Consider the following 55,103-nt stretch of genomic DNA (forward strand, 5'->3'; position numbering starts at 1 on the left):
AGCAGCGCCTCGCCGCCTTTCTGCTCGATCTGGCCGCCCGTTTCAAGGCGCGCGGCTACTCCGGCACGCAGTTCAACCTGAAGATGAGCCGCGAGGAGATTGGGTGCTTTCTCGGCATGAAGCTTGAGACGGTAAGCCGCATGTTCTCGCGCTTTCACCGCGAGGGCCTGGTGGAGCCGAGCGGCAAGCAGATCCGCATCGTCGATGCGGCGGGTCTCGAGTGCGTGTGAAGCGCAGGTGAACACTGCGGGCCCGCTTGTTCGGGGCACGTGTGCCCCCGATGCAATGATCGATGCCCCTGCCGGCGCCATGCCGTGTCTCTGGCCGGTCGATTCAGAATAAGGTTCGGCTGGGGCGACCCGCTGACGCATATCAACTCAATGCATGCCCTCAGCGCCGCGTGACCTGACCATGGCGAGGTCTGCGGCACGAACAGCAACGGCAAGGCCGTGCGTTGCGCCACGTCGGCGTCGATCGGAAACACGAGCACGGGACAATCCACGGCGCCGGCGAACGTCGCCGGGTCCGAAAGCGCACCGATCACCGGCTCGGCCAGCGAGGCGCACGCGGCTTGTGCGAGTGCCTCGGCCGGCCCTGTTGCCGCGGTTGAGAAACCGGCGGAAGCCCCTGCCAGCGTTTCCGCATGATGGCGGCGGCCAGTCCGATATCCGGCCGGCGCGCTGCATTTACATCGGCGTGAAGTACGTGGGATAACCGAGATGATCCTCGATCCCCTTCACGCCGGCTACGCGTTCGGCACACACCCGTATCGCCTTGCGCTCTTCCTCCGAATTCACCAGCCCCCACAGATGCACCACGCCGTCCTTCACGACGACGTTTTCCATCGACATCGCCCAGCGGTGGCCGTCGAGTTCGTGCAGCACGCTGTTGCGTATCGCTTCGTCGGCGGCGCTCACTTCCGGGGCGGTCTGAACCGCGCGCGCCAGAGCGCTCACCAGATTCGAGCGGCTCACGATACCGAGCAGCTTCCCGTCGATCGTCACCGGAACGCGCTTGATGTGATGGCGCTCCAGCACGTCCGCGGCTTCGGCAAGCGACGCAGTGGGCAGCACGCACACGACATTCTCCGTCATGATGTCGCCGACCTTCGACGCATGCTCCTTCAGGTATTGCGCCGCGAGCTTCCGGTTCGAATGCACGAATTCGCCGAACCACGAGCGTTGCGGCTTGCCGGTGCCCGTCTCCACGCGATGCAGCAGATCGCTTTCGCTCAGGAGTCCGATGATATTTCCGTCTTCGTCGAGAACCGGCAGTCCGCTGATGTGGTGCTTGACCATCAGGGCCGCGGCGTCGAAAACGGTTGTGGTGGGCAGTACGGTGACGACTTCGGTCGTCATGATGTCCGAGACTTGCATGAGTTTCCTCCGGATAGGGACCAACACCTGAACGTTCCTCAATGTAAGCTTCGCAGAGCGCCTGGCATTGATGCTGGTCAATCAAGAGGGGCGAAGCGAAAGGAGCAGGGAGGGCTGCCCCCATCCGTCCCTGCTTTCGCTGCGGAGTCGGCCCGCGGCAGGCTGAAAACCCGCGAACCGCAGGCGGGGCCGGGTCGCGCAGCGTGGTCGCAACGCCACGGTCACAACACGTTACACCTGTAAACGCCGGCGAAACCCAACGCCGGAATTCGTCCACTAAACTTCGATCATCTTGTTGGAAAACAGTACGGCGCCACCCGCGTTGCAGTGCGAGTGGCTTCTACATCACGCGCTGGCTGGACACAATTCGATGATCCGAACTCTTCTCGTCTTCTCCCTGATTAGCGGCCTGTGCGGTTGTGTCGTCGCACCGCCCTATGGGTATGCGCCCGCGCCGGGCTACTACTATGGCTATGCTCCGGGCTACTACGCGGCACCGCCGGTCAGCGTCGGTATCGGCGGCGTCATTCGCGTGCATTGATCGCGCTTGATTGCGCTTGATCGCACCTGGGGGCGGTTTTCAGTTTCGCCGACCGCCCGCCATGTAGACGCCGCGCATGCCGCAGAGAAGCGGGTCTACAGAACGCTGTCCAAAGCCTTGGAGAATCGGGCCACTGCGCCTTCGACGTCATGCAGCTTGTCGAGGCCGAACAGTCCGATGCGGAAGGTCTTGAAATCGTCAGGCTCGTCGCATTGCAGCGGCACGCCCGGCGCAATCTGCACGCCGGCATCGGCGAACTTCTTGCCGGAACGTATACCGTCGTCGTCCGAGTAGCTGACCACAACGCCCGGCGCCTGGAACCCTTCGGCTGCCACGCTCCTGAAACCCTTGCTGGCCAGCAGCGAGCGAATGCGTTTGCCGAGTTCGAGTTGCTCGTCCCGCACCTTCTCGAAGCCGTATGCCCCGGTTTCCTTGATCACGTCGCGCAGCGTCGCGAGAGCGTCCGTGGGCATCGTCGCGTGGTAGGCGAACCCGCCGCTCTCGTACGCCTCCATGATCTGCAGCCATTTGCGAAGATCGCACGCGAAGCTCGTGCTGGTGGGGGCGTCGATTCTTTCGCGGGCAAGCGGGCTGAGCATGACCAGCCCACAGCAAGGCGACGCGCTCCACCCCTTCTGCGGCGCGCTGATCAGGATATCGACGCCGGTCGCCTCCATGTCCACCCAGATCGTCCCGGAGGCGATGCAATCGAGCACGAACATGCCGCCAACGGCGTGTACGGCGTCGGCGACCGCGCGCAAATACGCATCGGGCAGCATCATGCCGGATGCCGTTTCGACATGCGGCGCGAAGACGAGATCCGGCTTGTTGTCCTTGATCGCGGCGACCACCTCGTCGACCGGAGCCGGGGCATAGGCAGCCTGCCTGCCCTGTTCGACCGGGCGCGCCTTCAGCACGATCGATTCGGACGGAATGCTGCCCATGTCGAAAATCTGCGACCAGCGGAAACTGAACCAGCCGTTGCGGATGACCAGACACTTCTTGTTAGTCGCGAACTGCCGGGCCACGGCTTCCATGCCGAACGTCCCGCTGCCCGGGACGATCGCAACCGACCTCGCGTTGTAGACTTTTTTCAGGGCGCTGGAAATGTCGCGCATGACGCCCTGAAAGCGTTGCGACATGTGATTGATCGAGCGGTCGGTGTAGACCACTGAATATTCGAGGAGTCCCTCGGGGTCGACATCGGGAAGTAGACCTGGCACGCTCGCCTCCAGTAAGAGATGAATAGTGTGAGCCGTATTGGCGATTTGATGCCGCAGCAACAAAGCAAACAGGCTTCTTTGTCTCGACGAAGACTGATTCTAACGAAAGCGGGCGCAAACCTGGTGCCCCGATGCGCTGTTTGAGCACGCTGCAGGCTCGCGACGATTGTGCGACGCAGCACAACGGGTGAAGCTTTCCCGATCGATCATTGCCGCGCGGGCGGCTGCGGATTGTTGGCGGGGTTCGTATCGAACCGGCTCACGCTTTCGATGCCCAGCTTGCCGGCGAGGGCCGAGAGCCGTGCATGGAGCCAGTCGGCGGCTTCCTGGTCGTAGACCTGTTCGCCACGCACGTACACCGTAAACGACTTCAGGTACTTCGCTTTTTTCTCGGGGTCGCCAATCGTGTCTTTCGTCCATTGATAGAGCGGATAGAGCGGATATGGGTCCTGCCCCACCCGCCCGGCCTCTTCGACATAGTCGGCGAACGCATCGAACTGACACTTCAACGCGGCGTTGCGCTCGCGCAGGACCGCCTCCAGCAAATCGCGCCCCTCATAGTCCCCACCCGAGCGCAACGCATCGGCCAGTTCGGGCGCGACGGCGATGCGAATCTGGAATTGCACTATTTCTGCCATCGATGCCTCGTTGCGGTAGCGGACAGCATAGCGTCCCGGGTGGGCATCGCGCCGCCGATGCGCAGCGTTCTGCCGCGCGGCGGTGCCTGGTGCTGCGCGAGCATCAGGTCCAGGTTTTGAACCGCGGCGCCGGATGCGCCCTTGCCCAGATTATCGAAAACCGCGGACAGCAGAACATGCCCGTGTTCCCGATTGGAAAATACGCCCAGGTGCATGTCGTTCGTACCGTTCAGCACTTGCGGATCCAGTTGCTTCAAGGCGCCCGATTCTTCCAGCGGCAAGACGCGGACGTGCGCGGCCCCGGCATAGTGGCGGGCGAGGCACGCGTGCAAGGTCGCACCGTCCACGCCGGCCGGCAGCAGCCGCAACGCCAGCGGAACGGTCAGCACGATACCCTGGCGGAACGCGCCGTATGCCGGGACAAAGATGGGACGCTGCGCGAGCCCCGCATGCTGCTGGATCTCCGGCGTGTGCTTGTGCGCGAGTTCCAGGCCATAGACCTGGTAGGCGGGCGCACTGGCGGCGCCCTGCCCCTCATGTTCCTCCACGCCGGCACGGCCGCGGCCCGAGTAGCCCGATACGGCGTGAACGCTCACCGGATAGCGCTCGGGGATGAGCCCGGCCTGCACGAGGGGGCGCAGCAGGCCAATCGCACCGGTCGGATAGCAGCCGGGATTGGTGACCCGGCGCGCGTTCGCAATGCGCTCGCTCTGGCCCGGCGTCATTTCCGGAAAGCCGTAGGTCCAGTCCGGTTGGGTGCGGTGGGCCGAACTGGCGTCGATCACGCGCACGGCAGGATTGACGATGGCGCTCACGGCCTCGCGCGCGGCGGCATCGGGCAAGCAGAGGATGGCGATGTCGCAGGCGTTGATCGCTTCGGCGCGACGCCGCGGGTCTTTGCGTTCCGCGGCGGCCAGCGTGAAGAGCCGGAGGTCGGTCCGGTCGCGCAGCCGTTCGTGGATTTGCAGTCCGGTGGTGCCCTGATCGCCGTCGATGAAGACAAGGGGGGAGTTCATAGGGGAATACTCCGCTGAATATGGGTGGGAACAGAGAGAGCGAGCCCCTATGTTCCATGGACAGCTAGAATAGGGAAAGTTGAATTTCATAACGTTAATATTCAGATTTTCTGAATCGGGAAGCCGACATGCGAGAGATCAGCCTGGACCGCCTGCGCACCCTGGTCGCCATTGCCGAGCGGGGCTCGTTTGCCGAGGCGGCGCGCGCGCTGCACCTGGCGCCGCCAACGGTCAGCCTCCATATTGCCGAACTCGAAGAGCGCATCGGGGCGCCGCTGCTGTCGCGCAAGCGTGGGCAGGTCAGGCCGTCGGCGATAGGCGAGGTGCTGGTGGAGCGCGCCCGCCGTTTGCTGGCCGACGCGCAGCGGGCGCTGGACGACATCGAGCGCCAGGTGCAGGGGCTCGAAGGGCGCGTGCGGATCGGCGCGTCGACGGGCGCGATCGCGCATCTGCTGCCGCAGGCGCTCGAGGTACTGCGCCGGGACCATGCCGCCATCGACATCCAGGTGGCCGTGCTCACCTCGCAGGAAACGCTCTCCCGCCTGGCGGACGGAACGCTGGATGTCGGGCTGGTCGCGCTGCCCCAGCCCCCGGTGGCGGGGCTCGTCATCAAGCCATGGCGGCGCGACCCGGTGATGGCTTTCGTGCCGGCGCATTGGCGGTGTCCGGCGCGCGTCACGCCCGAATGGCTGGCCGCCCGGCCGCTCATTCTCAATGATGCGAGCACACGTCTCTCTCGCCTGACTACGGAGTGGTTCGCGGCCGCGGGACACCATCCCGCGCCGCGCATCGAGCTCAATTACAACGACGCGATCAAGAGTCTGGTCGCGGCCGGTTACGGCGCGGCGCTGCTGCCCCACGAGGCCGCAACGCCCTCACCCGATACGCGCATCGTCATGCGTCCGCTGCGCCCGGCGTTGTGGCGCCGGCTCGGCATTGCCCATCGCGCGGGGTACGTCGAGCGCGCCACGCAACATGTGCTGGACGTGTTGTGGGGGTTGCGACTGGCATAGGCAATCTGCCTGCCCGGGCCGCGGCCGGAATCGCGCCAGGAAACCGGATCGGCGCTCCGGGTCAAAAAGCACTCGCGAAGCCAGAGGGAGCGGATCTCATGAGCCACACCTTGCCCGAAGATCTCGATACCTTCGCGCACGAAGTGATGTAGGAATGCCAGATTCCCGGCTTCGCGCGGGCGGTCGCGCGCGACGGCGGGACGATTGCGTCAAAGCCTATGGATTGGGATTGCGCGACGTGAGGGGGCTAAAGCGTTGCGTGCCCTGCCCGCAGAACGCGACGCGACTTACCGCGCCACGGGATCGTGGCAACACACGCAGATCTTGTTTCCTTCCGGATCGCGGAAGTAGGCCCCGTAATAGTCCGGGTGGTAGTGCGGCCGCAAGCCGGGCGGCCCTTCGCAGGTGCCTGCGTTCGCGAGCGCGCGAGCGTAGGCGTTGTCCACTGAACGGCGATCCGGCGCCAGCAACGCCACCATGTGCCCGTTTCCGCGTTCAGCCAGATTGCCGTCATAGGGTTTTCCGACAAGAAACAAAGGGCGCGGCACGCCCTCGGCCATCCAGCCTGCCCAGGACGTATCCGGCTCATGAAACTTGAGCGTGTGCCCCAACTCGCTCATGACGGCCGAATAGAAGTTGAAGGCACGGTCAAAGTCATTAACCCCCACGAAAACGTGCGAAATCATTTCGATCGGTTCCGGTTCGAGCCGCGATGTCTTCGCACGTTACCACGAGAGATTCCGCCCGCGCGGACGCAACGGCACGCATCAGGGCTTCACGAACCTGAGCGTCATGCGATCCGATTCGCCGATCGCCGCATAGCGTGCACGGTCGGCGTCGCCGTCCGCGTAGGTGGGCGGCAGCGACCAGACGCCATGCGGATAGTTTTTCGTGTCGCGAGGATTCGCGTTGATTTCGCTGCGCCCCGCAAGGACGAAGCCCGCCGCCCGGGCATGCTCGATCACGAAGGCTTCGGTCACATAGCCCGTATCGATCATTTGCTGCAAGGACGTCCCCGGCGCGGCGCGATGTTCTTCCACGCCGAGTTCGCCGCCAGGCTTCAGCGCCCGATAGAACGCGCGGAAGTTCGCATCGAGCTGGCCGTCCTTGATCCAGTTGTGGATATTGCGGAACGTGAGCACGCGGTCGAAGCGCTCGTTGGCCTCGAAACCCGAGAACATGCCTGCCTGCAACGTGCCGACCACGACGTTGCCGTAAATGGCCGGTGTGGCGGCGAGCTTGCGGCGGTACGCCGCGTCGGTCGCGCGCTCTTCGGCATCGGGGGCACCCGTTGTGCCGGCTATAGGCCCGAGATACTGGGCTTCGTAGAGATGGCCGGCGTCGTGCAGCCAGGGCGCAAGAATGTCCGTGTACCAGCCGCCGCCGGGCGCGATCTCCAGGACGGTCTGCGTGGGCGTCAGACCGAAGAATTGCAAGGTTTGCTCCGGATGGCGATAGACGTCGCGCGCCCTCGCCTGCTCGCTGCGCTGCGGACCGCCGATCGCGGCATCGAACGAGGTTGCGTTCGAGGTTGCGTCCGCAAGCGACGCCGGCGGCACCTGTGAGGCCGGCTGCGTTGGCGCAGTGCAGCCGGCAATCCCGCCTGCAACCGTTAGTGCGATCAACGCCGCGGCAATAGAAAAGGCACCTTGCAGCGCGGGGTGGGCGCGCGAGCGGCGGCGGTTGATCGGGTTCATGGGCAGCGCTTCTCCGGTTCTTGTGTCATCGCGCACCGACTGATCGTACCGATCAAGCCGCCGTGGCTGCGGCCACGTCGTCGCGTGTGTCGGGCACAGTATGGCGCAATAGCGGAAAAGCGCATTCCGGAAACGATCCCGATGCGGCGGCTGGGCACGCCCACGGAAGCGGCGGCAGCCATCTGCTTCCTGCTATCCGCCGAAGCCGGCTTTATTACCGGACAGGTTCTGTCCGTCGATGGCGGCGGCAGCCTGGGCGGCCGCTAGCCTCGCTCGCCTGCTTGTGTCCGCTTGTGTCCGTTTCACCCGCCTGCCACGCTCAGCGACGCCGGCGCTCCCTCGCCGTTTCCGCGGCGGGAACGTCGTCGCCCTCGTCCAGCGGGGCACCGGCCGAGCGATGCTTGTCGGATTGCACGGCGGCCTGCTCCGGCTCGTCCGGCCCGCTCTCGGCGTCGATCTGCGCTTCGGCGCGCCCCCAGTATTCGTCCGCACGGCCCTCGGGCGAGCCGTCGTCTTGCCAGAGGCGGTACGCGCGCTCCCTGATCCGTTCTTCCCTGCTCTGATCCATGTCAATCTCCTTATGTGCCGGGCAAATGCCGATCCTCGCGGCGGAGTCGCACGGCGCGTACCCGGGCGAACGGTCCGGCGTCATTTCGCTTGATAAGAGAGCAACTGGTGTCTATTATTAGAGAGCAATTGATATCTATTATGACACCCTCACCGGAACGCCCCCGCCATGAGACGCAAACTCGCCCTGCTCGCCTTGAGCCTCGTATGCCTGCTGCCCCGCCTTGCCCTCGCGCAGATCATGCTGGTCGGCATCGACACCAAGCTGACATTCGACGACCGCGGCCAGCGCGTCTATAACGCCCCCGGCGAGGATCTCGTCCAGTTCTACGATCTCGGGAATCCGGCGCATCCCGAACTGATCGGCGCGCTGCCGCTCACCAATTCGGTGGTGGGGCCGCCGAGCAATCTCGCCGTGACGCCCGATCAGCGGCTCGCGCTGATCGCCAATTCGCTCGACTGGCAGCAACAGGCAAACGGCACCTGGAAGCCCGTGCCCGACGATCGCCTGTTCGTGGTGGACGTGCGGGCGAGGCCGCCGCGCCTCGTCGCCACGGTCAAGGTCGGCAGCCAGCCGTCCGGCCTTGCCATCGATCGCACCGGCACGATGGCCATCGTCGCCAATCGCGACGGCAAGTCGCTCTCGGTGCTCTCGATTCACGGCGACGCGGTCGCGGTAACGGACACCGTGCCGATGGGCGACACCGTCACCTCGGTCGCCATCGCACCCGATGGAAAATCGGCGCTTGCCGTGAAGACGGCGAAGCACAGCGTAGCGTTGTTGTCGATCGACAATGGCCGCGTGACGCCGACGGGCTATGAAATGCCCGTGGGCCTGTGGCCCTGGCAGGTCACGATCACGCCCGATGGCCGCTTCGGGCTGGTTGGGGATACCGGCAATCAGGCGACGTCGAGCGGCAATGCCAGCCCCGTTGCCGTGATCGATCTGTCGTTGCAGCCGCCCCGCGTCGTGGATTTCGTCACCGCCGGCGATTCGATCGAGGGGCTGGTGGCCAGCCCGCGTGGAAACGCAGCGCTCGCCACGATCCTGAACGGCAGCTACGACGCGGCAACGGATGCCTGGTATCGCCACAAGACGGGACTGGCCGTGCTCATCGGCATCGAAGACGGCAAGGTGCGCCGGACCAGCACGGTGGACGTGGGCGCCTTCCCCGAGGGCGCGGCCTTCTCCCCGGACGGGCGCTATGCCTATACGGGCAACTACGCGAGCAACACGCTCTCGGTGCTGCGGGTCGAAGCGGATGGCAAGCTTGTGGACACGCATGCCGATATTGCGCTGCCGGGGCCGCCGGCGTCGATGCGAGTCGGTTCGCAATAGTCGGTTCGCAATAAGTAACGGGCAGGAAACAAGCGGGCAACGAACAATCTGCGGCGGACCAGACGCTTACCGCCCCGCGCCCACCCCGCTCTCGAACTCGTCGAGCGCCCCTTCGTGCGCATGCAGCACGCGCCGCACCTCGGGCAACGCACGGCGCACCAGCGTGCGCGCCGAAGCGGGCAAGTCGGCACAGGCCGCCTCGATATCGCCGCTGCGATGTTCGCCCAGCATCGCCAGCAGCACGCAGGCCTGCTGCACGTCCTTTTGCGACTTGAGCAGCATGTTCGTGCGCAGGCGCGAGACCAGGATCTTGTGAATCGCGAAGCGCGCAGGATCGGGCACGCGTACGGGTACGGCGCCGTGGCGCGAAAGCAGCGTGCCCATCTGCGACTGGCCGAGCAGATACGCGAGATAGGGGAGCCCCGTGGCGTGCGCGCCGAGTTCGGGCACGGCCACGGTGGGAAACGAGTTGTCGTCCGAAGGCACGAGCAGATCGACGTGAAAGCGCGTCTTGCCCGCCTGCTTGAACGAGGTCGATGGCTCGCGCTTGTTGAACGGCGGCACGGGCACGAAGTCGATTCCCGTCTCTTTCAGGATCTCGAGCAGGCCGCCCGAGGGCACGTTTTGCAGTGCTAACTGGCGCCCGCGCGCGATATCGACATCGTCGGTCTGGTAGGCGATTGCCTTGATGCCAAGGCTGTTGAGCAGCACGGCGTAAGCATGCGAGCCGACCAGCACGGCCCCGGCCTGGAAAAGGCCATGGTTGTAGAGAACGCCCATGGTGGCGTAGGTCTTGTTGTCGGCGACCTGGAAGCCCAGCTTCGCGAGCTCGCGAATGCGGCCGACCAGATCCTTGCTCTCGTCGATGCGCGCCTGCATGCTCTCCACGCGCGCGTCCACTTCGGGGTCGCCCTGGGGGCCGCCCAGGTTCTCCTGCTGCCGCTTGCCTTCCGCGTCCATGAACTGGCGCGCGTAGTAGATCGCATTGCCGCGCCTGTGCTCGATGATCGTGCCCGGCGCCCCCACCAGCACCCGATCCTGGGCGGCCGCGGCCTGCTCGATGTTCGAGAACTGGACGCAGTACGCCTGCTCGTGCTGCTGATAGAGAGGAAAACCTTCCATGATCCGGCCGCTTTCAGTAATTTTCTGAATTTTACTGAAAAACGGCCGCTTTGGGTTATGCCGGAGTTATAGCAGCGCCCCGCCTGCGGAAATTTCAGTAATTTATATAAAATTACTGAAATTCGCCGTGCGCAACGGCGCGCGCTCTAGTGGCCGCCCGCCTGCAGCGGCTCCGCTTCCCCCTGCATCGCGTGCACCCTCCCGCGATACCAGAAGAAGTAAGCGAGCGACAGCACGACGAGAAACGGCACACCGCACAGCAACGTCATGCGGAACTCGCGCGTGAAGTACGTAGTGACGAGCGTGGCGAGCATCAGCCCGGCGCCGAGCAGCGAGGTGACCGGATAGCCCCACATGCGGAACGCGAGCATCTGGCCGCGATGATGGCGGCGGAAGAACAGATGCGTCACGAAGATCATCAGCCACGTGAACATCGCGCCGAACATCGACACCGACATCATGAGCACGAACGAGGTATCCGGATACACGACATTGAGCGCCGTGGCGAGCGCGATGCCGATGGCCGAAAGCAGCAGCGCCGAAACCGGCACGCCATGTGCGCTGAGCTTGCCGAGGCGTTTGGGCGCATAGCCCGCGCGCGAAAGGCTGAACATCATGCGCGTGGTGATGTAGAGCTGGCTGTTCATGGCCGAAAGCGCCGCCACCAGAATCACGAAGTTGATCACACCCGCTGCGCCCGGAATGTGCGTGGCCGCCATCACCTTCACGAAGGGGCTTTCGTCGGTGCCGGCCGCGGTCCAGGGGACGATGGCGAGCATCAGCGCGAGCGTGAGCAGGTAGAAGAACACGAGCCGGATCATGGTCGCGCGGAAGGCACGCGTGATGGCCTTGTGCGGTTCGCGCGCCTCGCCGGCCGCCACGGCGATCATTTCGATGCTCAGATAGCTGAAGATCGAGACGATCACGGCCACCCACATGCCCCACACGCCTTTCGGAAAGAAGCCGCCGTGCGCGGTGTAGTTCGCGAAGCCGATGCCGGACTGCGCCGGCGCGCCGAACACCAGATAGGCGCCCAGCAGGATGAACGCCACGATGGCGACGATCTTCAGCATCGAGAACAGGTACTCCACCGCCCCGAACACTTTCACGCTCACCATGTTGATGCCGACGAGCGCCGCCGAAAAGCCCACGATCCAGTACCAGCCGGGCACCGCCGGGAACCAGTACTTCATGTAGACGGCGATGGCCGTGACCTCGGTGCCCACGGCGAACACGATCGAGGACCAGTAGGCGTAGCGCACCAGAAACCCGGCCCACGGGCTGATGTAGTGCTCCGCATAGGCGCCGAACGAACCCGACGTGGGGTGTGCCACCGTCATCTCGGCGAGGCACCCCATCAGCAGCAGCGCGATCAGCGCCCCGATGGCGTAGCTCACCAGCACGCTCGGGCCGGCAAAGCCGATCGCGAAACCGCTGCCCAGAAAGAGCCCGGTGCCGATCGCGCCGCCTATGGCGATCATCGAGAGCTGGCCCGTGGAAAGCCCGCGCTGCAAGCCCTTCTCGCGCTCGACGATGCTGTCGAAACCTGTTGGTTGTGTCATTGCGTGTCTCCTCTCTCCTCGATGGGGTCGGTGTCAGGTTACCGACTTGCGCGTGCGAAATGCTTCGGTATCCCAGGCGCCGGTCTGGATGATGTCCTTGAGCGCCGCGATCGTATCCCAGATATCGACGTAGCGCACGTAGAGCGGCGCGAAGCCGAAGCGCAGGATGTCCGGCGCGCGGAAGTCGCCGATCACGTTGCGTTCGATCAGCGCCTGCATGATCGCGTAGCCTTCCTTGTGCGCGAGCGAGACCTGGCTGCCGCGCGCCTCGGCATTGCGCGGCGAAGCGAGCGTGCACCCGAGCCCTTCCAGTTCCTGGTCGGCCAGTTCGATGAAGAGGTCGCCCAGCGCCATGCTCTTCGCGCGCAGCACATCCAGATCCACGCCTTCGAACGCTTCGAGCGCGCTTTCCAGCGCGATCACGCCCAGTTGCGGCGCCGTGCCGGTCAGCATGCGGTCGATGCCGGGATGCGGCGCGTAGTCGTGCGTGAAATCGAACGGCTTCGCGTGGCCATGCCAGCCGGTGAGCGGCTGACGCAAGCCGTCCAGGTGGCGCGACGCGACGAACACGTAGGCCGGCGCACCAGGGCCGCCATTGAGGTACTTGTAGCCGCAGCCCACCGCGAAGTCCGCTTCGCAGCCGTTCAGACGCACGGGCATCGCGCCGGCGCTATGGCACAGATCCCAGACGATCAGCGCGCCGGCTTCGTGCGCGCGGCGCGTCACGGCCTCCATGTCGTAGCGCTTGCCCGTCTTGTAGTTCACGTGCGTGAGCGAGACGATCGCCACCGTGTCGTCGATGGCGGCGAGCACCTCGTCCGGATCGACGCAGCGCAATTCGCAGTTCGTCATCTCCGCCACGCTCGACGCCACGTAGACATCGGTCGGGAAGTTGGTGCGCTCGGCCAGTATCGTGCTGCGGCCCGGACGCATGCGCGTAGCCGCCACGAGCACCTTGAACAGGTTCACGGAGGTCGAATCGGCCACGATCACTTCGCCCTGTCCCGCGCCGATCAGCTTCGCAATCTTGTCGCCGGTGCGCTGCGGTGCCGGATACCAGTCGGCGTCGTTCCAGGAGCGGATCAGGCCATGCGCCCATTCCTCTTCGAGCGCCCGCTTCATGCGGGCGGGCACGTTCGCCGGCATCGCGCCGAGCGAGTTGCCGTCGAGATAGAGCGTATCTGCGGGCAGATCGAAGCGTGCGCGGCAGTGGGCAAGCGGGTCGGCCGCGTCGAGCGCAGTGCAATGGTCCCGGGTTTTCATGGGGTCAGTCTTCCGTTGTGTAGTACGAATAAAATCGGCAACCAGAGGGTGCAACCAAAGTGCAACTACAGGCTGCAAATTCAGGCCGTGGATCAAGGCCGCGAATTCAGGCGGCGCGCGCGCTGGCGAGGTCCGGCAGATCGAAAAAGCGCTGGGCGTTGCCGCCGAGAATCTTCGCCTTCGCAGCGGCCGAAAGCTCCGCATGGTTCGCCACGAGGTCGCCGATCTTCTGCTCCCCCAGCGGGAACGGATAGTCGGAGCCCAGCATCACGCGGTCCTCGCCCATGGTGTCGACCAGCAGTTTCAATGCGCGCGGATCGAACACGGCGCTGTCCACGTAGAAGCGGTCGAGATACGAAACCGGCGGATTCGGGCAGTCCTCGCGCACGATGTCGCGCTGCTCCCACGCGTTCTGCACGCGCCCGAGCAGGAAGGCGAAGCTGCCGCCGCCGTGCGCGAAGCACAGCTTGAGCGACTTCGGAACGCGCTCGAACGCGCCCGAGAGGATCAGCGAAACCATGGAGAGCTGCGTTTCGGCCGGCATCGCCACGAGCCAGGGCAGCATCCACTTCTTCATGCGGCCGTCGGTCATCATGTCCCACGGATGCACGAGCACGGGAATGCCATCGTTCGCGCAGTGCGCGAGGAAGGTCACGAGGTGTTCGTCGTCGAGATCGCGCGGGCCGAGGTGGTTGCCGATCTGCACGCCGCGATGTCCCGCGCGGTGCGCGCGCGTCGCCTCGCGGCACGCGAGTTCCACGTCCTGCAAGGGCACCTGCGCAAGCGCCATGAGACGCCCGTGCGACGCGGCGCACAGTTCCAGCGCGCGGTCGTTCATGCGCATCGCCCATTCGTGCGCGCCCGCCGCATCGTAGCGATAGCCGAACATCACGGGGGTCGCGCACATGAGCTGCACGTCCACGCCCAGCGCGTCCAGTTCCTCCAGCCTTGCCACGGGGTCCCACAGCGCGCGGTACACTGGGCGGAAGGCCCGCTCGCCGGTCATGATCATGCCGCGCTGGCCGTCCGCGTCGATACGCAGCCACGGCGCGTGCTGCGCGTCGAGGGTTGCCGCCTCTTCCCGCCCGATGGGCGGAAAGAAGTGCGAGTGCATGTCGATTCGAAGTGTCATTGTCAGTTGGTCGGTGTGAAACGCCGGGCGCCGCTCAGGCGGCTTTGCCCGGATGAACGTGGCCGCACTGCGGGCAGCGGCGCTTCTCGCCGGAGGCGTAGAACGCGTCGAACAGCGGCGGCAGGTCCTTGACGATGCTCTTTAGCTGCACCTCCACGCGACGCACGAGGTGGCCGCAGGCATCGCAATACCATTCGAAGCCGTCCACCACGCCCTGCGGCCGCTGCCGTTCGATCACGAGGCAGGCGCTGTCCGCTTCGGGCCGCTGCGGCGAGTGGCGCACGTGCGGCGGCAGCAGGAATACGTCGCCCTCGCGCAGATCGAGGCGCTCCTTGCTGCCGTCGATCCACAGGTTCAGATACGCGTTGCCGCGCAGCTGGTAGAAGAATTCCTCGTAAGGATCGTCGTGGTAGTCGGTGCGATGATTCGGACCCCCAACTACCGTCACGATGATGTCGCTGTCCTGCCAGACCTGCTGGTTGCCCACAGGCGGCTTGAGCAGATGCGCATGCTCGTCGATCCAGCGCTGAAAGTTGAATGGCTTGCCGTAATGCAACATGTCTCTCGTCCCTCCCTGCACGGACTGGATTTTTGGGGTTATGGCTTCGGCGCGTAGGCCACGGCCTTCATTTCGATCAGCAGATGCGGATGCGGCAACTGATGCACGGCCACGGTCGTGCGCGACGGACCGGTTTCGTCGAAGTACTCGCCATAGACTTCGTTGTAGCCGCGAAAGTCGTTCATGTTCACGAGGAACGACGAGATTTCGACGAGATTCGACAGATCCGCGCCCACGCTGCGCAGAATGTCGCGGATGTTCTCGATCACGACGCGCGTCTGCTCGCGGATGTCGAGCGTCACGGCGCCCAGTTCGTCGGCCGAGGCGCCTGCGATGGTGTTGTCGGGGCGACGCGAGCTCGTGCCGGAGACGAACAGAAAGTCGCCGGCGCGCGTGACGTGCGGAAAGCGCCCGCGCGGCCTCGCCTTGCCGGCAACCACATGCGCTTCTTGAGTCGTTGAATGGTTCATGAGAGTCGGTAAGTAGTGAATTCGGTGCTGCCGATCCCGTTGACGGCACAGTGAACGTGCGCGTCGGGCGGCAGGGCAACGGCGGCCGTCGCGGCGCCGGCCATGATGAGCGAGCCCGCGGGCAGCACAAGACCGCTTTGCGAAACGAGCCGCGAGGCCTGTACGACGGAGCGCAGCGGATCGCCGAGAATGGCCGCGGTGGACCCTGTCTGCACGACGCGTCCGTTCAGTCGCATCACGACGCCCGCGTTGCCGAGGCCTTCGAAGCGCCGCGTCCACGAGCCGACCGTAAGGCCCGCCGACGAACAGTTGTCGGCCACCACGTCTTCCAGCGAGAAGCGGAAATTCTGGTAGCGCGAGTCGATGATCTCGAGCGCCGGTGCCGCGGCTTCGAGGTACTGCGAGGCTTCGAGCAGCGTGAGCGGCCGGTCGATGTCGCGGCGCGTGAGAAAGCACACCTCGGGTTCCACGCGCGGGTGAATGAAACGGTCGAGCGCCACGCGCGCGCCATCCTCTTCGAGCATGGTGTCCGTAAGCCAGCCCCAGATCAGGCTGTCCACGCCCATCTGGATCATCTTCGCGCGGCTCGTGAAGCCGAGCTTCACGCCCACCGTGCTTTCGCCGCGATGAATGCGCCGCTCGATCGAGGCGCGCTGCACCACGTAGGCTTCGTCGAGCGAAAAGGCCAGATCGGGCGCCAACTGCGGGATGGGCGCCGCGCGGCGCGCGGCGTCGTCGAGCTGCGCGGCAATGGCGTCGAGGTCGTTCATGCGGCCTCCTGAGCCGTGCCCGCGGCGCGGCGCGCATTGACGAGATCGAGCGCCACGTCGACGATCATGTCTTCCTGGCCGCCCACCATGCGGCGCCGCCCCAGTTCGACCATGATGTCGAAGGCCGACAGGCCATACTTCGCGGCAGCGGCTTCCGTATGGCGCAGGAAGCTCGAATACACGCCCGCATAGCCGAGCGCGAGCGTTTCGCGGTCCACGCGCACGGGCCGCTCCTGCAGCGGGCGCACGATGTCTTCGGCGGCATCGATCAGCTTTTTCACGTCGCAGCCGTGATCGAGCTTCATGCGGTCCACGGCGGCCACGAACACTTCGAGCGGCGCATTGCCGGCGCCCGCGCCCATGCCGGTCAGCGAAGCGTCGATGCGGTCGCACCCATGCTCCAGCGCGACGATCGAATTGGCCACGCCCAGCGAGAGATTGTGGTGCGCGTGCATGCCCGTTTCGGTGGCGGGGTCGAGCACGGCTTTCATCGCGTCGAAGCGTGCGGCCACGTCGCGCATGTTCAGTGCGCCGCCCGAATCCACCACGTACACGCACTGCGCGCCGTAGCCCTCCATCAGCTTCGCCTGTGCGGCCAGCGCCTCGGGCGAGGTCATGTGCGACATCATCAGGAATCCTACGGTATCCATGCCGAGATGGCGTGCATACTCGATGTGCTGCTTCGCGATATCGGCTTCGGTGCAGTGCGTGGCAATGCGCACGGTGCGCGCGCCGGCGTCGTAGGCCGCGCGCAGGTCGTGCACGGTGCCGATGCCGGGCAACAGCAGCGTGGCCACGCGTGCGCGCTTCACCACGCCCGCCACGGCTTCGATCCACTCCAGGTCCGTATGCGCGCCGAAGCCGTAATTGAAGCTCGAACCCGAAAGGCCGTCGCCGTGCGCCACTTCGATGCTGTCCACCCCCGCTTCGTCGAGCGCGCGGGCAATCGCCACGGCGTGATCGAGCGAATATTGATGGCGGATCGCGTGCATGCCGTCACGCAACGTCACGTCGGAGAGATAGATCTTCTTTGTCTTCTTTGTATTGGCGGTCATCGTCGTTCCCCTTCTCCGCTAGGCAGCCACGCGGCTCGCCGCGATCTGTTCCGCGGCGGCCAGCGCCGCCGAAGTCATGATGTCCAGATTCCCCGCATACGCCGGCAGGTAGTGCGCCGCGCCTTCCACTTCGAGGAACACGCTCACCTTCAGCCCCGCGCGGCGTTCGTTCGCGTGCAGCGCGAGCGGGTTCTCTGCCGTATAGCGGTCGAACTGCACGGCCTGCTTGAGGCGGTAGCCGGGCACATAGCTCGCCACGGCCGCGACCATGGCGCGCACCGAGCGCTCGATGGCTTCGGTGTCCGCGTTTTCGTCGGTGAGGCAATAGACGGTGTCGCGCATCATCAGCGGCGGCTCGGCCGGATTGAGCACGATGATCGCCTTGCCGCGCGCAGCACCGCCCACGGTTTCGATCGCGCGCGAGGTCGTTTCGGTGAACTCGTCGATATTGGCGCGCGTGCCGGGGCCGGCCGAGCGGCTCGAAATCGAAGCGACGATCTCCGCATAGCGCACCGGCGCGATGCGCGACACCGCATGCACGATGGGGATCGTGGCCTGGCCGCCGCAGGTCACCATGTTGATGTTCGGGGCGTCCAGGTGCTCGAACAGGTTCACCACGGGTACGACGAACGGTCCGATGGCCGCGGGCGTGAGGTCGATCACCTGCACGCCGTGGCGGCGCAGCACTTCGGCGTGGCGCGCGTGGGCACCGGCCGAAGTCGCGTCGAACGCAATGCCGATGTCGCCGAACTGCGGCATCGCCACAAGCCCCTCGATGCCGGCGGCCGTGGTCGGCACACCGAGGCGCGCGGCACGCGCGAGGCCGTCCGAGGCCGCATCGATGCCGACCATCGCGCCCATGCGCAGATGCCGCGCGTTGCGCATCACCTTGATCATCAGGTCGGTGCCGATGTTGCCGGAGCCGATGATGGCAACGGCCAGTTGCCCGCCTGGGTTCGTGTTGTCGTTCATGACGCGGATTCCGTTGAAGAGGAGGGAGCGGCCGAAAAGACAGCGCGCACGCTGCCGAGGCCTTCGATGCGCGCCGTGAACACGTCGCCGGCCGCCACGGCCACCATCGGGCCCAGCGCGCCGGTCAGCACGATGTCGCCGGCCGCGAGCGGCGCGCCCACGCGCACCATCGTGTCCGCAAGCCATAGCGCGGCATGAAGCGGATTGCCGAGGCAGGCAGCGCCCGCGCCCACGCTTACCGGGTCGCCGCCGCGCTCCATCACCATGCCGCACGCGACGACGTCGAACGCGTCGAGCTTCACGGGCCGGTTGCCGAGCACGAAGAGCCCGCTCGATGCGTTGTCGGCCACGGTGTCCGTCAAGCGGATGTCCCAGTTCGCAATGCGGCTGCCCACGATCTCGATGGCGGGCAGCGCATAGGCGGTGGCGCGCAGCAGATCGGCCAGCGTGTGCTTCTCGTGCGGAAGGTTGCGTTCCAGCACGAGCGCGATTTCCGCTTCGACCTTCGGCTGCTGGGTGCGCGCGAGTGCGATTTCTTCGCCGTCCGCGATCGCCATGTCGTCGAAGAGCATGCCGAAGTCGGGCTGGTCCACGCCTAGCTGGGTCTGCACTGCCTGCGAAGTGAGGCCGATCTTGCGGCCCACGAGCCGCCGCCCCGCCGCGAGACGGTGTTCGGTATTGATGCGCTGCACCGCGTAGGCGGCGTCGAGCGCGTCGCCGCCCAGTTCCGCGATGGCGCCGCGCACCGGCGCGCACGGCACGCCGCGCGCCTGCGCTTCGCGCAGCCGGCGTGCGATTTCAGCCGCCGCGTTCAGATCGATTACGCTCATGCCACCCTCACGCAGATGTTGGTGAGTTCGGAATAGAAGTCGAGCGAGTGGCGCCCGCCTTCGCGACCGATGCCCGAGAGCTTCGAGCCGCCGAACGGCGTGCGCAGATCGCGCACGAACCACGCGTTGAGCCACACGATGCCGGTTTCGATACGCTTCGCCACGCGATGACCGCGCGCGAGATGCGTCGTCCAGACGCTTGCCGCGAGGCCGTAGGCGCTGTCGTTCACGCGGCGGATTACTTCTTCCTCGCTGTCGAACGGGGCGATGTGGCAGACCGGCCCGAAGATTTCCTCCGTCACGCAGCGCGCGGTGTCGGGCAAGCCGGTCCAGATGGTGGGCTGCACGAAAGCGCCTTCGTCGCGCGCATCGCCAAAGGCCGGCACGCCGCCGCCCGTGACCACCGTCGCGCCCTCTTCGACCGCAAGCCGGAAATACGAGAGCACTTTCTCGCGATGGCCGCGCGAAATGAGCGGCCCCATCGTGGTGGCCGGATCGTCGGGGGCGCCCACGCAAATCGCCTCGGTACGCGTTTTCAGCGCGGCCACGAAGCGCTCGAAGATGGGCCGTTCCACATACACGCGCTCGCTGCACAGGCACACCTGGCCCGCGTTCGTGAAGCTCGACTTCAGCACGCCCTCCACGGCCGCGTCGAAGTCCGCATCGGCGAACACCACGGCCGCGTTCTTGCCGCCCAGTTCGAACGAGATGTCTTTCACGCCATCGGCCACGGTCTTCATGATCGTGCTGCCCGTGCGCGATTCGCCGGTGAAGGTGATGGCGGAAATCCCGGGATGGCGCGTGAGAAATTCACCCGCCGCGTTCGGCCCGTGGCCGTGGATCAGGTTGAACACGCCGCGCGGCAGCCCCGCTTCGTGCATGACTTCGGCGAGCAGCGTGGCGCTGCCCGGCGTCTCCTCCGAAGGCTTGGCGACGACGCAGTTGCCCATCGCCAGCGCAGGCGCCACTTTCCACGTGAACAGCAGCAGCGGCAGATTCCATGGCGAAATGATGCCCACGACGCCGAGCGGCTTGCGCGTCACGTAGTTCATGTACTCCGCGCCATCGGCCGCACAGGTTTCGAAGCACTCGCTGTGCGCGGTGCGGATCAGGTCGGCGAAGGTGCGGAAGTTCGCGATGCCGCGCGCCACGTCGAGCGTGCGGGCCTGGGCCAGCGGGCGGCCGGTGTCGGCCACTTCGGCGGCCACGAATTCATCGAAACGCGCCTCGATGCCGTCGGCAATGCGCGTGAGCCAGGCGGCGCGCCGGGCCGGCGTCGTCTCGCCCCAGCCGGCGCGCTGCGCGGCGGCGGCGGCCCGCACCGCGCGGTCGACGGCCTGCGCGTCGGCTTCGCAGACGCGGGCGACGAGCGTGCCGTCAACGGGGCTCAGGTCGTCGAAGGTCGTGGCGCTCGCCACGAATTCGCCGTCGATATAGTTCTGGAGTAGCCGCGGCGCACGCGCGGCGCCGGACGCTTCTTGAATCACAACGCCTCCTGCTCGATTGATGTGTGCACACGAGTCTAGGGAAGTCCCGCGCTTACCGACAATCAAACATTCGGCCGCCGCTATGCCAAACCGGAATACCGGCGCAAGCCTTGCCCAGCAACGGTTTCAGACCGTCTGGGCGAACCCCGCGGCCGGCTCCTGGCGCTCCGCCCCGGCCGCTTCGCGCAGGCATTCGACGAAGGCACGGCACGCCGCGCTCTGCTCCTTGTTCGAGCGCACCGAGTAGCCGATGGTGCCGAACGAGCCCGTTTCCGGCAGGTCGAGAATGCGCAGCAGGCCCGCGTCGGCGAACTGGCGCGCCGCCACGCGCGGCATCAGCGCCACGCGCGGGGTTTCCAGCAGCAGGCCGATATTGGTGAGAAGCGAGAGCGATTCGACGATATCGGTGGGCAGCGGCAGGTCTGCCGCGCGGAACAGATGCTCGGCGGCAAGCCGGGCCGGCGAATCGGGCGTGGGCAGGATCCACGGCGAATTCACGAGGTCGGCGAGATGCTGCACCTCACCGGGCACGCCCGCCTCGCTGCGCCCGCCCACCACCACGCAAAGCGATTCGTCGAAGAGCGGCTCGTGCGTGAGCGGAAACGCGCTCGCAATCGGCAGTTCGCGCTCGGGCAGGCGCCCCACCACGATATCCACGTCGCCCGTGGCGAGCGCCGGGAACAGGTGCGCGGGCGTGCCTTCGCGCACCGTCACGAGCACGTTGGGCGTGCGCGCCTTGAGCCTCGCGATGGCGAGCGGCAAAAGCCGCGCCGAAGCCGAAATCAGCGTGCCGACGATCACATGCCCGCTCGTGCCGAGGCGAAAATCGTTGAGCTCGTCGGTCATGTAGCGCAGTTCCGCCATCAGCGACTTCACGCGCTGGCCGAGCAGCAGCCCCAGTTCCGTGGGCACCACGCCGCGATTGGAGCGCTGGAAAAGCTCGCCGTCGAAGCACGATTCGAGTTCGTGGATCACCTTCGTCACGGCGGGCTGCGTGAGCCGCATTTCGTTGGCGGCGCGCACGACCGAGCGCGTTTCCAGCACGCGCTCGAAGATCATCAGTTGGCTGAGTTTCAGCCGGCGGATCAGGGAGATCTCGCTCAGGGGGTTCACTGGCATGGCTGGCTTTTTATCACGCGCGGGCACAGTGGATAACCGCGGCCCGCGTCAAAATACGCCCATCATTTTCGAGAGCTCCGTCACATAGTAACCGTAGCGCGGGTCGTTGCGGGTTTCGTCGGGGTCGCGCGGGCGCGGCAGATCGATCGGCACGTCGTGCAGCACGCGCCCGGGGCGCGGCGACATCACGATCACGCGGTCCGACAGGAACACGGCCTCGTGAATGCTGTGCGTGACGAGCAGCACCGTGAGCGTGCTCTGCTGCCAGATGCGCAGCAGTTCGACGTTCAGGCGGTCGCGCGTGAGCGCATCGAGCGCGCCGAACGGCTCGTCCATCAGCATCACGCGCGGTTCGAGCAGCAGTATCTGGCCGATCGACGCGCGCTGGCGCATGCCGCCCGAGAGTTCGTGCGGATAGCGGTCCACGAACTGCCCGAGGCCGAGCGTTTCGATGAGCGCGGGCAGGCGCGCTTCCACCTGTTCGCGCGGCAGGTTGCGCAGCTTCGCGCCGAGCCGGATGTTCGCGCCCACCGTGAGCCAGGGGAGCATGTTGCTCGTCTGGAACACCACGCCGATATCGTCCAGCGGCTGGTCCACGTTCGCGCCGCCCACGCGGATGCGCCCCGCGTCGCACGGCGCGAGGCCCGCGACCATGCGCAACAGCGTGCTCTTGCCGCAGCCGCTCGGCCCGAGGATCGAGACGAACTCGCGCTGGCCGACCTTGAGGGTGACGTCGTCGAGCGCGTCGAACGCACCCGCGCCGCCGCGCGCCGCGAAGCGCTTGCCGGCGCGCTCGATGTCGATCAACGCCGCCGCCTCGACCGAAGCGGGCGAGGCGAGCGGATGAACCGTGGCGCCCGCGGCGCGCACGCGCGCCTCCTGGCGCATAAGCTTGACGCGTGCCATCAGACCGTGACTCCTCTCCACCAGACCGCGCGCGACACCAGATCGACGGCGCCGTAGAACGCCATCGCCAGCACGGTCACCATCAGGATCGCCGCGAACGACAGCGGCGTTTCGGCATTCGACGTTGCGAACACGATCAGGTGCCCGAGCCCGTCCTCGGAGCCGATGAACTCGCCGACGATGGCGCCGATCACCGCGAGCGGCATGGCGATCTTCAAGCCGTCGATGAGCGCGGGCAGCGCGGCGGGCAGGCGCAGATACCAGAAGGTGCGCGCGGGCGAGGCGCGCAGCGCGCGAAAGTGCTCGTCGAGATTGCGCGGCACGCTGGCGAGTCCGCCCATCGTCGCGATCACGATGGGAAAGAACGCGAACAGCACGGCGGCCGCGAGCTTCGAGGCGAAGCCGTAGCCGAACCAGACGATCAGGAGCGGCGCAAGCGCGATCTTCGGCATGCTTTGCAGCGCCGTCACGAGGGGTAGCAGCGTGCGCCGCGCCACCGACGAAAAGCTCGCCGCAAGACCCGCGGCGAGGCCGCCCGCAAGCGCGAGCGCGAAACCGGCCAGCACTTCCCAGGCGGTGGTGAGCGTATCGGAGACGAGCTGCGCACGCATGGCCCAGCCGGCTTCGAGCACGGCGGAAAGCGGCGGCAGCACGTAGTCGCGCACGCCGAACACGCGCACGCCGAACTCCCATACGAGCCCGACCGCGACCCAGAACAGGACCGTTTCGATCAGTCGTTTCATCAGGACTCCGATTTTATTGATCACTCTCTTCGGGTTTTCCGTCGCCCGACTTCTGCGCGACAAGGTGCGGCGGAGGCGGCACCACGAAACGCGCGAAGCGGTACTGGTCGAACGATTCGATGGTGCGCTCCCAGACCTGCGGCTCGTACGGATCGTGTTCGCCGATCTGCGTCATTTCGCAGTAGATCTCGACGTTGTTGCCGTCCGGGTCCTTGAACACGAGGAACAGGTTGTTGCCCGGACCGTGGCGGCCAATCCCCCGCACGATCTCCACGCCATGCTCCTGCAGCACCTTCACGGAGCGCTCCATTTCCTCGTAGCTTTCCACGAGATACGAGAAATGTTCGAGGCCGGGGCGCGTGTAGCGCGGCAGGTCGTTGAAGTCGGCCGAGTCTTTCGGCAGTTGGGAAAGCGCGAGATCGTGGTGATCCGCGCCGGCGCGCAGGAACACCATCTGGTCGCCGATCCAGTCGGAAACCTTCAGGCCCAGCACTTCGGTGTAAAACTGCGCGGAACGGTGGATGTCCCGCACCATCAGCACCATGTGTCCGAGCCTCCTGGGACGCAAGCTGTTCATTGCCACTCTCCTTCCTGTACCCGCGCACGGCGCGGGCCGTTGTCGATTGCTTATTGCACGAAGCGGTTCGTGTAGATGTCGCCGGCCTTCACCTTGCCGCCGAGGCCGAACGCGCGCGACACGAAGGCCGCCGTCGCGTCGAGCCGCTCGGGGCGCAGCCAGCCCATGGGGTGCTGCGCGGGGTCGTCGGTAATCAGCACGTTGGTTTCCTGGATCTGCTGCAGCAGGATCGTGCGGTCGAGCATGGGGTATTGCGCGGCGATGGCGTCGGCGGCGTCCTGCGGATGGTCGTGCATCAGCGCATAACCGCGGTACGTTGCCGCCACGAAGCGCTTCACCACGTCGGGGTGCTGCGCGGCGAAGGCGTCCGTGGTCACGAGGCCGCTGCCCATCATGTCGAGGCCGAAGTCGCGATAGAACACCTTGCCGAGATGCTGCCCCGCACGCTGCGCGAAGGCGGCCTGCACCGGCAGGCTCGCGCCTTCCCAGCACTCCGAAAGATCGATGCGCTTTTGCAGCAGCGCCGTGTTGATCACGGCGGGATCGAGCCGCACGAGCTTGATGGCGTCCGGCGCCATGCCGTTCTGCTTCAGCCACTCGGGCACGATGTTCTGCACGGCGGAGGCGTTGCCGCCGCCCAGCGTGAGACCCGCGAGGTCCTTGAGCGAATTCACCTTGAAACCGGGCCGCTCCAGATAGCAGATCGCGCCGGGCCAGCGCGTGTTGACCGCGCCGACGAGCACCACATGGCCGCCGTGCGCGCGGTTCAGCATCACGCTCACCGGGTCGCCGTAGCCGAATTCGAAGAGCCCTTCATCGATTTCGTTGACGGTGCGCTGGCCGCCATAGCCGCGCATGACCGAGACATCGAGGCCGGCTTCGCGGTAGTAGCCCTTCGAAAGCGCCAGCAGGATGCCGCCCGTGCTGCCCTGCGGCAGCCAGGCCAGGTTTACGCGCACCTTCACCGGCGCCGCCGTGGCGGCCTGTGCCTGCGCCGGCACGGCCGCGCTCAACGCCACGAGCGCGAACCCCAGCGCCGCAGCCAGCCCGCACACCCGCGAACGCCCCCATGCCCCTACCCGCTCAAACATGTCTTCCTCCGTCTGTGATTGCCCGGCCCGCTGCAGCGGCGCTTGCGGCGCCCTTAGCCGCGCACGAGGGGATTCTCGATCGAGCCGATGCCGTCGATCGACGCCACCATCACGTCGCCCGGCTTCAGATAGATGCCGCGCCCCATGCCGACACCCGTAGGCGTGCCGGTGGCGATCACGTCGCCGGGCTGCAGCGTCAGGATCGACGAGAGGTAGTGAATCTGCTCGGCAATGCTGAAGATCATCTCGGACGTGCTGCCGTCCTGCATGGTCTCGCCGTTCACGGCAAGGCGCAGGCGCAGGTTCTGCGGCTCGGCGATGCACGCACGCGGCACGAGCCACGGGCCAAAAGGACCGAAGGTATCGAAACTCTTGCCGCGAAACCAGTCGTGTTTGAACGGATAGTCGGTGCGGCGGTTGAGGTCGCGGGCGCTCACGTCGTTGAGCACCGTGTAGCCCGCCACGTGGTCGAAGGCGTTTTCCGGCGCGATATGGCGCCCGCCCCGGCCGATCACCACGGCCAGCTCCACCTCCCAGTCCACGCGCTCGGCGTGGGCGGGCATCACCACGTCGGCGAGCGTCGGCACCACGCTCGTTTCCGCTTTCATGAACATATAGGGCGTGCTTTCCTCGCGCGGCGCGAGTTCGGTGCCCATTTCGCGCGCGTGCTCGTAGTAGTTCGAGGCCGCAGCGAAAATCCGGCGCGGCGCGAACGGCACGTGCAGCCGGTAGCCTTCGAGCGGCGCCACGCCAGCCGTGCCCGCGGCAACGGCCGCCGCGGCCTGCGCCAGCCCCGCGACCGCCGCGTCGCCCTCGGCGGGCCAGCGGGCCATGAGCGCGTCCAGCCCGAGCGGCGCCTGTGCGCCGCCCGTGCGTTCGAGCAGGGCCTGCGCGTCGTACAGCGCGCCCTCCACGGCCAGCCCGGTCGCCACCCGGCCGTCCTGTTCATACGTTGCGATTGCAAACCAGATCACTTGTGTCCTCACTCTTGTCTTTCTCGATCCTGGGGGCTGCGCGTGGGTCCGCGCAATTCGTATACAATCATGACTCAGTGTATTTTTTTATACATTCAGGTATACACCAATCGGGAAAAAAGGGGCCACTGCGTACACTGGGCCAATCCGGCACACCGCAGGCGGCCGGATGCATTGAGCCGCCCGGTGGGCTGGCGCATAATGTCCCCGGCTGCTGGGACCTGCTGGGACCTGCTGGGACCGTTTCCGGCCCGTGCCGCCCGCTCCGGGCGGCCTAAACGACGACCCGACGACAGATCGACGACCGATACGATGACGACGCTCTCCTCCAAGATCTACCGCCTGCTGTCCGACGAGATCATCGACGGCACGCTCGAGCCCGGCCAGAAGCTCGAAGAAGCCGCGCTCGCCGAGCGTTTCAACGCTTCGCGCACGCCGATCCGCGAAGCGCTGCGCGAGCTGGCCGCGCGCGGCATGGTGGAGCTCACCCCGCGCAAGGGCGTGGTGGTCGCCCAGTTCAGCCTTGCCGAGCTGGCCGACATGCTCGAAGCCATGTGCGAGCTGGAGGCGCTGTGCTGCCGCCTGAGCGCGCAGCGCATGAGCCTCGTCGAGAAAAAGCAGCTGGAAGAACTCGAAACCGAGATGAACGCGGCAATCGCGAGCGGCGACGAACCCGGCTACTTCGAGCTGAACCGCGAATTCCACGAACTGATCTGCAAGGGCGCGCAAAGCAAGTCGCTCGCCTCGATCATCGCCGTGCAGCGCCAGCGGCTCGCGGGCTTTCGCGCGGCGCAGCCCGCCACGCCCTCGCGCTTCGAAGCGGCCACGGACGAGCACCGCGAGATCGTGGCCGCCATCCTCGATTCGAACCCCGAACGGGCCTACAACGCGATGCGCGACCACACCGCGCGGCTTTCCATCGTCGTGCTGGGGCGCCTGAAGCGGCAGCGCAGCGAGCGCGAAAGCGCCTGATTTCACCCGCCGGCCTGGGCGAGCCCGGGCATGGCGAACCCCAGCGCCTCCAGTTGCGCCAGCAACGTGCTCGCCGCGAGCGCGCCGAACGGCACGAGCGGCGGGCGCACGCGCGCCCAGCCGGCATGCCGCGTGTGCTGCGCCACCACGGCCTTGAGCGCCGGAATCAACGGATGCGCCTGTAACGCGAGACGGATCGTCGAAACCTGATCGACCCAGGTCGTGCGCGCCTCCAGCGTCGTCGCGGCGAGCAGGCTCGCAATCGCGCCGGGCTGCAGGTTCGCCGTCGCCGAAATACAGCCCGCCGCGCCCAGCGGCAAGCCCAGCCCCAGCAACGCCTCCGAAGCCGGAAACACCTTGAAGCCGGGAAAGCGCGCCAGCAGCCCGGCCGTGTTGCTCCAGTCGCCCGAACTGTCCTTGATGCCCACCACCGTGTGCGGATACGCGTTGGTCAGCCGCTCGATCAGCGCGGGCGTGATCGGCACGCCGGTGAGCTGCGGGATGTGATAGAGCAGCACGCGCAGATCCGCGGAGCCCACTGCCTCGATCACCGCCGAGTAATACGCGTAAAGCCCCTCGTCGCTCACGCCCTTGTAGTAGAACGGCGGTAGCATCAGCACGCCTGCGCAGCGGGCCGCGGCGGCATGGCGCGTCAGCTCGATCGCGTCGGGCAGCGCGCACGCGCCGGTGCCGGGCAGCAGCTGGCCTGGGTCGATATCCGCGGCGATCACCCTATCGAGCACGGCGCGGCGTTCGGCCAGCGTGAGCGAGTTCGCCTCGCTATTGGTGCCGAAGAGCGCGAGGCCCGCGCCCTGCCCCACGAGCCAGCGGCAGAACGTAACGAGACGCGGCGTATCGACCGAAAAATCGGCATTGAACGGCGTGACGACGGGCGCGAACACGCGCGGCACGTCGAAGGCGGCCTTGCGAAAAGCAGACATGCAGTTCTCCTGAGGATTCAGTCCGGGCGGTCGTTCAGCCGCGGCTCATGCGCGGAAGAAGTCGAGCATGGCCTCGCCGAGCAGCGTTTCGCCGGAATCGAAATGGGCCACTACCGAGGTGTGGTTGTGCCGCAGCATCTGCATGAAGCGCGGCGGCCGCGCGGGATGGCCGTCGCGCTGGCGCTCCCGCGCCACGCGCTCGAAGAAGGCCGCGCCGTAGGCGTCGAGCCAGGGGTTCTCGTATTCGGCCACGACGATCATGAGCGGCACGCCGATGCGTTGCGCGAACGCGAGCGGCGAACGCTCGGCGTAGCGCGTTTCGTCGGCGCCGAAGTAGGCGCGCACGCCCGCTGCGTTCGGGTTGTCGGGCAGCGCGTCGGCCACGAGGCGCGCGCTGATCAGCACGGCGCCCGCTGCTTTTTCCGCTACATGTCCCGCTGCTTGCCCCACCACCGACCCTGCCCGATGCGCGGCCAGCAACGGGTCGCCCAGACACGCCGCCACGTGCGCCCCACCCGCCGAATGGCCCACCAGAAAGATCCGCCGCGCGTCGCCGCCATAAGCGCCCGCGTGCGCGTGCGCCCAGGCGAGCGCCGCGGCCACGTCTTCGCCCCCCGCCGGATACGGCGCCTCGGGCGCAAGCCGGTATTCCACGTTGATCGCCACGCAGCCCTGGCGCGCGAACCAGCGCGGCACGTTGTCGTAGATGAGGCCGTTGACGCTCTTGCGCCCGCGCACGAACGCGCCGCCATGCACGAAGAGCACCACGTCGGCCCCGCCGCGGGCGCGCGTCGCCGCATGCGCGAACACGTCGAGGCGCTGGCGCTCGTGCGGCCCGTACGGGATGTCGCGCGTGACCTCGCAGCCGGTATCGGCCGCCGCCGCCGCGGCGACGAGCGGCGAATACGCCTCGATCACCAGATCGCGGTGCGCGTTGATATCGCTGCCCCAGCGCGGCCCGATCTGCGCGAAGCGCTCCCGCATGGTCGCGGACAGATTTCCCAACGGTTCTTGCACAGCCTGCATCCCTCGTCTCCGTGCTTCGCCACCGGCGCGCCTTGCTCAAACCGCACCGACCCGCCAACGAGACATATTCTGGTATATAAATTCTCGTTTGTGTATACACAATATCTACGTAGTATACCGGATGAAGTTTTGCGCCGATTTGAGCCACAGTCGCGCAACCCCATTCCCCGCGGCACACGCCGCCATCTTTCGAGGACTTTCATGGACAAGCTTCGTCACATCGCCCTTTCCGTCGAGGATCCGGAGGCCGCCGCGCAGTTCTTCGAGCAGGCTTTCGGCATGCGCCGCGCAGGCAAGGCCATGCGCGGCATCTATATGACGGACGGCACGATGAACGTGGCCCTGCTCAACTTCAAGGACGAGACGGTGCCGGGCTACGCCGGCCTGAAGGACGTGCGCGGCGTGATCCATTTCGGCATGTGGGTGGACGACGTGGATGCCACGGCGGCGCGCGTGGCGGCGGCCGGCGGCACCTACCTCACCGGGCGCCACGAGCAGGACCCGAACGTGTTCTACGAGGTGAAATACCGCATGCCGGATGGCACCGTGTTCGATATCACGCAGAACGGCTGGAAGGGCGCGGTGAAGGAAGTCGTGCCGTCGGCCGACGCGGACGGCGCCCAGTCATGAGCCTGCCGCGCACCGCCGGCGGGCCGCCCGGCGTGCTGGCCCTGATCCCGCTGCCCGAGGCAACGCTCGCCGCCCTGCGGCGCGACTACGCGCTCGACTACCGGCCCGACGGCAGCTGGCCCGAAGCCGCTGCCGCCGCCACGGTGCGGGCCGTGGTGACGAACGGCTCCACGGGCCTCGACCGCGCGCGCATGGCGGCGCTGCCGTCGCTCGAAATCGTGAGCGCGTTCGGCGCGGGCTATGAAAACGTGGATGTCGCGGCGGCGGCCGCGCGCGGCATCGTCGTCACGCACGCGCCCGGCACGAATGCGGCCACCGTGGCGGACCACGCGCTCGGCCTCATGCTCGCGCTCGCGCGCGGCTACGCGCCGCTCACGCGCGCCGTGCAGCAAGGGGACTGGCATGGCGCGCGCGGCGCCCGGCCCACGCTCGCGGGTGCGGCGCTCGGCATCGTCGGCATGGGGCGCATCGGGCGCCTGATCGCGGCGCGCGCCGGGGGATTCGACATGACGATCGGCTATCACAGCCGCTCGCCGCACGAGGACGCTCCGGGAACGCACTACGCCGACCTCGTGCCGCTTGCGCAGCGCAGCGACTTTCTCGTGCTCGCCTGCCAGGGCGGCCCGGCCACGCGGCATCTGGCGAATCGCGCCGTGCTGCGCGCACTCGGCCCGCAAGGCTATGTCGTCAATGTCTCGCGCGGCTCCGTGCTCGATACCGGCGCGCTGCTCGACGCGTTGCACGCCGGCGAGATTGCAGGCGCGGGCCTCGACGTGATCGAGGACGAACCCGCCGTGCCCGCCGCGCTGTTCGCGCATCCCGACGTGCTGGTCACGCCGCACATGGCGGGCCGCTCGCCCGCGGCGTGGCTCGCCCAGCGCGACGCGCTGCTGGCCAGCTTCGCGCAGCACTTTGGCGGCGAACGCGTGACGCGAGCCGTAGCGGTCTGAACCAGGGTCAACCCGCTATAACCAAAATGGCTGTTTGTATAAAAAAATAATGCTACGAATTCATTTTTTTCCGTAAGTATAATTTTAACCAGTTTGTGTATACACGATCGATGCGGTACGCAAACGGAAGCATACGGGAAGCGCCCCGCGAGCCAGAGCGCGGGACGCACAAGCCGACGCAGCGCATCGACACCCTTGGTCAGCGAAGCACGGTTGGGGTATCGGGTCATGCAGGGGCCCTGGCCGAACGCTTCGCTAACGTGCGCACCCAACGACTTTTAGCGCCTTCTGGCGCCCGCGCACGCAAAGAACGACAATTATCAGGAGATCGAATGAAGAAGAAGGTAATCGCGGCGGGTGCGGCGCTGTGCGCCTGCGCCGGCGCCCACGCGCAAACGAGCCTGTGGCTGTCTGGCTGGGTCGATATGAACATCGAGCACCTGATTTCGTCGGGCTCCGGCGGCAACCCGTGGCGCATGTCGAGCGGCGGCCTCAACAACTCGCGCTTCAACATGAGCGGCGTGGAGGACCTGGGCGGCGGCAACAAGGCGCTCTTCACGATCGAGCCGATGTTCAGCGCGAACAACGGCGAACAGTCCACGCAGTTCCGCCAGTCGTACGTGGGGCTCAAGGGCAACTGGGGCGAGCTCACGTTCGGCCGCCAGTTCACGCCTTCGTACTGGATTGCCGGCTACGCCGACCCGAGCTGGGCCGCCGACTTCAGTATGGTGGACGACATGCAGTTCTTCTACGCGTCGTACCGCGTGGACAACGCCATCGAATACAAGTCGCCCACCTTCTACGGTTTCACCGGCCGCGTGATGATCACCACCGGCGTGGGCGACGGCACGCGCGCGGGGCGCTTCCTCAGCACCGGCGTCGATTACCGCAACGGTCCCATTTTCCTCGGCGCCGTGAGCGAATTGCAGTACACCCGCGACATCTACAACGCCGCCGAAATCCACTCGTCGCGCGACAACTACTTCTCCGCGGTGTATCGCTTCGGCGGCTTCGAGCCCACGGCGATCTATCACACCTACAACGGCTACTACGCCTACCCGCCCTACGTCGCGTTCAACGCGCAGGGCTGGGACGTGCAACTGGGCGCGCGCTGGAACATCGACGGCATCAATCGCGTGTTCGTGAGCGTCGTGCACCGTCACGACGACAACAACACGGAGCTCGGCACCGCAACGGGCGCCGTGGCGGGCTACATGTACGCGCTGTCGAAGCGCACGGACCTGTACACCACGTTTGCGCACGTCTGGAACAGGAAAAACGTGGCCGTCCCGTATCCGGTCACGTTCCAGGAGTACCCGAATGCCGGCCAGAGCCCCACGGGCTTCCAGATCGGCATTCGGCACGGATTCTGAAAACAAGGAGGCAGCACATGCTTGAACAGCAACACCGATATCTGAAGACGAAGCTCGCCAAAGGCTCGGCGCTGGCATTTCTCGTCGCCGCGGCCGCCACGCTGGCCGTGGGCGCGCAAGCGGCCGCAGCCGACGACGCCGCAGCCAGCGCCGCGGCATCGAGCCCTGCAGCCGCGACGGGTACACCCGGCACGCCCGGCGAGCCGAAGGTGCAGGACCCCTACCTCGCGGGCTGGCTGCGCCTCACGCCGGACCGCAGTCCCAAGCCGCTCAAGCCGGGCGTGGACTACGGCATGGACCCGGCAACGGGCAAGTTCGTGTGGCCGAAGGCAACGCCCGAAGTGCACCAGGGCCAGCGCTTCCCCGGCGAGCTGACCACGTGGGACAAGAACAGCTACACGAAGAACGTGAAGGTGCTGGCGTTCTATCCCGGTGTCGATTCGCCCTTCCACGCCTGGAACAACATCGCCGACTTCGACGGCCACCGCTACCTCTACATCCACGACCGCGACTACCTGCGCATCATGGATGTGACCGACCCCGCCAACGGCAAGGTGGTCTATTCGCGCGGCGGCGTGTGGGGCCCGAAGGGTTCGAGCGAGCCGTTCGATCCGAACAACGTTCACGACTACCTGGGCGGCGCCACCATCGCGTGGAGCAAGAAGCTCGGCAAGCCGGTGCTGGTGGCCTCGTTCGAGATCGGCCGCTATGGCCTCATGACCGAGAAGATCGACCAGCCCGACAAGGTGGCCGCGCAGCGCCACTACAACTCGCTCAAGGGCTTCCGCGTGTACGAGATGGACGGCCCGCTGCCGGGCCAGTGGAAGCTGCTCGCCACCCGCACCACCGACTACAGGCACCCGGACGCGCCCATCGGCCAGCAGCAAGGCTCCGGTTCGCTCGACGCGCCCGAGTACTACGGCGGCAAGTACATGATCGTGTCGTCGGCCCCCGACGACAGCTACGCGCTCACCGAATACCCGAACTACCTGTACTCGCCGGGCTACCAGGTGTGGGACATGTCGGACCCGGCCAATCCGGTGTTCCTCACGCAGATCTCGGTACCGGGCCAGATCCTCGGCAACAAGGAAGATGAGGATGCCTATCTGATGAATCCGCGCGCGGGCAACCGCACGTCGTGGATGGGCTCGCGCAATCCGATCTTCCTGCCGAGGCCGCTCGAGAACGGCGGCAAGATCGGCTTCGGCGCGATGGGCGGACTCGGCTTCTACTCGTTCGACCTCACGAATCCGGCAAAGCCGAAGATCCTCGGCAACGTGAACACGCCGCCGAGCTACGCGGGCACCGAGTTCGACAACGCCGACGTGAGCCAGTACGCGCGCACCGGCTACGTGCTCACCAACGGCTATCCGATGAACCGCGACTGCTACGAGCCGTTCAAGGATATCTACGTGATCGACGCGCGCGATCCTTCGCACCTGAAAGTGGCGACCACCCTGCCGCGCCCCGAAGTGCCCAAAGGCGCGCCGTTCACGGACTTCTGCCAGCGCGGCGGCAACTTCGGCCCGAAGCGCGCCAACGCAATCGGCCAGCCGGGTACGTGGCGCCAGGGCATCGTGCCGTATTCGTTCTATAACGCGGGCGTGCAGATCTTCGACGTGAAAGATCCCGCGCACCCGAAGATCGCCGGCTATTTCGTGCCGGCGCTCGCGGACGAATCGCAACTGCCGTCGTACACGCTGGGCAAGGGGGTGTTCGCGATCTACACCGAGTATGACCGCAACATCATCTGGGCCTTCACCGAAAACGGTGCCTACGCGCTCTCCACGCCGCTGCTGGGCGCGCCGGTGACGGGCATGCCGGCCAAGCCCTGGCCGCCGCGGTAAGCACCTTCGTTGCGATAGTCGAAGTCATGGCAACGGCGCGGGCGTCTCGTTTTCGGGCCGCACGCGCCGTTTAGTGCGTCAGGATGCGCTGGATGCATCTGGATCGCCCGGGCCGCTAGCGCCCGCTTCGCTGCGCAGCCTGCCACGCCTCGATGCGCGGCAGCAGAGCCCGGCGCCTCGCGAGGCTTTCCGGCGGCCAGTACTGCTCGCGGTCGTAATACTCCGGCACGGCAGGCGTCGTTTCGGGCAGCACCACCCACGGCTGCCTCGACGCCGTAAAAATATGAATGTCCGGCGGCAGCCGGTCGGGATTGTCGAGCGTGCCGACACGGACGAACGACAGAACCGGCCCCGCGCCCGCGTAATGACTCCAGAGGGCCACCGAACACGTCGGGCAGCGGGCGATCTTCTGCCCCCGCCCGCTCTGGGACGGGGTATCGACCAGCATGGGCGCGCCGCCCAGCAATTCGAGGCGCTCGCTCTCGATCATCGCATTGAGCGCGAACGACGCCCCGCTCTCGCGCTGGCACCAGCGGCAATGGCAGCAATGCACGAAGAGCGGCGCACACAGCAGCCGATAGCGCACGAACCGGCAATCGCAGCCGCCTTCGATGGGGTAGTCAGTCGCATTCGTCACGTGAAGTCTCCTTGCCGACCCGGCATTGCGATATTCCAGTAATTTTGTTCGGCTATCATTCGGGAAAACCCTGCCCATAGTTCGCGTGCCCTTACCCTGACGCGCGCCCCGCCGGGCCGGGTGTCAAGCCTCGCCGAGCGCATGCCTCGCCGGAGATCCCGGCCGGGACACGCGTGCGGCGTCCATTCAATGCCGGGCCGTCATGCCCGGCCATCGGCGCAAGGCCACAAGCCGGGACGCCGATCTGTACGGATCGCATCGAAGATGATTGCCGCCGCCTGCTCCCGCGTGCTAGACCGGGCGCTCGCCCACGACCCCGAATTCTCGCGTCTGCGCAATGCGGGCCGCTCGACGCTCGCCTGCGTCCTGACCGCCGCGCTCAACGTTGCCTGGACGCTCCAGCACCACGAGGACATCACCCTCGCCGCGCCCGGCACGCTGTTCGCCATGATCGCGCCGCTCTTTCTGCGCGAAAGCCGCCTGTCGGGCTGGCTCGTTTCGCTCTTCGCGATGGCCTTCTGGGCCTGCGCGTCGTTCGCCGCGTCGGCGCTGATCGCGTCGCAGCCGGAACTGCGCTATGCCGGGCTTCTGCTCGTCGTGTTCATCGGCATGCTCTGCCAGCCGCTCGGACCGCGCGCCGTAGGCAGCGCGCTGCTTGCGCTCGTGGCGTTCTACCTGGGCCTGTACCTGCATCCTTCGCATGACAAGCTGCTCGCCATGCTCGCCGTGATGGCGAGCGCGCCGGTCGTGGTGGCGTTCGTGGGGCGCATCGTGCTGCCGATGGCGCCGCGCGATGGGGAATGGCGCGCGTTCGCGCGGGCGCTTTACCACGGTGCCTCCAGCGCAAGAGCCCGCGCCGGCGACGCCGTGCGCGGGGCCGGCCGCCTGTGCGCGAGACTCCGTCAACCGCGGCTGGCCGACGTTGCCGCGCTCGCCCGCGGGCACCGGCATCTCGCCTGGCGCACGGCCGCGCTGGCGACGATCTCGGCCCTGCTGGCCATGCTCGCGGGAAGCGAATTGTCGGAAGACCGTTCCATGTGGGCGGTCATCAGCACGTTCGTGGTGTTCCTCGGCACCCACTCGCGCGAGGACACGCTCGCCCGCGTCGCCAAACGGCTCACGGGCACGCTTGCGGGCGCCGCGGTCAGCGCGCTCCTCGTGATCGCGTTCCCGCACGAGGCCGGCATTCTCATGGCGGCCATGGCGCTATCGGTGTTCGGGTGGGCCTATTTCATTCTCCACGCCTATGCGCGCGGCGTGTTCTTCATCACCCTGCTCGTGGGCCTCGTGTATGGCCAGCTTGGCTTCGCGATCGTGCCGCTCGCGAAGCTGCGCATCGAGGAAGTGGTGGCCGGCTGCCTCATTTCGGTGGCGGTGGCCGTGTTGCTGATGCCCTCCGCGGCCGCCCGGGCGGCAAAGGCGAAGGTGAACGCGGAGGTCGAGGTAGAGGCGAGCCTCGCGGCGGAGTGAAGGCGGCCCGCGTGACGCAGTGTGCCGCGGCACGCAGCCGCCCAGGCTCTTAACGGCCCGGGTTTTCGCCTTCCGTCTCGGTCGGAGCGTCCCGGGACCGGCCCGGGACGCCTGTGTACGGCTGACGACGTGAGCGTTATTGGGCCTGGCTGCGCAGCACCTTTGCCGCGGCCACCATGTTGGTCAGCGCCGGAATCACTTCCGCCCACTGGCGCGTCTTCAGGCCGCAGTCCGGGTTCACCCACAGGCGCCCCGCCGGCACGCGTTCGGCCGCCTTCTGCATCAGCGCCACGATGTGCTCCTGCGTCGGGATGTTCGGCGAGTGAATGTCATAGACGCCCGGCCCGATTTCGTTCGGATACCTGAAGTTGTCGAACGCGTCGAGCAGTTCCATATCCGAGCGCGAGGTCTCGATCGTGATGACGTCCGCGTCCATGTCGGCGATCGACGCAATGATGTCGTTGAACTCCGAATAGCACATATGCGTGTGGATCTGCGTTTCGTCCTGCACGCCGTTGGCCGCGATGCGGAACGACTCCACCGCCCAGCGCAGGTACTCGCCCCACTGGGCGCGGCGCAGCGGCAAGCCTTCGCGCAGCGCGGCCTCGTCGATCTGGATCACGCGCACGCCGGCCTTTTCCAGGTCCAGCACTTCTTCGCGGATCGCCAGCGCGAGCTGGTAGCACGACACCGACCGCGGCTGGTCGTCGCGCACGAACGACCAGTTCAGGATCGTCACCGGGCCCGTGAGCATGCCCTTCATCGGCTTGTTCGTGAGCGACTGGGCGTAGGTGATCCACGCCACCGTCATCGCCTGCGGGCGGCTGATGTCGCCGAACAGAATGGGCGGCTTCACGCAGCGCGAGCCGTACGACTGCACCCAGCCGAACTGGCTGAACGCGTAGCCGTTCAACTGCTCGCCGAAGTATTCGACCATGTCGTTGCGCTCGGCCTCGCCGTGCACGAGCACGTCCAGACCCAGCGCTTCCTGTTCGCGCACGCTGCGCTCGATTTCCCTGCGCATCGCCACCTGGTAGCCGGCGTCGTCGAGGCGGCCCGCCTTGTGCTCGCTGCGTGCGTGGCGAATGTCCGCGGTCTGCGGGAACGAGCCGATCGTCGTGGTCGGGTACGCGGGCAGGTTCAGGATGGCGGACTGCTTCGGCGCGCGCTCCGCATAGGCGTGCTGGCGCTTGCCGAGCGCCGCGTCGATGCGCGCGATCGCGGCCTTCACCGCCGGGTTGTTCACGCGCGGCGAGTTGCGGCGCGCGGCGATGGCGGCGGCGTTCGCGGCCAGCGCGTCGGCAACCTGGTCGCGCCGGCCGTTCAGCGCGGCGGCCAGCACCTGGAGTTCGTCGAGCTTTTGCAGCGCGAATGCGAGCCACGAGCGGATTTCGGCGTCGAGCTTTGCTTCGCTCGCGAGATCGACCGGCACGTGCAGCAGCGAGCACGACGGGGCGATCCACAGACGTTCGCCCAGTTGCTGCGCGAGCGGTGCGAGCCATTCGAGTGCGGCGTTCAGGTCCGTCTTCCAGATGTTGCGGCCGTTGATGGCGCCCACCGAAAGGACGCTTTGCGCGGGCAGCTTCTGCGCGGCCCGTGCGACTTCGTCGCGGGCGTTGATCGCGTCGATATGCAAACCGTCCACCGGCAGGCTGCATGCGAGATCGAGATTCTCCTTGAGCTGGCCGAAGTACGTTGCCAGCAGCAGCTTCACGCTGCGCACTTCGAAGCCTTCGTACGCGCTCGCGAACGCTTCGCGCCAGGCGGGTTCGAGTTCGGTCACGAGAATCGGCTCGTCGATCTGCACCCACTCCACGCCCACGGCGTTTAAGTGGCTCAGCAGCGCCCGATACACGGCCATGAGGCGCGGCAGCAGCGCGAGCTTGTCCGAATCGTCTTTCGCCTTGCCGAGCCAGAGGTAGGTCAGCGGTCCGATGATCACTGGTTTGACCTTCACGCCCAGCGCCTGCGCTTCGCGCAGTTGCCCGGAAAGGCGCGAGAAGTCGAGATTGAATTGCGTATCGGCCGTGAATTCGGGGACGATGTAGTGATAGTTGGTATCGAACCACTTCGTCATTTCGCCGGCCGCCACGCCGCCGCAGCACGCTGCGTGCTCTTCGGCACCCGCCGCCGAGCGGCCGCGCGCCACGCGGAAATAGTTGTCGAGCTTGTCGCCATGAAAGCCCTGTACGCGCGCCGGCAGATTGCCGAGCGTGAAGCTCATGTCGAGCACCTGGTCGTAGAACGCGAAGTCGCCGACGGGCGCGAGATCGAGTCCCTTCTGCTGGTCCCAGTGGCGCGCGCGCAGCTGCGCGCCGAGCGCCTTGAGTTCGTCGCGCGAGCTCTCACCCTTCCAGTAGCGTTCGAGACCGAACTTGAGTTCGCGTTTTGCGCCGATGCGCGGAAAGCCGAGGTTATGCGTCGTGACCATGGAGGCTGCCATCCGATGAGAGTTGCTGGGATTGGCAGCCATGATAGGGTTTCCAGATTATGAAATAAAATGGCATTATTTCATTCATCCATTAGTTTTTTTCATTTATAACCCCGGGGTGCCCATCATGCTCGAACGCACTCATCTCGTCATCGTCCGATCCGGCGCAGGCGGCCCTTGCGCGATGCGAACATGGCAGCCGCACGAAATATACGAGAGAATATATTGAAAGAAGACGTATCCCCAACTGGAGCACGACGCGGTGAACAGCCATTCGAAGCAGGCGGTGGGAGAGCACTTCTCTCTCGCGGCCATGGAGCACGCCCGGGCCATGACCTGGAAAGCAGTCGAGCAGATTGCCGAGGCCCTGCGGCCCGGCATGCGCGAGTCGGAAGCCAACCTGCGCGGCAAGGAAATCCTCCAGGCGCTCGGCATGGAGCGCATCTGGCACCCGGTACTGATCCGCTTCGGCGAAAACACGCTGCGCACCTTCAAGGAACGTTCCGCAGGCGACCCCGTGCTCGGCGAGGACGACATCTTCTTCGTCGATCTGGGCGTGGTCTGGGGCGGCCACGAGGGCGATGCCGGCGCGACCTTCGTCACGGGCAGCGACCGCGAGATGCACGATTGCGCGCGTGCCGCCAGGACCGTGTTCGACGAAGTCGAAGCCCACTGGCGCGGCACCGGATGCAGCGGCATCGCGCTCTACGACTACGCGGCCGAACGGGCCGAGGCGCACGGCTGGCGCCTGAACGTCGATATCAAAGGCCATCGCGTGAGCGACTTTCCCCACGCGATCTACAAGGCGGGCAACCTGGGCGACTTCGACGCGGCGCCTGCGGCGGGCCTGTGGATCCTCGAAATCCAGATCGCCCACCCCACGCGGCCCTTCGGCGCGTTCTACGAGGATCTGCTCGCGTAGGTGCGTTCGCGCATCGGCCTCGCGCGCGCCCGCGATGTTCATTCGCCAACTCAACTACCTCGTCACGCTCGCGCGCGAGCAGCACTTCGCGCGTGCAGCCGAAGTCTGCAACGTCTCGCAGCCCGCGCTTTCCTCGGCCATCCGCAGCCTGGAGAACGAACTCGGCCTCGTGATCGTGCAGCGCGGCAGGCGCTTTCTCGGCTTTACCGAAGAAGGCGAGCGCGTGCTGGGCTGGGCGCGCCAGACGCTGGCGACGCTCGAACACATGCGCCAGGATGCGTCCGCAGCACGCGTGCGCTTGAGCGGCACGCTCAGGATCGGTGTGATTCCCACCACGCTGCCCGTGGTGAGCCTGCTCGTCGCCAGTTGCCGCGCCGAACACGCCGAGATCCGCTTTTCGCTGCGCTCGCTCAGTTCGACCGACATCCTGCGCCAGCTCGACGACTTCGAGCTCGACATCGGTTTCACCTACCTCGACCGCGAGGTGCAGGCCGGCTTCGCCGTCTCGCCGCTCTATCGCGAGCGCTATGTCCTGATGTCGCCTGCCGGCAGCGGCGAAGGCGCCTGTGCCGGCATCGACCGCTGGGCCGATCTGGGCGGCCTGCAGCTCTGCCTGCTCAATGCGTCCATGCAGAACCGCCAGGTTATCAACGCGGCGCTGCGGCGCGCGGGGGTGCAGCCCACCGTGGTCGCGGAGGCCGATTCGCTGCTCACGCTGCTCTCGAGCATCCAGCACGTGCAGGTGCACAGCGTGCTGCCGCATAGCTTGCTCGGCAGCGTGCATGGCCACGGTGCGTTCGCGGCCACCCTGCTCAAGCCCGAGCTCACGCGCGAGATCGGCCTCATCACGCGCAATGCCCCCGTGATGCCGCCGCTCGTTTCGGCGCTGTGGGAAGCGGCGCAGCGCCTCGACCTGCAGGGCCGCTTCGACGCCCTGCTCTCCGATACCTGAAACGGGTGGGCACGGTCTGCATCGACCGCGCTCGCGCATGTTGATAAGCCGCAGTTATCAGCCGATCCCTCCAAACGATTGGACCCGCCCCCACGTCCTCGACAACACTCTGGCCATCGATCTTTCGCGCACCGAACGATCGTAGCAAGGGCAGAACGGCGCTGCTGCACCGCGCCTGCCCGCCCCGTTCTTCTCTTTCAACATGGAGTGAGATTCATGGCCAAGGTTCTTTGCGTGCTGTACGACGACCCTGTCAACGGCATGCCCAAACGCTACGCACGCGACACCGTTCCCACCATCGAGCGCTACCACGACGGGCAAACGGCGCCCACCCCGAAGGCAATCGACTTCACGCCGGGCGAGTTGCTGGGCAGCGTCTCCGGCGAACTGGGTCTGCGCCGCTTTCTCGAATCGCAAGGCCACACGCTGGTGGTCACATCCGACAAGGACGGCCCCGACTCGCGCTTCGAGAAAGAGCTCGCCGACGCCGAAATCGTGATCTCGCAGCCGTTCTGGCCGGCTTACCTCACCGCCGAACGCATTGCCAAAGCACCGAAGCTCAAGCTCGCGCTCACGGCCGGCATCGGCTCCGACCACGTCGATCTGCAGGCCGCGATCGAGCGCGGCATCACGGTGGCGGAGGTCACGTACTGCAACAGCATCAGCGTGGCCGAGCACGTGGTCATGATGATTCTCTCGCAGGTGCGCAACTATCTGCCCTCGCACGAGTGGGTGAAGAAAGGCGGCTGGAACATCGCCGACTGCGTGGAGCGCGCCTACGACCTCGAAGGCATGCACGTGGGCACGGTGGCCGCGGGCCGCATCGGCACGGCGGTGCTGCGCCGTCTCAAGCCCTTCGACGTCAAGCTCCACTACACCGACCGCCACCGCCTGCCCGAGCAGGTCGAGCGCGAACTCAACCTCACGTGGCACCCCACCGTGGAGTCGATGGTGAAGGTATGCGACGTGGTAACGATCAACTGCCCGCTGCACCCGGAGACCGAGCATCTCTTCAACGCGCAGATGATCTCGAAGATGAAGCGCGGCGCCTACATCATCAATACGGCGCGCGGCAAGATCTGCGACCGCGATGCGATCGTGAGCGCGCTGGAAAGCGGGCAACTGGCCGGATATGCCGGCGACGTGTGGTTCCCTCAGCCGGCGCCGCGCGATCATCCGTGGCGCAGCATGCCGTATCAGGGCATGACGCCGCATACCTCGGGCACGACGCTTTCGGCGCAGGCGCGTTACGCCGCAGGCACGCGCGAGATTCTCGAATGCTGGTTCGCGGGCCAGCCGATTCGCGACGAGTACCTCGTGGTGGACGGCGGCAAGCTGGCCGGCGTCGGCGCACACTCGTATAGCGCCGGCAATGCAACGGCGGGTTCCGAAGAGGCGAGCCGCTACACCACAGCCTAAGCTGCCGTGCCGCGCGCCTCTAATTGAAGCGCGCGGCTTTTATCATTCAGTTATCCATACTATTTTCATGAGAGAAACCCACGGAACGGCGGCAGCCCCGCCGCGCTTCGTCGTTGGCCCGGAGGTGTTGCGCGGCCTGCTGGGTGGCGCAGCCGCCATCGCCCTACTCGGCTCGCTCGCGAAGTTCACCGGACTGCCGCTTCTGATCGCGCCGTTCGGGGCTTCGAGCGTCCTGCTGTTCGCGGCGCCCGCGAGTGTCTTCGCACGGCCGAAGAACCTGATACTGGGCCACCTGATTGCGTCCGCCGTGGGGCTGGCCATCTTCCGGCTCGCCGGCAACGGCGTGTGGGCCATGGCCGTTGCCACCGGCCTCGCGATTGCGGCCATGCAGATCACGCGTTCGATCCATCCCCCTGCCGGCGCGGACCCGCTCGTCATCATGCTGAGCGGCACCGGATCGGCGAGCTTTCTGCTCTGCCCCGTGCTGGTGGGCGTGCTGGGGCTCTTCGCGGTTTCGCAGACGGTGAACCGGGTGGCGCGGTGCTTCGAAAGGATACCGGCAGGCAATCCGTCCCCCTAAGACAGGGATGCAGCGTTATCGGGGCATGAGGGCAACGACATAATCACCATGTTTCTGGCCAGACTGGATCGGCGGGCGCGCACCGCGTAATATACGCAGGACTATATCGCGACCGAGACTGGCCAAACCGGCCCGGAGACCCGACGATGGATACCGTGCAGACCGCCCCCACCGCCGCCGCCACTGCCGCCGCTGTGCCGCCCGCAGCCCACGCTGCCGCGCATGCCGCCACGGAGCACGCCATCGCGCTGCATGTCACGGGCAGCCTGATGCGCCCGCTCGCGCTCTCGCTCGACGACCTCCAGGCATTCCCGGCGGTGACCTGTGCGCCGTTCGATCTGCGCTGCTATACGACACAACGCTTCATCCGTACCGTCGAACCCTATCGCGGCGTCCTGCTCACCGATCTCATCCAGCACGCCGGCGTGCGCTGCGACACGCCGGGCGAGTTCAAGCGGATGATCTTCGTGGCGCTCGGGCACGACGGCTATGCCGTCATGTTTTCGTGGCACGAGCTGTTCAATACGCCCGTGGGCCAGCAAGCCATCATTGCCTACGAATGCGGCGGCAAGGCGCTGAGCGAGGAAAGCGGCGCGCCGGTGCTCTTTTCCGGCGCCGATCTCGTGCCGGCGCCGCGCCATGTCAAGCGTCTCGCGCGCATCGAGGCACGCGTGATCCAGGTCTGAGATTGCCGGTGCGCGCGAGCGCTCAAGGCAGCGTCACGCTGCGCAGAAAGCTGGTGCCGCCCGGCGCCGCACGATCCACTACATAAAGCAGGTGCCGCGAAGGATTCAGCGCGACGCCGCGCGCGTCGTGAAAGCCGCTTGCGATTTCGCTGACTATGCCATCGGCGGTAATCCGGCAAACCGATGCCGCGTTGCAGCGCGTATAAAGCGCGCCGGTCGCCGGGTCGGCGGCCATCAGGTCCGGGTGCGCGATCCGGGCGTACGTATCCATGCCCGAAACCGGCTGCGCCGCGGCGAGGAGCCCCGGCAACGAAGCGCTGACGATCACGTTGCGCGCCTGGTCGGCCACGAAAACCTTGTCGCCCAGCACGACCACGCCCACCGGCTTGCCGAGTCCCGTGACGAGGTCGCGCTCGCGGGCCTCGCCCGTAGCCGCGTCGTAGGTCACGAGGCTCAGGCCGCCCGTGGCGCCGCCCTCGCCGCCGCCCTTGAACCATGTCGAAAGCGCGCGATGCGCCCCGGCGGATGCGAGCCCAAGCCTGCGCCGCGTGGGGTCCAGACCGGCCAGGGCCACTACGTGGTCTGCCCCGGCAATGCTGAAGAGCCCGCCCGCCGTGCCGAATCCGAAACGCTCGACGAGCAGATTCCCTTCGGCATCGAACGCGATCTGGCTGAGGCTCGCGGCCTGGCCAGCCGCGGCGGGAACCCCTGCGTAGCGGCTGAACGCGCGGCCATCGGTCGAACGCAGCACGCTGCTCGTTGCGTCGTCGGTCAGATAGATGGCGCCGTCGTCCGGACGGACCGCAAGACCGTTGGGACGGGCGTCGAGTGCGACGGGGCTGGCGTCGGCCTGCGGTCCTTGCCCCTGCAACGCGCAGCCCCAGGTTTGCGCGAGTGCGCACAACAAAGAGGCCAGAGCAATGCGACGCAATGCGTGCGAATGGGCCACTGCCGGTAAGCGGATCATCGGATCTCCTTAATTGCGGCCATCAAGGCGGTGCGGCTTGCGTTCAAGCGTGCAGCGCCATGTGTATCAGCGGAAACGGCCGGCCTGCTGCGTCGATGGACGAACGGCCGACGTCTTCGAAACCATAATGCCGATAGAATCCGCGCGCTCGCGCATTCTGTTCATTCACGTCCACGGTGAGATTCGCATGGCAAAGCGAACATAAACACAATACCCAGTCCGTTATAAAGCCCGAATCGCAAGGCTTTCCCCATTGATTCGCCCGGCACGTCGATTGACTCACGAAATATCGCTACGTATACATCGTGGAAATCGATAAAACAAGCGCCTCGAAGACGCGTCGAAACACCCAGGCAATCCGATGGCGGCCCCATGCACAGACAAGTCATAGACTCCCACCTCCTCAAGATTCTCCATACCTTGATTACGGAATCGAGCGTTTCGCGCACCGCCGTGCTGCTCGGGCAATCGCAGCCGACCATCAGCGTTGCGCTGCGCAAGCTGCGCGCAATGACGGGCGATCCCCTGCTCGTGCGCAGCGGCAGCCGCATGGTGCCCACCAGTCACGCCATGACGCTGATCGAACCGCTCGACCAGGCGCTCGCCGGTATTTCGGCCGTGCTGAACCCCACCATCAGCTTCGATCCCGCGACCACGCAGCGGACTTTTCGCATCGGCTCGCCCGATTATCTCGACGTGTTCTTTCTGCCCGCCATCGTCGATGCGTTCAAGCAGGAAGCGCCGCGCGCGCGCATCGACTTCCGGCATCTGATGACCGTGGAAGGCGGCTATGAACACGCGCTGGAAAGCGGCACGCTCGACCTCGTGATCGGCAACTGGAGTACGCCGCCCGAGTTGCTCCATCTCCAGCCGCTGTGCAAGGACGACCTGGTCTGCGTGATGCGCGAGGACCACCCCGTCAAGCGCGGCAACCTCACGCGCGCGATCTACCAGGAGGCCGATCACCTGGGTGTCACCACGCACCACGAAACCGGGCTCGGCACCATCGATATCGAACTCGCGCGCGGCGGCCTCTCGCGCAACGTGACCACGACGATGCCCTACTTCGGCATGGCGCCGTATGTGCTGCTACGCTCGAATCTGCTTTTCACGACCACGCGCGCGCTCGCCACGCATTTTTGCAGCTTGCTGCCGCTGCGCATCGAGCCCATTCCCTGCGAGCCCCGAGCGCTCACCTACTATCAGCTTTGGCATGACCGCACCCATCGCAGCGCGGCGGTGGTCTGGCTAAGGCGGCTGGTGGCGGGCGTGGCGAAGAGTCTTGTGCGGTGACGGCGGTGGGCATGGCAAGATGGCATGAAGCAACGCACAATAAAAAAAGCCGCGAGCCCTCGCTCGCGGCGGCAAACGGTCGAAACTCATGGAGCAAGACAGGAGAACCCCATGACCCTCGATCCGCAACAGGTGTCGGTCAGCGAAGAAGCTGCCTGTCGAGGGGCGATGCGCGGCACGGACGGTGCGACCCGCGCATGCGCTTATGTCGGGTCCAGCTCTTCCCTCTACGCAGGTGCCATCGCTTTGAGCAGCGATGCCTTCTCTGCGGTGGCTGCGTCGAGCAGCGCGAAGCCGGTTATACGCCCCGTTTCCGGATCCTCGCAGAGCGCACGCGCGGCGTGGGGCGCATCGCCCATGCCGACCGTGGTGGACCAGCGGCCCTGCGCGGCGGGCGTCACCACCACGGCCGGTATGGCCGGCGTCTTCACGATCACGGGCATCGCAGGGAACTCCACGCGCGTGAGCTTGCCGGCCAGACCCTGCGCAAGCGCGCGCGCCGCATGCATGATTGGCAGTACGTAAGGACGCACGCGGCCGTCGATAGCGGCGCAATCGCCTAGCGCGTAGATGTCGGGCGCACTCGTGCGGCACCATGCGTCGGTCACGATGCCGTCCGCGACTTCGAGGCCGGCATCGCGCGCCAGCGCGATTCTCGGCGCAAGCCCGATGGCGGAGAGCACGACATCGGCATCGAGGCGCGTGCCGTCCGAGAGCAGCAGCCGGTAGCCGCGCGGGCATCGCGCGATGGAATTGACGCTCACGCCTGCCCGCAGGTCGATGCCCGCGGCCGCCAACGCGCGGCCGAACACCGCTGCCGCTTCCGATGGCAAGAGCCGCGAAAGCGGCGCATCGGCCGGATCGACGAGCGTCACCGCGTGCCCGGCCGCCACCAGGTCGTTCGCAAACTCGCAGCCGATCAGCCCTGCGCCGAGGATCGCCACCGACCTGCACGTGCGAAGCGTTTCGCGAAAGCGCACATAGTCGGCGAGATCGTTGACCGAGAGTACGTCGTCCGCACCGTCGCCTTCTATCGGCACGCGCCGCGCATCGGCGCCCGTGGCCAGAACGAGCGCGCGGTAGCGCAGTACTTCGCCGCTGTCGAGCACGATCGAATGCGCGTCGGGCAGCAAGCGGCGCACGTCGCAATGCGTCGCGATGCGGGCCCGTAGTTGCGTGGCCATGGCGGCCGCGTCGAAGGTGGCGAGTTGATCGGGCTCCTTCTTCTGCGCCAGCGCATTGGAGAGCGCGGGCTTCGAATAGAACCGGCCATCGTCGCGGCTCAGCAGGACGAGCGGCGTTTCGCTATCGAGCTTGCGCCACTCGCGTGCCACCGTGTACCCCGCAAGACCGGTGCCGACGATCACGAGCGGAGCCGGTCCACCCTGAGCTTGTGTCTGTGCGCTCATGCCGGCACCACCTGCATGTCGAAGTCGTGCTTGCCCGTGGCGCAGTCGGGGCAGACCCAGTCTTCGGGCACGTCCTCCCAGCGCGTGCCGGGCGCAATGCCCTCGTGCGGCAGACCTTCGGCTTCGTCGTAGCGAAACCCGCAAATCACGCATTCCCAGATCTTCATGACGGTTCCCCTGCGATTCGCTCAACGCACATACGACTGGCCGAGGCCGATCTCTCCCAGCGCGCGCCGGTAAGCACCCGAGGAGCGGTCGGCAAGGATGGGGGCTTCGAGCGAGCGGTCGATCGGCAGGTCTTCCGGGCATTGCAGTTCGACAATGGCACGGTCCTCTTCGAACACCTGGCGGTTGAACGCATAAACGTCGTCGAGCGGCAGGTCGTGGTCGAAGTTGCGGGCGATCGGCACGAAGAGCCGCGTATGCCGCGCGGACACCGGGCTCGCCGCATTGAGAATGGCGAGCCGGCCATTCTCGGGAAAATGCACCGTGAGTCGCGCGAAGAACGGCACGTCGACTTCGAACACGCGGCGCCACAGATAACCCTCGGGTGCGCGATGCTGCATGGACTTCGGAAAATTGCTGACCGTGCTCACGTATTCGGCACGCAGGCCGTTTTCGCGGCGCTCGACCGAGTACTGCGGCACAACCGGATTGCGCCGGTCGGCGAAGCTGTCGTGGTGAATCCATGCGAAGTGCGCGACATCGATGAAGCCTTCGGTCTGACGCCCTGCCGAAGCGCGAATATCGATCGAAGGCGGCAGGATCTGCTGAAAGCCCTCGGTATTCCAGGCCGGGAAATCGGGCAACGGCATTTCGCCGCCGCCGAGCGACACCCACACGAGGCCATACGCTTCCTGCGCCGCATAGGTGGTCAGGCACAGGCGTTCCGGAATCGGTCCTTCGGGCTGCGAAGGAATGTGGCTGCAGCGTCCACTCGCCTCGTATTCGAGGCCGTGATACGGGCAAACGAGTTGATCGTTGTGCACCCAGCCGCGACTGAGCGGCGCGCCCCGGTGCGGACACACGTCGCGCGCGGCAACCACGCGTCCGTGGGCGCGATAGACGACGAGCGGTTCGTCGAGCAGCGTCACGCTGAGCGGCTTGTCGAGCAGGTCGGCCGAAAAGGCGACGGGGTGCCAGTAGCGGCTCAGTATCTCCCAGTCGCGGGTGTCGAAGGTGCAGTTGCGGGGAATGGCGGGCGACTTCGACCGGGTCAGTGCCACCACTTGCGGCTGGCTCATGCGCGTCTCCTGATTCGTGTGGGTTCGTGGCAGCGCATCCGGCTTGTCAATCGAATCGCACCGCCTGGACGCCACGATATCCAGACGCGAAGCCGCGTCCCATCCCTCCAGCGTCATGAAGTCTATGTATGCGACGGCATAGGCTCATGGTCGTTCGCATCGCAAGCGCGCATGGCCTCGCGCGTTCGGCCACGATTTATTTCCCTAAGGTCGCGCCACGCAGTGCCGTATACCTATTCAAGACCCTGATCGCAGCGTGGTTTTGTCTGATCAATAAAGACGCCACGACCTTCGCGGCGAACGATGGGCACTTGCATTTTCATGACACAGGTAAAGCAGGATGAGCAGACTGACCGGCACCATCAAACTCAAGATCGCCCTCGCTTTCGCAGCGTGCATTGCGCTGATGATTGCGATTGGCTTGATGAGCATGCGCGGCCTCGCAACGTTGAGCAGCGACATGCGTTCCATGTACACGGACGGCGCCGTGCCGATGGAGGATCTCGCCGCCACGCAAACCTCTTCGCTGCGCATGCGCACCACCTTCGACCGGCTCGTCATCCAGCACGATCCCGCGCAGGCGAAGCCGCTGGTCGACCATGCCCGCGAGCTCGAACAAAAGATGGCGACGTCCTGGAGCGACTACTATCCGGGGCGCGTTACCGACGACGACGAGCGCAAGGTGGCCGACCGCATTGCCAGCCTGATGGCCGACTACAAGTCGCAGTTCGACCCGCTACTCGCTTCGGCGGAAGCCGGCAAGCTCGACGCGTCGGACCCCGCCATCGGCACGCTTTCATCGGTAAGCAGCGCGCTCTCGGATGCCATCAACGAAGACATCGGCATCAACGCCGGCCAGATCAAGAGCTCGGCGGCCGAAGGCAACGACACCTTCCACACCCTGCTCTACACCGCCATCGCGTTGCTCACGGCGGGTCTGATCGTCGGGATCGGGGCGTGGCGCTATCTGTCGCGCGCCATCACGGGACCGCTCGCCACCGCGATGACGGCGGCGCAGCGCATTGCCGACGGCCAGCTCGAAGGCGCCATCGACGTGCGCACGAACGACGAATTCGGCCGCCTGCTGCAGGCGCTGCGCCAGATGGATGCGCAACTCGCGGAGATCGTGCGCGGCGTGAAAACGTCGAGCGAGTCGATACTCGTGGCGTCGGGCGAGATCGCCGCGGGCAACATGGATCTCTCTTCGCGCACCGAGGAACAGGCGGCATCGCTCGAAGAAACGGCCGCGAGCATGGAAGAGCTCACCGCCACGGTCAAGCAGAATTCCGACAACGCGCGCCAGGCCACGACGCTCGCCACGAACGCTTCGCAGATCGCCGACAAGGGCGCCCAGGTGGTCGAAGCCATGCTGGCGACGATGACCGAGATCAACAGCAGCTCGACGAAGATTGCCGATATCACGGGCCTCATCGAAAGCATTGCCTTCCAGACCAACATCCTTGCCTTGAACGCGGCCGTGGAAGCGGCGCGCGCGGGCGAGCAGGGACGCGGCTTCGCCGTGGTCGCGGGCGAAGTGCGCAGCCTCGCGCAGCGCGCTTCGAGCGCCGCGAAGGAAATCAAGGATCTGATCCACAGTTCGGTGAGCACGATTCACGAAGGCTCGACGCAGGCCGAAGAAGTGGGCCGCACGATGGGCGACGTGCAGCAGGCCATCCGCCGTGTGGCGGACATCAACGCGGAAATCTCCGCGGCTTCGGAAGAGCAAAGCCGCGGCATCGAGCAGGTGAACTGCGCCGTGGGCCAGATGGACGAAGTCACGCAGCAGAACGCCGCGCTGGTGGAAGAAGCCTCCGCCGCTGCGCAATCGCTCGAACAGCAGGCGGCCCAGCAAAAACGTGCGATCTCGGTGTTCAAGCTCGCGAACGACAGGGGCGCAGCGGCGGTGGCGGCCGTGCCGGCGGCGGCTGTGAAAACCGTTGCGCGCGCACCGGCATTATCGAAGCCGGTTCGCCCTGCGGCGCCTCGCGCCGTGTCGAAGCCGGTGCCCGCCCCCGTGCCCGCTACGGCTGCTGCCGGCGCGAGCGCCGGTGCATCGTCGGACTGGGAAACGTTTTGAAAGGTGGCGGGCGGTCGGATGTCCGGGGTAGGCAGGGCGTGCTCCGGATATCACGGGCAACGACCACCAACCGATATCGGCGATAGTGACGCCTTCGCATGCACCAGGACGTCACGCATCGATTACCCGGGCCGCACACCCCCCTCACACCTTCATTCCCGGCAAATTCAGCGAAGCCGTATTGCCGCCATCCACCGGCAGCGCCTGGCCTGTCACATAGCTCGCGTCGTCGCTCGCGAGAAACGCAATCGCCGCGGCCACTTCCTCGGGGCGCCCCGGGCGGCGCAATTCGCAGCGGTAGCCCAGCCGGTCCTCCTTGTTCTGCTCGCGTGCGCGTGCAAACACGGGCGCCGTCATGCCCGTTTCGATGAGGCCGGGGCACACGGCGTTCACGCGGATATGCCAGGGCGCGAGATCGCACGCGCTCGTCATCGTGAGGTTGATGACCGCCGCTTTCGAAGCACTGTACGCATTGCCGCCCGCCCCCGAGCGCACGCCCGCCACCGAGGCCGTATTGACGATGGCACCCCGCCCGCGCTCGATCATGATGCGCGAAGCCCATTTGGTGAAATGCACGACGCCCATCAGGTTGACGCCGAGAACGTGTTGCCAGACGTCGGTTTTCGTTTCGGAAACCAGCGAATAGTCGCCGCCCGCAATGCCGGCGTTGTTGCAGAGCACGTCGATGGTGCCGAAGCGTTGCAGTACCCGATCGACGCAACTCGCCACGTCGTTTTCGCGCGCGACATCGAGGCTCGCGTGCCAGACGCGGGCGCGGTCCATGCCGTCCGCAACGGCTGCGAGCGCCTCCGCGTTGCGGTCGATGAGCGCGAGTGCAGCGCCCTCGTCGTAGAGGCGCTGCGCTGTTGCGCGGCCAATGCCGCTGGCGGCGCCCGTTACGATCGCTACCCGCCCGGTGAAACACATGAGTTCTCCTCGTTTCTTCGAAGCCGTTTGCTCAGTAATAGCGGCGCGACACCATTTGCGCCACGCAAACGGGTTTTTCCGAGCCCTCGCGCTCGACAGTCGCCTCAATCGTCAGTTGCGCGCCCTGCTCGAGCGGCGTGTATTCCAGCAACCGGCAGGCCGCGCGGATACGGCTGCCGACCGGAACGGGCGCCGGAAAGCGCACACGATCGAGCCCGTAGTTGACGCCCATGCGCGAGCCCTCCACATGGAACGCAGTCGCGCAGAGCGCGGGCAACAGGCTCAGCGTCAGAAAGCCGTGAGCGACGGTCGCGCCGAATGGGCCGTCCGCCGCACGTGCGGGATCGACATGAATCCATTGACGATCGTGGGTGGCGTGCGCGAACTGGTCGATGCGCGGCTGGTCGACGGTCATCCACTCGCCCACGCCCAGCGCTTCGCCCACGTGGGCCTGCAGTGCGCCAAGTTGCCCGAAGATTTTCAAGAGCCGGCCTCCAGAAGGCGCAGCGGCGGGTGGCCCCACCGCTGCGCCCTCGATACGATCATTCCACTAATCAGAATTTATGTCTGCATTGCAGAATGTAGACAACGCTGTACCCGGGGTCAACCCGGGGTTCGCCCGAGTGGCCTGTCAGTCGGGCCAGAAAAGCCCGGGCAGCAGCGAATTTCTGGTGCCGGCGCAAAAAACGCACGATCATTCGGTATTTCCCCTAAGGTGACTGCATAGCAGAATTCATTGCCAAATTACGGCCTGAAACGCGCTTTCGTCTGACCGCCTTCGCCACCGTTTTCCAGGTGCGCATCGCGCGGCGACGGCCGCGGCACAACACCGGTTTCCCGCATTCAGGAGGGTCATGGTGGATCTGTTTTTGCAGCAGGTGCTCAACGGCTTGACGCTAGGCGGCGTGTACAGTCTCGTCGCGCTGGGTCTCACCCTCGTCTACGGCATCATGGCGGTGCCCAATTTCGCGCACGGCGCGTTCTACATGGTGGGCGCCTTCGCTGCGTTCTTCCTCTCCACCCGCTTCGGCCTGAACTACTGGGTGGCCATGGCCGCCGCCGCAGTCTGCGTGGCCGTGCTGGCCATGCTCGCCGAGCAGCTTGTCTTCCACCCGCTGCGCAATGCGCCGGGCCTCTCTCCGATGATCGCCGCCATCGGCCTCATGCTGTTTCTGCAGGCCGGCGCCCAGGCGCTCTGGGGCACCGACTTTCAGCGCATGGCGCCCCCCTGGGGCGGCGTGGTGGAATGGTCGGGCGTGATCGCGCCCATTCAGCGGCTTCTGATCATCGGCGGCGCGTTCGGCCTCGTGCTCGTGCTGCAGCTCTTCCTGCATCACACCGTGGCCGGCTCGACCCTACTCGCCGTCGCGCAGAACCGCGAAGGCGCCGCGCTCATGGGCATCGATACGCGCAAGGTGGGCATGCTCACGTTCGCGATCTCGGGGGCGCTCGCCGCCGTCGCCGCCACGCTCTACGCGCCCATCAACCTGATCTATCCGGCGATGGGGCAACTCGTGATTCTCAAGGCCTTCGTCATCATCATCCTGGGCGGCATGGGCAGCGTGCCCGGCGCCGTGGTGGGCGGCCTCATCATCGGGCTCGCGGAAAGCTTCGGCGCTTTCTACGTTTCATCGGACTACCAGGATCTCATTGCCTTCGTGCTGCTCGTCGCGATTCTTTCGCTGCGCCCGCAAGGCCTCTTCGCCCGGGAGGCGCGCACATCATGAAGACCTCACGCCCTCTCGGCTGGCTCGCGCTCCTCGCGCTCGGCCTCGCCCTGCCGTTCTTCGTGCGCAACGACTACACGCTCACGGTCATGGCCACGGCCTATATCTTCGCGCTCGCCACCGTGGGCCTGAATCTCATCACCGGCTACACGGGCCAGTTCAACCTCGCGCACGGCGGCTTCATGGCCATCGGCGCCTATACCGTAGGTATCCTGACTGTCGATCATCAGGTGCCGTTCTGGATCGCGTTCGCGCTCTCAGGCGTGGTGTGCGTGGTGCTCGGCTTCTTTGTCGGCCTGCTCTCGCTGCGCCTCAAAGGCAACTATTTCTCGATCTTCACGCTCTGCGTGGGCTACATCATCTTCCTCGCCATCGAGAAGTGGGACAGCCTTACGCATGGCGTAGTGGGCATCATCGGCATTGCCGCGCCGCCCGGCATCGGCCCCGTCACGTTCGACAGCCCGCGCTCGCTCTACTACCTCACCCTCGCCTTTCTCGCCGCCGGCATGTGGCTCATGCACCGCATCGTCGATTCGCTGCTCGGACACACCTTCATCGCCATCCGCAACAGCGAGAACCTCGCCCAGGCGCTCGGCATCGAGCTCATGCGCAACAAGCTGCTGGCGTTTCTCGTTTCCGTGTTCTATGCGGGCATCGCGGGCGGCCTTTACGCGGGCTTCGTGCGCTTTCTCGGCCCCGACCTCGCGAGCATCGACCATACCTTCGACATGACGATGTACGTGGTGGTGGGCGGCATCGGCACGCTGGCCGGTCCGCTGATCGGCGCGCTCGCGGTGCCGTGGCTCACGCAATACCTGCAGTTCATGCAGGATTACCGCTTCCTCGTGTTCGGACCGCTTCTTATCGGACTGCTGATCTTTTTGCCGAACGGCCTCGTCGGCCTCTATAACGGCGCGCGCAAACGCATCTCGCCGCGCCGCCTGCCGCCGGCGGGCGTGCACCAGGCGTCGCGGGGAGACGGCCATGCTTGAGATCGACAACCTCAGCAAGCGCTTCGGCGGCCTGTGTGCCGTGAGCGGCATCAGCACGCGCATCGAGCCGGGCAAGGTCAACGCGATCATCGGCCCCAACGGCGCGGGCAAGACCACGTTCTTCAACCTCATCAGCGGCATGTACCGGCCGACGAGCGGCTCGATCCGCCTGCGCGGCGAGGACGTGACCGGCCTGCGCGCGGACCGCATGGCGCGCCTGGGGGTTGCGCGCACCTTCCAGGCCACGGCGCTCTTCGAAGGCGCGACCGTGCTCGATAACCTGATCGTGGGTCACCGCCTGCGCACGCGCTCGGGCCTCTGGGACGTGCTGCTGCGCACGAAGCGCTGCAAGACCGAGGAGCGCATCTGCCGGGAGAAGGCGCGCGAAGCACTCGACTTTGTCGGCCTCGCGAACGTGGAGGCGCGCGCCGCGGGCGACATCACGCAGGAGGAGAAAAAGCGCGTGGCGATCGCCCTCGCGCTGGCGACCGAACCCGAACTGCTGCTGCTCGACGAACCCGCGGGCGGCGTCAACCCCGAGGAGACCGACGGCCTCGCCCAACTGATCCGCAAGATCGCCCGCGCGGGCAAGACGGTCTGCCTCGTCGAGCACAAGATGAACATGATCATGAATCTCGCCGACAAGATCATGGTTCTCGACCACGGCGAAAAAATTGCGGAAGGCACGCCCGCGGAAATTCGCGCCAACCAGGCAGTAATCGACGCCTACCTCGGGAGCGACCATGCTGACGTTCAATGACGTGAGCCTCGACTACGGCAGCTTCCGCGCGCTGCACGGCATCTCGCTGCACGCGGGCGAAGGCGAACTCGTGGTACTGCTGGGCGCGAACGGCGCCGGCAAGAGCTCGATCTTTCGCGCGGCCAGCGCGCTCACGCGCGCGAGCGCGGGCCACATCCGCCTGAGAGACGTCGATCTGGTGGGCAAAAAGCCGGCCGATGTCGTACGTGCCGGCGTGATCCACTGCCCCGAGGGACGCAAGCTGTTCCCGGGCATGTCGGTGTTGAAGAACCTGATGCTCGGCGCCTACCTTCATCGCCGCGACCGCGCAGGCAATCGCACCCGGCTCGATGAGGTGTTCGAACTATTCCCGGCGCTGGCCGAACGCAAGGACGACGCCGCGGGCGCGCTTTCCGGCGGCCAGCAGCAGATGGTCGCCATCGGCCGCGCGCTCATGAGCCGGCCGCGCGTGCTGCTGCTCGACGAGCCTTCGCTCGGCCTCGCGCCGCTCGTGGTCAAGCAGATGTTCGAAGTGATCGCGCGCATCAACCGCGCCGGCACTACCGTGCTGCTCGCGGAACAGAACGCCCACGCCGCGCTGAAAATCGCGCACCGTGCCTATGTAGTGGAAGCCGGCCGCATCGTGCTGGAAGGCACCTACGAAAGCCTGGCCGGCAACGAAGCCGTACGGCGCGCCTACGTGGGCGGCTGAGCGCACGGCGCCGCCCCCCGATAACCACAACCCGAACCACACCCGTTCAGGAGACAGACAATGACACTCCGTAAGTTGTCCTTTGCACTGATTGCCGCGCTCGTCGTGGCCCACCCCGCCTTCGCCGACGACACTGTC

At 66.2% G+C, this 55,103-nt stretch carries 56 protein-coding genes and 1 pseudogene (1 of these 57 running past the window's edge); 23 read left to right on the forward strand and 34 right to left on the reverse strand.

The features are described 5' to 3' along the window. A partial coding sequence (locus tag BFE01S_RS40140) for a helix-turn-helix domain-containing protein (protein WP_042337477.1) occupies positions 1–230 on the forward strand: 230 nt, incomplete at its 5' end. Positions 231–686: 456 nt separating this feature from the next. Here BFE01S_RS40140 and BFE01S_RS25370 read toward each other — a convergent pair. After that, on the reverse strand, positions 687–1,376 hold the full coding sequence (locus BFE01S_RS25370) for a CBS domain-containing protein (RefSeq protein ID WP_028227918.1): 690 nt from the start codon (positions 1,374–1,376) through the stop codon (positions 687–689). Between the two features lie 370 nt (positions 1,377–1,746). Between BFE01S_RS25370 and BFE01S_RS45120 the strand changes: the two genes are divergently transcribed. Next, the gene (locus BFE01S_RS45120; RefSeq protein ID WP_169742665.1) at positions 1,747–1,917 is read left to right on the forward strand and encodes a hypothetical protein; all 171 of its coding nucleotides are present in this window, start codon (positions 1,747–1,749) and stop codon (positions 1,915–1,917) included. A 95-nt stretch (positions 1,918–2,012) separates the two neighbouring features. Here BFE01S_RS45120 and BFE01S_RS25375 read toward each other — a convergent pair whose 3' ends face one another. From BFE01S_RS25375 to argC, 3 genes are all read right to left on the reverse strand, one after another. After that, entirely contained in the window at positions 2,013–3,140 is a 1,128-nt protein-coding gene (locus tag BFE01S_RS25375; RefSeq protein ID WP_028227919.1) for an aminotransferase class V-fold PLP-dependent enzyme, read from the reverse strand. Between the two features lie 206 nt (positions 3,141–3,346). Then, complete coding sequence (locus tag BFE01S_RS25380; protein ID WP_028227920.1) at positions 3,347–3,778, reverse strand: hypothetical protein; 432 nt, start codon at positions 3,776–3,778, stop codon at positions 3,347–3,349. After that, positions 3,766–4,794 carry an N-acetyl-gamma-glutamyl-phosphate reductase gene (argC, locus tag BFE01S_RS40145; protein ID WP_084170146.1) on the reverse strand — a complete coding sequence of 343 codons (1,029 nt, stop codon included), beginning with the start codon at positions 4,792–4,794 and terminating at the stop codon, positions 3,766–3,768. Before argC ends, BFE01S_RS25380 begins: the two co-directional genes overlap by 13 nt. A gap of 128 nt (positions 4,795–4,922) precedes the next feature. Between argC and BFE01S_RS25390 the strand changes: the two genes are divergently transcribed. Continuing rightward, positions 4,923–5,807, forward strand: coding sequence for a LysR family transcriptional regulator (locus tag BFE01S_RS25390; protein ID WP_028227921.1), 885 nt, complete (start codon positions 4,923–4,925; stop codon positions 5,805–5,807). A 287-nt stretch (positions 5,808–6,094) separates the two neighbouring features. Here BFE01S_RS25390 and BFE01S_RS25395 read toward each other — a convergent pair whose 3' ends face one another. Both BFE01S_RS25395 and BFE01S_RS25400 read right to left on the reverse strand, forming a co-directional pair. After that, on the reverse strand, positions 6,095–6,493 hold the full coding sequence (locus tag BFE01S_RS25395; RefSeq protein WP_028227922.1) for a VOC family protein: 399 nt from the start codon (positions 6,491–6,493) through the stop codon (positions 6,095–6,097). An 81-nt stretch (positions 6,494–6,574) separates the two neighbouring features. Further along, positions 6,575–7,504: a class I SAM-dependent methyltransferase gene (locus tag BFE01S_RS25400; protein WP_028227923.1), complete on the reverse strand. Its 930-nt coding sequence runs from the start codon at positions 7,502–7,504 to the stop codon at positions 6,575–6,577. Between the two features lie 102 nt (positions 7,505–7,606). Here BFE01S_RS25400 and BFE01S_RS43360 point away from each other — a divergent pair. Beyond that, positions 7,607–7,771 (forward strand): annotated as a pseudogene (locus tag BFE01S_RS43360) (SDR family oxidoreductase); the annotation flags it as partial. A gap of 52 nt (positions 7,772–7,823) precedes the next feature. Here the strand turns inward: BFE01S_RS43360 and BFE01S_RS25410 are convergent. Beyond that, positions 7,824–8,072 (reverse strand): DUF2934 domain-containing protein, encoded by a 249-nt coding sequence (locus tag BFE01S_RS25410; protein ID WP_028227924.1) that lies wholly within the window; start codon positions 8,070–8,072, stop codon positions 7,824–7,826. A 168-nt stretch (positions 8,073–8,240) separates the two neighbouring features. Between BFE01S_RS25410 and BFE01S_RS25415 the strand changes: the two genes are divergently transcribed. Continuing rightward, complete coding sequence (locus tag BFE01S_RS25415; protein ID WP_042338538.1) at positions 8,241–9,410, forward strand: lactonase family protein; 1,170 nt, start codon at positions 8,241–8,243, stop codon at positions 9,408–9,410. Positions 9,411–9,476: 66 nt separating this feature from the next. Here BFE01S_RS25415 and BFE01S_RS25420 read toward each other — a convergent pair whose 3' ends face one another. The 17 genes from BFE01S_RS25420 to BFE01S_RS25500 all read right to left on the reverse strand — a co-directional run bounded on the left by BFE01S_RS25420 (position 9,477) and on the right by BFE01S_RS25500 (position 26,042). Then, positions 9,477–10,532, reverse strand: a complete 1,056-nt coding sequence (locus BFE01S_RS25420; RefSeq protein ID WP_028227926.1) for a GSU2403 family nucleotidyltransferase fold protein — start codon at positions 10,530–10,532, stop codon at positions 9,477–9,479. Positions 10,533–10,678: 146 nt separating this feature from the next. Next, positions 10,679–12,094, reverse strand: a complete 1,416-nt coding sequence (locus tag BFE01S_RS25425) for an amino acid permease (RefSeq protein ID WP_028227927.1) — start codon at positions 12,092–12,094, stop codon at positions 10,679–10,681. A 33-nt stretch (positions 12,095–12,127) separates the two neighbouring features. After that, positions 12,128–13,357 carry a kynureninase gene (kynU, locus tag BFE01S_RS25430; RefSeq protein ID WP_028227928.1) on the reverse strand — a complete coding sequence of 410 codons (1,230 nt, stop codon included), beginning with the start codon at positions 13,355–13,357 and terminating at the stop codon, positions 12,128–12,130. A gap of 106 nt (positions 13,358–13,463) precedes the next feature. Further along, positions 13,464–14,489 (reverse strand): amidohydrolase family protein, encoded by a 1,026-nt coding sequence (locus tag BFE01S_RS25435; protein ID WP_028227929.1) that lies wholly within the window; start codon positions 14,487–14,489, stop codon positions 13,464–13,466. Between the two features lie 34 nt (positions 14,490–14,523). Next, positions 14,524–15,048, reverse strand: a complete 525-nt coding sequence (locus BFE01S_RS25440) for a 3-hydroxyanthranilate 3,4-dioxygenase (RefSeq protein WP_028227930.1) — start codon at positions 15,046–15,048, stop codon at positions 14,524–14,526. 38 nt (positions 15,049–15,086) lie between these two features. Then, positions 15,087–15,518, reverse strand: coding sequence for a RidA family protein (locus BFE01S_RS25445; RefSeq protein WP_028227931.1), 432 nt, complete (start codon positions 15,516–15,518; stop codon positions 15,087–15,089). Then, the gene (locus BFE01S_RS25450) at positions 15,515–16,288 is read right to left on the reverse strand and encodes a 2-keto-4-pentenoate hydratase (RefSeq protein ID WP_028227932.1); all 774 of its coding nucleotides are present in this window, start codon (positions 16,286–16,288) and stop codon (positions 15,515–15,517) included. Before BFE01S_RS25450 ends, BFE01S_RS25445 begins: the two co-directional genes overlap by 4 nt. Beyond that, on the reverse strand, positions 16,285–17,343 hold the full coding sequence (gene dmpG, locus BFE01S_RS25455) for a 4-hydroxy-2-oxovalerate aldolase (RefSeq protein ID WP_028227933.1): 1,059 nt from the start codon (positions 17,341–17,343) through the stop codon (positions 16,285–16,287). Before dmpG ends, BFE01S_RS25450 begins: the two co-directional genes overlap by 4 nt. A gap of 18 nt (positions 17,344–17,361) precedes the next feature. Further along, positions 17,362–18,315, reverse strand: coding sequence for an acetaldehyde dehydrogenase (acetylating) (locus tag BFE01S_RS25460; protein WP_028227934.1), 954 nt, complete (start codon positions 18,313–18,315; stop codon positions 17,362–17,364). Then, positions 18,312–19,145: a fumarylacetoacetate hydrolase family protein gene (locus tag BFE01S_RS25465; protein ID WP_042338541.1), complete on the reverse strand. Its 834-nt coding sequence runs from the start codon at positions 19,143–19,145 to the stop codon at positions 18,312–18,314. Before BFE01S_RS25465 ends, BFE01S_RS25460 begins: the two co-directional genes overlap by 4 nt. Further along, entirely contained in the window at positions 19,142–20,632 is a 1,491-nt protein-coding gene (locus BFE01S_RS25470) for a 2-hydroxymuconic semialdehyde dehydrogenase (protein ID WP_028227936.1), read from the reverse strand. The genes BFE01S_RS25465 and BFE01S_RS25470 overlap by 4 nt, the downstream gene beginning before the upstream one ends. A 126-nt stretch (positions 20,633–20,758) precedes the next feature. Continuing rightward, on the reverse strand, positions 20,759–21,751 hold the full coding sequence (locus tag BFE01S_RS40150) for a LysR family transcriptional regulator (RefSeq protein ID WP_042338542.1): 993 nt from the start codon (positions 21,749–21,751) through the stop codon (positions 20,759–20,761). 48 nt (positions 21,752–21,799) lie between these two features. Beyond that, on the reverse strand, positions 21,800–22,657 hold the full coding sequence (locus BFE01S_RS25480; RefSeq protein ID WP_028227937.1) for an ABC transporter ATP-binding protein: 858 nt from the start codon (positions 22,655–22,657) through the stop codon (positions 21,800–21,802). Beyond that, positions 22,657–23,400 carry an ABC transporter permease gene (locus tag BFE01S_RS25485; RefSeq protein WP_028227938.1) on the reverse strand — a complete coding sequence of 248 codons (744 nt, stop codon included), beginning with the start codon at positions 23,398–23,400 and terminating at the stop codon, positions 22,657–22,659. Before BFE01S_RS25485 ends, BFE01S_RS25480 begins: the two co-directional genes overlap by 1 nt. A gap of 13 nt (positions 23,401–23,413) precedes the next feature. Continuing rightward, a complete protein-coding gene (locus tag BFE01S_RS40155; RefSeq protein ID WP_042338544.1) occupies positions 23,414–23,977 on the reverse strand; it encodes a VOC family protein in 564 nt (187 codons plus the stop codon). 50 nt (positions 23,978–24,027) lie between these two features. Next, complete coding sequence (locus tag BFE01S_RS25495) at positions 24,028–25,068, reverse strand: ABC transporter substrate-binding protein (protein ID WP_084170148.1); 1,041 nt, start codon at positions 25,066–25,068, stop codon at positions 24,028–24,030. A 53-nt stretch (positions 25,069–25,121) separates the two neighbouring features. Next, positions 25,122–26,042, reverse strand: a complete 921-nt coding sequence (locus tag BFE01S_RS25500) for a fumarylacetoacetate hydrolase family protein (protein WP_028227940.1) — start codon at positions 26,040–26,042, stop codon at positions 25,122–25,124. Positions 26,043–26,354: 312 nt separating this feature from the next. Between BFE01S_RS25500 and BFE01S_RS25505 the strand changes: the two genes are divergently transcribed. Continuing rightward, positions 26,355–27,014 (forward strand): GntR family transcriptional regulator, encoded by a 660-nt coding sequence (locus tag BFE01S_RS25505; protein ID WP_028227941.1) that lies wholly within the window; start codon positions 26,355–26,357, stop codon positions 27,012–27,014. Positions 27,015–27,016: 2 nt separating this feature from the next. On the opposite strand, the gene BFE01S_RS25510 is transcribed toward BFE01S_RS25505, so the two are convergent. Both BFE01S_RS25510 and BFE01S_RS25515 read right to left on the reverse strand, forming a co-directional pair. Further along, positions 27,017–27,955, reverse strand: coding sequence for a dihydrodipicolinate synthase family protein (locus BFE01S_RS25510; RefSeq protein ID WP_042338545.1), 939 nt, complete (start codon positions 27,953–27,955; stop codon positions 27,017–27,019). A 45-nt stretch (positions 27,956–28,000) separates the two neighbouring features. Then, complete coding sequence (locus BFE01S_RS25515; RefSeq protein WP_028227943.1) at positions 28,001–28,981, reverse strand: alpha/beta hydrolase; 981 nt, start codon at positions 28,979–28,981, stop codon at positions 28,001–28,003. A 201-nt stretch (positions 28,982–29,182) separates the two neighbouring features. On the opposite strand from BFE01S_RS25515, the gene BFE01S_RS25520 reads away from it, so the two are divergent. From BFE01S_RS25520 to BFE01S_RS25535, 4 genes are all read left to right on the forward strand, one after another. Next, positions 29,183–29,611 (forward strand): VOC family protein, encoded by a 429-nt coding sequence (locus BFE01S_RS25520; RefSeq protein ID WP_028227944.1) that lies wholly within the window; start codon positions 29,183–29,185, stop codon positions 29,609–29,611. Then, positions 29,608–30,561, forward strand: a complete 954-nt coding sequence (locus BFE01S_RS40160; protein ID WP_042338547.1) for a 2-hydroxyacid dehydrogenase — start codon at positions 29,608–29,610, stop codon at positions 30,559–30,561. The genes BFE01S_RS25520 and BFE01S_RS40160 overlap by 4 nt, the downstream gene beginning before the upstream one ends. Positions 30,562–30,893: 332 nt before the next feature. Next, positions 30,894–31,934 carry a porin gene (locus BFE01S_RS25530; RefSeq protein WP_028227945.1) on the forward strand — a complete coding sequence of 347 codons (1,041 nt, stop codon included), beginning with the start codon at positions 30,894–30,896 and terminating at the stop codon, positions 31,932–31,934. A gap of 17 nt (positions 31,935–31,951) precedes the next feature. Next, the gene (locus BFE01S_RS25535) at positions 31,952–33,781 is read left to right on the forward strand and encodes an LVIVD repeat-containing protein (protein ID WP_042338549.1); all 1,830 of its coding nucleotides are present in this window, start codon (positions 31,952–31,954) and stop codon (positions 33,779–33,781) included. A 115-nt stretch (positions 33,782–33,896) separates the two neighbouring features. On the opposite strand, the gene BFE01S_RS25540 is transcribed toward BFE01S_RS25535, so the two are convergent. Then, on the reverse strand, positions 33,897–34,418 hold the full coding sequence (locus tag BFE01S_RS25540; RefSeq protein WP_028227947.1) for a GFA family protein: 522 nt from the start codon (positions 34,416–34,418) through the stop codon (positions 33,897–33,899). 264 nt (positions 34,419–34,682) lie between these two features. Between BFE01S_RS25540 and BFE01S_RS40165 the strand changes: the two genes are divergently transcribed. After that, the gene (locus BFE01S_RS40165) at positions 34,683–35,888 is read left to right on the forward strand and encodes an FUSC family protein (RefSeq protein WP_052420983.1); all 1,206 of its coding nucleotides are present in this window, start codon (positions 34,683–34,685) and stop codon (positions 35,886–35,888) included. 136 nt (positions 35,889–36,024) lie between these two features. On the opposite strand, the gene metE is transcribed toward BFE01S_RS40165, so the two are convergent. Then, a complete protein-coding gene (gene metE, locus BFE01S_RS25550; RefSeq protein ID WP_028227948.1) occupies positions 36,025–38,319 on the reverse strand; it encodes a 5-methyltetrahydropteroyltriglutamate--homocysteine S-methyltransferase in 2,295 nt (764 codons plus the stop codon). A 262-nt stretch (positions 38,320–38,581) separates the two neighbouring features. Between metE and BFE01S_RS25555 the strand changes: the two genes are divergently transcribed. The 5 genes from BFE01S_RS25555 (at position 38,582) to BFE01S_RS25575 (ending at position 42,878) form a co-directional block, all read left to right on the forward strand. Continuing rightward, positions 38,582–39,241: a M24 family metallopeptidase gene (locus tag BFE01S_RS25555; protein WP_028227949.1), complete on the forward strand. Its 660-nt coding sequence runs from the start codon at positions 38,582–38,584 to the stop codon at positions 39,239–39,241. Positions 39,242–39,275: 34 nt separating this feature from the next. Continuing rightward, complete coding sequence (locus BFE01S_RS25560) at positions 39,276–40,193, forward strand: LysR family transcriptional regulator (protein ID WP_028227950.1); 918 nt, start codon at positions 39,276–39,278, stop codon at positions 40,191–40,193. Between the two features lie 216 nt (positions 40,194–40,409). Continuing rightward, positions 40,410–41,612, forward strand: a complete 1,203-nt coding sequence (locus BFE01S_RS25565; RefSeq protein ID WP_028227951.1) for an NAD-dependent formate dehydrogenase — start codon at positions 40,410–40,412, stop codon at positions 41,610–41,612. Between the two features lie 67 nt (positions 41,613–41,679). Next, complete coding sequence (locus BFE01S_RS40170) at positions 41,680–42,192, forward strand: HPP family protein (protein WP_042338551.1); 513 nt, start codon at positions 41,680–41,682, stop codon at positions 42,190–42,192. 146 nt (positions 42,193–42,338) lie between these two features. Further along, positions 42,339–42,878, forward strand: coding sequence for a molybdopterin-dependent oxidoreductase (locus BFE01S_RS25575; RefSeq protein ID WP_084170152.1), 540 nt, complete (start codon positions 42,339–42,341; stop codon positions 42,876–42,878). A 22-nt stretch (positions 42,879–42,900) separates the two neighbouring features. Here the strand turns inward: BFE01S_RS25575 and BFE01S_RS40175 are convergent, their stop codons facing one another. Then, the gene (locus BFE01S_RS40175) at positions 42,901–43,845 is read right to left on the reverse strand and encodes an NHL repeat-containing protein (protein ID WP_042338552.1); all 945 of its coding nucleotides are present in this window, start codon (positions 43,843–43,845) and stop codon (positions 42,901–42,903) included. Positions 43,846–44,217: 372 nt separating this feature from the next. Between BFE01S_RS40175 and BFE01S_RS25590 the strand changes: the two genes are divergently transcribed. Continuing rightward, positions 44,218–45,138 carry a LysR family transcriptional regulator gene (locus tag BFE01S_RS25590; protein WP_028227953.1) on the forward strand — a complete coding sequence of 307 codons (921 nt, stop codon included), beginning with the start codon at positions 44,218–44,220 and terminating at the stop codon, positions 45,136–45,138. 227 nt (positions 45,139–45,365) lie between these two features. Here BFE01S_RS25590 and BFE01S_RS25595 read toward each other — a convergent pair whose 3' ends face one another. The 3 genes from BFE01S_RS25595 to BFE01S_RS25605 are packed head-to-tail and all read right to left on the reverse strand — an operon-like array spanning position 45,366 to position 47,791. Then, a complete protein-coding gene (locus BFE01S_RS25595; protein WP_042338553.1) occupies positions 45,366–46,547 on the reverse strand; it encodes an NAD(P)/FAD-dependent oxidoreductase in 1,182 nt (393 codons plus the stop codon). Beyond that, entirely contained in the window at positions 46,544–46,714 is a 171-nt protein-coding gene (locus BFE01S_RS25600) for a rubredoxin (RefSeq protein WP_028227955.1), read from the reverse strand. Before BFE01S_RS25600 ends, BFE01S_RS25595 begins: the two co-directional genes overlap by 4 nt. 21 nt (positions 46,715–46,735) lie before the next feature. Next, on the reverse strand, positions 46,736–47,791 hold the full coding sequence (locus BFE01S_RS25605; protein ID WP_042338570.1) for an aromatic ring-hydroxylating oxygenase subunit alpha: 1,056 nt from the start codon (positions 47,789–47,791) through the stop codon (positions 46,736–46,738). A gap of 340 nt (positions 47,792–48,131) precedes the next feature. Here BFE01S_RS25605 and BFE01S_RS46290 point away from each other — a divergent pair, with 340 nt between their 5' ends. Next, on the forward strand, positions 48,132–49,868 hold the full coding sequence (locus tag BFE01S_RS46290) for a methyl-accepting chemotaxis protein (RefSeq protein WP_028227957.1): 1,737 nt from the start codon (positions 48,132–48,134) through the stop codon (positions 49,866–49,868). A 144-nt stretch (positions 49,869–50,012) separates the two neighbouring features. Here the strand turns inward: BFE01S_RS46290 and BFE01S_RS25615 are convergent, their stop codons facing one another. After that, positions 50,013–50,795, reverse strand: coding sequence for an SDR family NAD(P)-dependent oxidoreductase (locus BFE01S_RS25615; protein ID WP_028227958.1), 783 nt, complete (start codon positions 50,793–50,795; stop codon positions 50,013–50,015). A gap of 31 nt (positions 50,796–50,826) precedes the next feature. Continuing rightward, the gene (locus tag BFE01S_RS25620; RefSeq protein ID WP_028227959.1) at positions 50,827–51,279 is read right to left on the reverse strand and encodes a MaoC family dehydratase; all 453 of its coding nucleotides are present in this window, start codon (positions 51,277–51,279) and stop codon (positions 50,827–50,829) included. Positions 51,280–51,652: 373 nt separating this feature from the next. On the opposite strand from BFE01S_RS25620, the gene BFE01S_RS25625 reads away from it, so the two are divergent. The 5 genes in view from BFE01S_RS25625 to BFE01S_RS25645 are tightly spaced (at most 60 nt apart) and all read left to right on the forward strand, a layout consistent with a single transcriptional unit that may run on beyond the window. Further along, positions 51,653–52,522: a branched-chain amino acid ABC transporter permease gene (locus BFE01S_RS25625; RefSeq protein ID WP_028227960.1), complete on the forward strand. Its 870-nt coding sequence runs from the start codon at positions 51,653–51,655 to the stop codon at positions 52,520–52,522. Next, the gene (locus BFE01S_RS40180) at positions 52,519–53,514 is read left to right on the forward strand and encodes a branched-chain amino acid ABC transporter permease (RefSeq protein ID WP_042338554.1); all 996 of its coding nucleotides are present in this window, start codon (positions 52,519–52,521) and stop codon (positions 53,512–53,514) included. The genes BFE01S_RS25625 and BFE01S_RS40180 overlap by 4 nt, the downstream gene beginning before the upstream one ends. Then, positions 53,507–54,274, forward strand: coding sequence for an ABC transporter ATP-binding protein (locus BFE01S_RS25635; RefSeq protein ID WP_028227961.1), 768 nt, complete (start codon positions 53,507–53,509; stop codon positions 54,272–54,274). The genes BFE01S_RS40180 and BFE01S_RS25635 overlap by 8 nt, the downstream gene beginning before the upstream one ends. After that, entirely contained in the window at positions 54,258–54,965 is a 708-nt protein-coding gene (locus BFE01S_RS25640; RefSeq protein WP_028227962.1) for an ABC transporter ATP-binding protein, read from the forward strand. Before BFE01S_RS25635 ends, BFE01S_RS25640 begins: the two co-directional genes overlap by 17 nt. Positions 54,966–55,025: 60 nt before the next feature. Further along, positions 55,026–55,103, forward strand: partial view of an ABC transporter substrate-binding protein gene (locus tag BFE01S_RS25645; protein WP_028227963.1) — the 5' portion only. The gene runs 1,086 nt beyond the window's last position; the window shows 78 of its 1,164 coding nt (coding positions 1–78); the start codon lies at positions 55,026–55,028; its stop codon lies off the right edge, out of view.

This window comes from Paraburkholderia ferrariae NBRC 106233 (assembly GCF_000685035.1).
GTDB lineage: Bacteria > Pseudomonadota > Gammaproteobacteria > Burkholderiales > Burkholderiaceae > Paraburkholderia > Paraburkholderia ferrariae.

What these genes read in the sequence shown, in the direction of transcription:
- BFE01S_RS25450 (WP_028227932.1), bottom strand. Translation starts at nt 16,288, where the DNA reads ATGAACGACCTCGACGCCATTGCCGCGCAGCTCGACGACGCCGCGCGC.
- BFE01S_RS25590 (WP_028227953.1), top strand. Translation starts at nt 44,218, where the DNA reads ATGCACAGACAAGTCATAGACTCCCACCTCCTCAAGATTCTCCATACC.
- BFE01S_RS25595 (WP_042338553.1), bottom strand. Translation starts at nt 46,547, where the DNA reads ATGAGCGCACAGACACAAGCTCAGGGTGGACCGGCTCCGCTCGTGATC.
- BFE01S_RS25415 (WP_042338538.1), top strand. Translation starts at nt 8,241, where the DNA reads ATGAGACGCAAACTCGCCCTGCTCGCCTTGAGCCTCGTATGCCTGCTG.
- BFE01S_RS25535 (WP_042338549.1), top strand. Translation starts at nt 31,952, where the DNA reads ATGCTTGAACAGCAACACCGATATCTGAAGACGAAGCTCGCCAAAGGC.
- BFE01S_RS25410 (WP_028227924.1), bottom strand. Translation starts at nt 8,072, where the DNA reads ATGGATCAGAGCAGGGAAGAACGGATCAGGGAGCGCGCGTACCGCCTC.
- BFE01S_RS25600 (WP_028227955.1), bottom strand. Translation starts at nt 46,714, where the DNA reads ATGAAGATCTGGGAATGCGTGATTTGCGGGTTTCGCTACGACGAAGCC.
- BFE01S_RS25465 (WP_042338541.1), bottom strand. Translation starts at nt 19,145, where the DNA reads ATGAGCGTAATCGATCTGAACGCGGCGGCTGAAATCGCACGCCGGCTG.
- BFE01S_RS25615 (WP_028227958.1), bottom strand. Translation starts at nt 50,795, where the DNA reads ATGTGTTTCACCGGGCGGGTAGCGATCGTAACGGGCGCCGCCAGCGGC.
- BFE01S_RS46290 (WP_028227957.1), top strand. Translation starts at nt 48,132, where the DNA reads ATGAGCAGACTGACCGGCACCATCAAACTCAAGATCGCCCTCGCTTTC.
- BFE01S_RS25515 (WP_028227943.1), bottom strand. Translation starts at nt 28,981, where the DNA reads ATGCAGGCTGTGCAAGAACCGTTGGGAAATCTGTCCGCGACCATGCGG.
- BFE01S_RS25510 (WP_042338545.1), bottom strand. Translation starts at nt 27,955, where the DNA reads ATGTCTGCTTTTCGCAAGGCCGCCTTCGACGTGCCGCGCGTGTTCGCG.
- metE (WP_028227948.1), bottom strand. Translation starts at nt 38,319, where the DNA reads ATGGTCACGACGCATAACCTCGGCTTTCCGCGCATCGGCGCAAAACGC.
- BFE01S_RS25435 (WP_028227929.1), bottom strand. Translation starts at nt 14,489, where the DNA reads ATGACACTTCGAATCGACATGCACTCGCACTTCTTTCCGCCCATCGGG.
- BFE01S_RS25635 (WP_028227961.1), top strand. Translation starts at nt 53,507, where the DNA reads ATGCTTGAGATCGACAACCTCAGCAAGCGCTTCGGCGGCCTGTGTGCC.
- BFE01S_RS25485 (WP_028227938.1), bottom strand. Translation starts at nt 23,400, where the DNA reads ATGAAACGACTGATCGAAACGGTCCTGTTCTGGGTCGCGGTCGGGCTC.
- BFE01S_RS25575 (WP_084170152.1), top strand. Translation starts at nt 42,339, where the DNA reads ATGGATACCGTGCAGACCGCCCCCACCGCCGCCGCCACTGCCGCCGCT.
- BFE01S_RS25460 (WP_028227934.1), bottom strand. Translation starts at nt 18,315, where the DNA reads ATGAACGACAACACGAACCCAGGCGGGCAACTGGCCGTTGCCATCATC.
- BFE01S_RS25565 (WP_028227951.1), top strand. Translation starts at nt 40,410, where the DNA reads ATGGCCAAGGTTCTTTGCGTGCTGTACGACGACCCTGTCAACGGCATG.
- BFE01S_RS25495 (WP_084170148.1), bottom strand. Translation starts at nt 25,068, where the DNA reads ATGTTTGAGCGGGTAGGGGCATGGGGGCGTTCGCGGGTGTGCGGGCTG.
- BFE01S_RS40155 (WP_042338544.1), bottom strand. Translation starts at nt 23,977, where the DNA reads ATGAACAGCTTGCGTCCCAGGAGGCTCGGACACATGGTGCTGATGGTG.
- BFE01S_RS45120 (WP_169742665.1), top strand. Translation starts at nt 1,747, where the DNA reads ATGATCCGAACTCTTCTCGTCTTCTCCCTGATTAGCGGCCTGTGCGGT.
- BFE01S_RS25440 (WP_028227930.1), bottom strand. Translation starts at nt 15,048, where the DNA reads ATGTTGCATTACGGCAAGCCATTCAACTTTCAGCGCTGGATCGACGAG.
- BFE01S_RS25640 (WP_028227962.1), top strand. Translation starts at nt 54,258, where the DNA reads ATGCTGACGTTCAATGACGTGAGCCTCGACTACGGCAGCTTCCGCGCG.
- argC (WP_084170146.1), bottom strand. Translation starts at nt 4,794, where the DNA reads ATGAACTCCCCCCTTGTCTTCATCGACGGCGATCAGGGCACCACCGGA.
- BFE01S_RS40160 (WP_042338547.1), top strand. Translation starts at nt 29,608, where the DNA reads ATGAGCCTGCCGCGCACCGCCGGCGGGCCGCCCGGCGTGCTGGCCCTG.
- BFE01S_RS25445 (WP_028227931.1), bottom strand. Translation starts at nt 15,518, where the DNA reads ATGAACCATTCAACGACTCAAGAAGCGCATGTGGTTGCCGGCAAGGCG.
- BFE01S_RS25400 (WP_028227923.1), bottom strand. Translation starts at nt 7,504, where the DNA reads ATGAACCCGATCAACCGCCGCCGCTCGCGCGCCCACCCCGCGCTGCAA.
- BFE01S_RS25425 (WP_028227927.1), bottom strand. Translation starts at nt 12,094, where the DNA reads ATGACACAACCAACAGGTTTCGACAGCATCGTCGAGCGCGAGAAGGGC.
- BFE01S_RS25530 (WP_028227945.1), top strand. Translation starts at nt 30,894, where the DNA reads ATGAAGAAGAAGGTAATCGCGGCGGGTGCGGCGCTGTGCGCCTGCGCC.
- dmpG (WP_028227933.1), bottom strand. Translation starts at nt 17,343, where the DNA reads ATGACCGCCAATACAAAGAAGACAAAGAAGATCTATCTCTCCGACGTG.
- BFE01S_RS40150 (WP_042338542.1), bottom strand. Translation starts at nt 21,751, where the DNA reads ATGCCAGTGAACCCCCTGAGCGAGATCTCCCTGATCCGCCGGCTGAAA.
- BFE01S_RS40165 (WP_052420983.1), top strand. Translation starts at nt 34,683, where the DNA reads ATGATTGCCGCCGCCTGCTCCCGCGTGCTAGACCGGGCGCTCGCCCAC.
- BFE01S_RS25505 (WP_028227941.1), top strand. Translation starts at nt 26,355, where the DNA reads ATGACGACGCTCTCCTCCAAGATCTACCGCCTGCTGTCCGACGAGATC.
- BFE01S_RS25390 (WP_028227921.1), top strand. Translation starts at nt 4,923, where the DNA reads ATGCGAGAGATCAGCCTGGACCGCCTGCGCACCCTGGTCGCCATTGCC.
- BFE01S_RS40175 (WP_042338552.1), bottom strand. Translation starts at nt 43,845, where the DNA reads ATGATCCGCTTACCGGCAGTGGCCCATTCGCACGCATTGCGTCGCATT.
- BFE01S_RS25560 (WP_028227950.1), top strand. Translation starts at nt 39,276, where the DNA reads ATGTTCATTCGCCAACTCAACTACCTCGTCACGCTCGCGCGCGAGCAG.
- kynU (WP_028227928.1), bottom strand. Translation starts at nt 13,357, where the DNA reads ATGAAAACCCGGGACCATTGCACTGCGCTCGACGCGGCCGACCCGCTT.
- BFE01S_RS25520 (WP_028227944.1), top strand. Translation starts at nt 29,183, where the DNA reads ATGGACAAGCTTCGTCACATCGCCCTTTCCGTCGAGGATCCGGAGGCC.
- BFE01S_RS40170 (WP_042338551.1), top strand. Translation starts at nt 41,680, where the DNA reads ATGAGAGAAACCCACGGAACGGCGGCAGCCCCGCCGCGCTTCGTCGTT.
- BFE01S_RS25420 (WP_028227926.1), bottom strand. Translation starts at nt 10,532, where the DNA reads ATGGAAGGTTTTCCTCTCTATCAGCAGCACGAGCAGGCGTACTGCGTC.
- BFE01S_RS40180 (WP_042338554.1), top strand. Translation starts at nt 52,519, where the DNA reads ATGAAGACCTCACGCCCTCTCGGCTGGCTCGCGCTCCTCGCGCTCGGC.
- BFE01S_RS25395 (WP_028227922.1), bottom strand. Translation starts at nt 6,493, where the DNA reads ATGATTTCGCACGTTTTCGTGGGGGTTAATGACTTTGACCGTGCCTTC.
- BFE01S_RS25605 (WP_042338570.1), bottom strand. Translation starts at nt 47,791, where the DNA reads ATGAGCCAGCCGCAAGTGGTGGCACTGACCCGGTCGAAGTCGCCCGCC.
- BFE01S_RS25370 (WP_028227918.1), bottom strand. Translation starts at nt 1,376, where the DNA reads ATGCAAGTCTCGGACATCATGACGACCGAAGTCGTCACCGTACTGCCC.
- BFE01S_RS25380 (WP_028227920.1), bottom strand. Translation starts at nt 3,778, where the DNA reads ATGGCAGAAATAGTGCAATTCCAGATTCGCATCGCCGTCGCGCCCGAA.
- BFE01S_RS25480 (WP_028227937.1), bottom strand. Translation starts at nt 22,657, where the DNA reads ATGGCACGCGTCAAGCTTATGCGCCAGGAGGCGCGCGTGCGCGCCGCG.